Annotated in this window: 52 protein-coding genes; 25 read left to right on the plus strand and 27 right to left on the minus strand. The window is 72.6% G+C overall.

Annotated elements, in window-relative coordinates:
* A partial coding sequence (locus ABT170_RS33985) for a tetratricopeptide repeat protein (RefSeq protein ID WP_351873997.1) occupies positions 1-1,167 on the plus strand: 1,167 nt, incomplete at its 5' end.
* A gap of 205 nt (positions 1,168-1,372) precedes the next feature.
* On the plus strand, positions 1,373-1,537 hold the full coding sequence (locus ABT170_RS33990) for a hypothetical protein (protein WP_266931879.1): 165 nt from the start codon (positions 1,373-1,375) through the stop codon (positions 1,535-1,537).
* 141 nt (positions 1,538-1,678) lie between these two features.
* Here ABT170_RS33990 and ABT170_RS33995 read toward each other — a convergent pair whose 3' ends face one another.
* Entirely contained in the window at positions 1,679-3,232 is a 1,554-nt protein-coding gene (locus ABT170_RS33995) for a FadD3 family acyl-CoA ligase (RefSeq protein WP_351874001.1), read from the minus strand.
* 153 nt (positions 3,233-3,385) lie between these two features.
* On the opposite strand from ABT170_RS33995, the gene ABT170_RS34000 reads away from it, so the two are divergent.
* Genes ABT170_RS34000 through ABT170_RS34010 form a run of 3 tightly spaced genes read left to right on the plus strand, consistent with a single transcriptional unit; the run spans position 3,386 to position 5,773 of the window.
* Positions 3,386-4,534 carry a lipid-transfer protein gene (locus ABT170_RS34000; protein ID WP_329942423.1) on the plus strand — a complete coding sequence of 383 codons (1,149 nt, stop codon included), beginning with the start codon at positions 3,386-3,388 and terminating at the stop codon, positions 4,532-4,534.
* Between the two features lie 9 nt (positions 4,535-4,543).
* The gene (locus ABT170_RS34005; protein WP_329942424.1) at positions 4,544-4,993 is read left to right on the plus strand and encodes a Zn-ribbon domain-containing OB-fold protein; all 450 of its coding nucleotides are present in this window, start codon (positions 4,544-4,546) and stop codon (positions 4,991-4,993) included.
* A 3-nt stretch (positions 4,994-4,996) separates the two neighbouring features.
* A complete protein-coding gene (locus ABT170_RS34010; protein ID WP_329942425.1) occupies positions 4,997-5,773 on the plus strand; it encodes an enoyl-CoA hydratase/isomerase family protein in 777 nt (258 codons plus the stop codon).
* Positions 5,774-5,815: 42 nt separating this feature from the next.
* Here the strand turns inward: ABT170_RS34010 and ABT170_RS34015 are convergent, their stop codons facing one another.
* Positions 5,816-6,355: a hypothetical protein gene (locus ABT170_RS34015; RefSeq protein ID WP_329942426.1), complete on the minus strand. Its 540-nt coding sequence runs from the start codon at positions 6,353-6,355 to the stop codon at positions 5,816-5,818.
* A gap of 228 nt (positions 6,356-6,583) precedes the next feature.
* On the opposite strand from ABT170_RS34015, the gene ABT170_RS34020 reads away from it, so the two are divergent.
* Complete coding sequence (locus tag ABT170_RS34020; RefSeq protein WP_351874112.1) at positions 6,584-7,249, plus strand: hypothetical protein; 666 nt, start codon at positions 6,584-6,586, stop codon at positions 7,247-7,249.
* Between the two features lie 27 nt (positions 7,250-7,276).
* Here ABT170_RS34020 and afsK read toward each other — a convergent pair whose 3' ends face one another.
* Both afsK and ABT170_RS34030 read right to left on the minus strand, forming a co-directional pair.
* Positions 7,277-9,676, minus strand: a complete 2,400-nt coding sequence (gene afsK, locus ABT170_RS34025) for a protein serine/threonine kinase AfsK (RefSeq protein ID WP_351874005.1) — start codon at positions 9,674-9,676, stop codon at positions 7,277-7,279.
* 274 nt (positions 9,677-9,950) lie between these two features.
* Positions 9,951-10,760: a VOC family protein gene (locus ABT170_RS34030; protein ID WP_351874008.1), complete on the minus strand. Its 810-nt coding sequence runs from the start codon at positions 10,758-10,760 to the stop codon at positions 9,951-9,953.
* Positions 10,761-11,135: 375 nt separating this feature from the next.
* Between ABT170_RS34030 and ABT170_RS34035 the strand changes: the two genes are divergently transcribed.
* A complete protein-coding gene (locus ABT170_RS34035) occupies positions 11,136-11,783 on the plus strand; it encodes a TetR family transcriptional regulator (protein WP_266931895.1) in 648 nt (215 codons plus the stop codon).
* 288 nt (positions 11,784-12,071) lie between these two features.
* Here the strand turns inward: ABT170_RS34035 and ABT170_RS34040 are convergent, their stop codons facing one another.
* Together ABT170_RS34040 and ABT170_RS34045 are read right to left on the minus strand one after the other, a co-directional pair.
* Positions 12,072-12,560, minus strand: coding sequence for a nitroreductase family deazaflavin-dependent oxidoreductase (locus ABT170_RS34040; protein WP_329942429.1), 489 nt, complete (start codon positions 12,558-12,560; stop codon positions 12,072-12,074).
* Positions 12,560-13,771: an acyl-CoA dehydrogenase family protein gene (locus ABT170_RS34045; RefSeq protein WP_351874013.1), complete on the minus strand. Its 1,212-nt coding sequence runs from the start codon at positions 13,769-13,771 to the stop codon at positions 12,560-12,562. The genes ABT170_RS34040 and ABT170_RS34045 overlap by 1 nt, the downstream gene beginning before the upstream one ends.
* 198 nt (positions 13,772-13,969) lie before the next feature.
* Between ABT170_RS34045 and ABT170_RS34050 the strand changes: the two genes are divergently transcribed.
* From ABT170_RS34050 to pspAB, 4 genes are all read left to right on the plus strand, one after another.
* A complete protein-coding gene (locus ABT170_RS34050) occupies positions 13,970-15,151 on the plus strand; it encodes a thiolase C-terminal domain-containing protein (RefSeq protein WP_329942431.1) in 1,182 nt (393 codons plus the stop codon).
* Between the two features lie 230 nt (positions 15,152-15,381).
* Entirely contained in the window at positions 15,382-16,059 is a 678-nt protein-coding gene (locus ABT170_RS34055; RefSeq protein WP_329942432.1) for a pyridoxine/pyridoxamine 5'-phosphate oxidase, read from the plus strand.
* Positions 16,060-16,132: 73 nt separating this feature from the next.
* Entirely contained in the window at positions 16,133-17,041 is a 909-nt protein-coding gene (gene htpX / locus ABT170_RS34060) for a zinc metalloprotease HtpX (RefSeq protein ID WP_329942433.1), read from the plus strand.
* A gap of 60 nt (positions 17,042-17,101) precedes the next feature.
* Positions 17,102-17,686 (plus strand): PspA-associated protein PspAB, encoded by a 585-nt coding sequence (gene pspAB, locus ABT170_RS34065; RefSeq protein ID WP_351874018.1) that lies wholly within the window; start codon positions 17,102-17,104, stop codon positions 17,684-17,686.
* 133 nt (positions 17,687-17,819) lie between these two features.
* Here pspAB and ABT170_RS34070 read toward each other — a convergent pair whose 3' ends face one another.
* Positions 17,820-18,233 (minus strand): Zn-ribbon domain-containing OB-fold protein, encoded by a 414-nt coding sequence (locus ABT170_RS34070; protein ID WP_351874021.1) that lies wholly within the window; start codon positions 18,231-18,233, stop codon positions 17,820-17,822.
* On the minus strand, positions 18,230-18,682 hold the full coding sequence (locus tag ABT170_RS34075; protein ID WP_329942436.1) for a DoxX family protein: 453 nt from the start codon (positions 18,680-18,682) through the stop codon (positions 18,230-18,232). Before ABT170_RS34075 ends, ABT170_RS34070 begins: the two co-directional genes overlap by 4 nt.
* 186 nt (positions 18,683-18,868) lie before the next feature.
* Between ABT170_RS34075 and ABT170_RS34080 the strand changes: the two genes are divergently transcribed.
* Together ABT170_RS34080 and ABT170_RS34085 are read left to right on the plus strand one after the other, a co-directional pair.
* Positions 18,869-20,050 (plus strand): flavin-containing monooxygenase, encoded by a 1,182-nt coding sequence (locus tag ABT170_RS34080; protein WP_329942437.1) that lies wholly within the window; start codon positions 18,869-18,871, stop codon positions 20,048-20,050.
* A gap of 104 nt (positions 20,051-20,154) precedes the next feature.
* Positions 20,155-21,159, plus strand: coding sequence for an AraC family transcriptional regulator (locus ABT170_RS34085; protein WP_351874026.1), 1,005 nt, complete (start codon positions 20,155-20,157; stop codon positions 21,157-21,159).
* A 69-nt stretch (positions 21,160-21,228) separates the two neighbouring features.
* Here ABT170_RS34085 and ABT170_RS34090 read toward each other — a convergent pair whose 3' ends face one another.
* Positions 21,229-22,077, minus strand: a complete 849-nt coding sequence (locus ABT170_RS34090; protein WP_329942439.1) for an NAD(P)H-binding protein — start codon at positions 22,075-22,077, stop codon at positions 21,229-21,231.
* Between the two features lie 278 nt (positions 22,078-22,355).
* Here ABT170_RS34090 and ABT170_RS34095 point away from each other — a divergent pair, with 278 nt between their 5' ends.
* The 3 genes from ABT170_RS34095 (at position 22,356) to ABT170_RS34105 (ending at position 26,225) form a co-directional block, all read left to right on the plus strand.
* Complete coding sequence (locus ABT170_RS34095) at positions 22,356-24,584, plus strand: acetate--CoA ligase family protein (RefSeq protein WP_329942440.1); 2,229 nt, start codon at positions 22,356-22,358, stop codon at positions 24,582-24,584.
* A gap of 106 nt (positions 24,585-24,690) precedes the next feature.
* Positions 24,691-25,551: an enoyl-CoA hydratase/isomerase family protein gene (locus ABT170_RS34100; RefSeq protein WP_329942441.1), complete on the plus strand. Its 861-nt coding sequence runs from the start codon at positions 24,691-24,693 to the stop codon at positions 25,549-25,551.
* Positions 25,552-25,616: 65 nt separating this feature from the next.
* A complete protein-coding gene (locus ABT170_RS34105) occupies positions 25,617-26,225 on the plus strand; it encodes a flavin reductase family protein (RefSeq protein ID WP_329942442.1) in 609 nt (202 codons plus the stop codon).
* 14 nt (positions 26,226-26,239) lie between these two features.
* Here the strand turns inward: ABT170_RS34105 and ABT170_RS34110 are convergent, their stop codons facing one another.
* From ABT170_RS34110 to ABT170_RS34120, 3 genes are all read right to left on the minus strand, one after another.
* Complete coding sequence (locus ABT170_RS34110) at positions 26,240-27,592, minus strand: MFS transporter (protein ID WP_351874030.1); 1,353 nt, start codon at positions 27,590-27,592, stop codon at positions 26,240-26,242.
* A gap of 164 nt (positions 27,593-27,756) precedes the next feature.
* Positions 27,757-28,197, minus strand: coding sequence for a ribosomal maturation YjgA family protein (locus ABT170_RS34115; protein ID WP_351874032.1), 441 nt, complete (start codon positions 28,195-28,197; stop codon positions 27,757-27,759).
* A complete protein-coding gene (locus ABT170_RS34120) occupies positions 28,194-29,507 on the minus strand; it encodes an MFS transporter (protein ID WP_443034271.1) in 1,314 nt (437 codons plus the stop codon). The genes ABT170_RS34115 and ABT170_RS34120 overlap by 4 nt, the downstream gene beginning before the upstream one ends.
* 61 nt (positions 29,508-29,568) lie before the next feature.
* Between ABT170_RS34120 and ABT170_RS34125 the strand changes: the two genes are divergently transcribed.
* The gene (locus tag ABT170_RS34125) at positions 29,569-30,561 is read left to right on the plus strand and encodes a GlxA family transcriptional regulator (protein ID WP_329942446.1); all 993 of its coding nucleotides are present in this window, start codon (positions 29,569-29,571) and stop codon (positions 30,559-30,561) included.
* A gap of 92 nt (positions 30,562-30,653) precedes the next feature.
* Here ABT170_RS34125 and ABT170_RS34130 read toward each other — a convergent pair whose 3' ends face one another.
* The 3 genes from ABT170_RS34130 to ABT170_RS34140 all read right to left on the minus strand — a co-directional run bounded on the left by ABT170_RS34130 (position 30,654) and on the right by ABT170_RS34140 (position 33,895).
* Positions 30,654-31,703, minus strand: coding sequence for a Zn-dependent alcohol dehydrogenase (locus ABT170_RS34130; RefSeq protein ID WP_329942447.1), 1,050 nt, complete (start codon positions 31,701-31,703; stop codon positions 30,654-30,656).
* Entirely contained in the window at positions 31,700-32,839 is a 1,140-nt protein-coding gene (locus ABT170_RS34135) for an acyl-CoA dehydrogenase family protein (RefSeq protein ID WP_351874037.1), read from the minus strand. Before ABT170_RS34135 ends, ABT170_RS34130 begins: the two co-directional genes overlap by 4 nt.
* A gap of 141 nt (positions 32,840-32,980) precedes the next feature.
* On the minus strand, positions 32,981-33,895 hold the full coding sequence (locus ABT170_RS34140; protein ID WP_329942449.1) for an SDR family oxidoreductase: 915 nt from the start codon (positions 33,893-33,895) through the stop codon (positions 32,981-32,983).
* 84 nt (positions 33,896-33,979) lie between these two features.
* Here ABT170_RS34140 and ABT170_RS34145 point away from each other — a divergent pair, with 84 nt between their 5' ends.
* Complete coding sequence (locus tag ABT170_RS34145) at positions 33,980-34,906, plus strand: cyclase family protein (protein ID WP_329942450.1); 927 nt, start codon at positions 33,980-33,982, stop codon at positions 34,904-34,906.
* 46 nt (positions 34,907-34,952) lie between these two features.
* Here ABT170_RS34145 and ABT170_RS34150 read toward each other — a convergent pair whose 3' ends face one another.
* The 4 genes from ABT170_RS34150 to ABT170_RS34165 form a co-directional block, all read right to left on the minus strand.
* Positions 34,953-35,534: an ATP-binding protein gene (locus tag ABT170_RS34150; RefSeq protein ID WP_329942451.1), complete on the minus strand. Its 582-nt coding sequence runs from the start codon at positions 35,532-35,534 to the stop codon at positions 34,953-34,955.
* Between the two features lie 447 nt (positions 35,535-35,981).
* A complete protein-coding gene (locus tag ABT170_RS34155) occupies positions 35,982-37,043 on the minus strand; it encodes an acyl-CoA dehydrogenase family protein (RefSeq protein ID WP_351874042.1) in 1,062 nt (353 codons plus the stop codon).
* Between the two features lie 7 nt (positions 37,044-37,050).
* Positions 37,051-38,205, minus strand: a complete 1,155-nt coding sequence (locus ABT170_RS34160) for an acyl-CoA dehydrogenase (RefSeq protein WP_329942453.1) — start codon at positions 38,203-38,205, stop codon at positions 37,051-37,053.
* 10 nt (positions 38,206-38,215) lie between these two features.
* Complete coding sequence (locus tag ABT170_RS34165; protein ID WP_266931932.1) at positions 38,216-39,421, minus strand: amidohydrolase family protein; 1,206 nt, start codon at positions 39,419-39,421, stop codon at positions 38,216-38,218.
* A 274-nt stretch (positions 39,422-39,695) separates the two neighbouring features.
* On the opposite strand from ABT170_RS34165, the gene ABT170_RS34170 reads away from it, so the two are divergent.
* Positions 39,696-41,225, plus strand: a complete 1,530-nt coding sequence (locus tag ABT170_RS34170; protein ID WP_329942503.1) for a class I adenylate-forming enzyme family protein — start codon at positions 39,696-39,698, stop codon at positions 41,223-41,225.
* Between the two features lie 9 nt (positions 41,226-41,234).
* On the opposite strand, the gene ABT170_RS34175 is transcribed toward ABT170_RS34170, so the two are convergent.
* From ABT170_RS34175 to ABT170_RS34185, 3 genes are all read right to left on the minus strand, one after another.
* Positions 41,235-41,615, minus strand: a complete 381-nt coding sequence (locus ABT170_RS34175) for a hypothetical protein (protein WP_329942454.1) — start codon at positions 41,613-41,615, stop codon at positions 41,235-41,237.
* Between the two features lie 191 nt (positions 41,616-41,806).
* Complete coding sequence (locus tag ABT170_RS34180) at positions 41,807-42,328, minus strand: EF-hand domain-containing protein (protein WP_329942455.1); 522 nt, start codon at positions 42,326-42,328, stop codon at positions 41,807-41,809.
* Positions 42,329-42,422: 94 nt separating this feature from the next.
* Entirely contained in the window at positions 42,423-42,797 is a 375-nt protein-coding gene (locus tag ABT170_RS34185; RefSeq protein WP_266931936.1) for an STAS domain-containing protein, read from the minus strand.
* A 345-nt stretch (positions 42,798-43,142) separates the two neighbouring features.
* On the opposite strand from ABT170_RS34185, the gene ABT170_RS34190 reads away from it, so the two are divergent.
* Entirely contained in the window at positions 43,143-43,736 is a 594-nt protein-coding gene (locus ABT170_RS34190) for an RNA polymerase sigma factor (protein ID WP_329942456.1), read from the plus strand.
* Positions 43,733-45,043 carry a zf-HC2 domain-containing protein gene (locus tag ABT170_RS34195; protein WP_329942457.1) on the plus strand — a complete coding sequence of 437 codons (1,311 nt, stop codon included), beginning with the start codon at positions 43,733-43,735 and terminating at the stop codon, positions 45,041-45,043. Before ABT170_RS34190 ends, ABT170_RS34195 begins: the two co-directional genes overlap by 4 nt.
* A 105-nt stretch (positions 45,044-45,148) precedes the next feature.
* Here the strand turns inward: ABT170_RS34195 and purU are convergent, their stop codons facing one another.
* Together purU and ABT170_RS34205 are read right to left on the minus strand one after the other, a co-directional pair.
* Positions 45,149-46,042 (minus strand): formyltetrahydrofolate deformylase, encoded by an 894-nt coding sequence (purU, locus tag ABT170_RS34200; protein WP_351874048.1) that lies wholly within the window; start codon positions 46,040-46,042, stop codon positions 45,149-45,151.
* 28 nt (positions 46,043-46,070) lie between these two features.
* The gene (locus ABT170_RS34205) at positions 46,071-46,517 is read right to left on the minus strand and encodes an SCO4402 family protein (protein ID WP_266932568.1); all 447 of its coding nucleotides are present in this window, start codon (positions 46,515-46,517) and stop codon (positions 46,071-46,073) included.
* Between the two features lie 174 nt (positions 46,518-46,691).
* Here ABT170_RS34205 and ABT170_RS34210 point away from each other — a divergent pair, with 174 nt between their 5' ends.
* A complete protein-coding gene (locus ABT170_RS34210) occupies positions 46,692-47,969 on the plus strand; it encodes an ABC transporter substrate-binding protein (protein ID WP_329942467.1) in 1,278 nt (425 codons plus the stop codon).
* 86 nt (positions 47,970-48,055) lie between these two features.
* On the opposite strand, the gene ABT170_RS34215 is transcribed toward ABT170_RS34210, so the two are convergent.
* Both ABT170_RS34215 and ABT170_RS34220 read right to left on the minus strand, forming a co-directional pair.
* Positions 48,056-49,750 carry a hypothetical protein gene (locus tag ABT170_RS34215; protein ID WP_351874051.1) on the minus strand — a complete coding sequence of 565 codons (1,695 nt, stop codon included), beginning with the start codon at positions 49,748-49,750 and terminating at the stop codon, positions 48,056-48,058.
* A gap of 183 nt (positions 49,751-49,933) precedes the next feature.
* Positions 49,934-51,316, minus strand: a complete 1,383-nt coding sequence (locus tag ABT170_RS34220) for an NsdA family TPR-like regulatory protein (protein WP_329942469.1) — start codon at positions 51,314-51,316, stop codon at positions 49,934-49,936.
* 328 nt (positions 51,317-51,644) lie between these two features.
* Between ABT170_RS34220 and ABT170_RS34225 the strand changes: the two genes are divergently transcribed.
* Genes ABT170_RS34225 through ABT170_RS34235 form a run of 3 tightly spaced genes read left to right on the plus strand, consistent with a single transcriptional unit; the run spans position 51,645 to position 54,864 of the window.
* Positions 51,645-52,322, plus strand: coding sequence for a bifunctional DNA primase/polymerase (locus tag ABT170_RS34225; protein WP_329942470.1), 678 nt, complete (start codon positions 51,645-51,647; stop codon positions 52,320-52,322).
* 38 nt (positions 52,323-52,360) lie between these two features.
* Positions 52,361-53,224, plus strand: a complete 864-nt coding sequence (locus ABT170_RS34230) for an ABC transporter ATP-binding protein (RefSeq protein ID WP_329942471.1) — start codon at positions 52,361-52,363, stop codon at positions 53,222-53,224.
* Positions 53,221-54,864 (plus strand): transporter, encoded by a 1,644-nt coding sequence (locus ABT170_RS34235; protein ID WP_351874056.1) that lies wholly within the window; start codon positions 53,221-53,223, stop codon positions 54,862-54,864. Before ABT170_RS34230 ends, ABT170_RS34235 begins: the two co-directional genes overlap by 4 nt.
* Before the next feature lie 84 nt (positions 54,865-54,948).
* Here ABT170_RS34235 and ABT170_RS34240 read toward each other — a convergent pair whose 3' ends face one another.
* Complete coding sequence (locus tag ABT170_RS34240) at positions 54,949-55,842, minus strand: alpha/beta fold hydrolase (RefSeq protein ID WP_329942473.1); 894 nt, start codon at positions 55,840-55,842, stop codon at positions 54,949-54,951.
* Between the last annotated feature and the right edge of the window lie 587 nt (positions 55,843-56,429).

Consider the following 56,429-nt stretch of genomic DNA (forward strand, 5'->3'; position numbering starts at 1 on the left):
GACCTCGTACGCCTCTACGCGCGTGCCTGCGCCGAGCGCGACGAGCAGCCGCCGGTGGAGCGGGAGCTGGCGCTGTCGCGGCTGCTGGACTTCTATCTGGCGACGACCGCCCGGGTCTACGCGCTGGAGCGGCCGGGCGACCGGCTGGTGGACCACCTGGAGCCGACCGGGCACGCGGGAATGGCCTTCCCCGACCGCCACTCGGCCCTGGACTGGCTCTACACGGAGGCGACGAACCTCCTCGCCTGTGTCACCCAGGCGTGCGCCCCGCCGACACTCCGGCGCGCCGTGGACCTGCTCTACGCCGCCCTGGACCTGGGCGAGTCGGGCGCGAACGCGAAGCAGTACGAGGCCGCGGCCATGACCGTGCGGGAAGCGGCCAGGAAGTGCGACGACCCGCGGGCGGAGGGCCGCGCCGTGATGTCGCTGGCCAACGCGCACCAGCTGGCGGGCCGGTTCGACCACGCCGACCGCGAGGCGCAGGAGGCGATGCGGCTGGCGGACACCGTCCAGGACCTGCTGCCGGCCAGCTGGGCGGCGAACGCCCGCGGCATCATCGCCCTCTACCAGAACCGCCACACCGACGGCGAGGCGTTCCTGAACCAGGCCATAGACGCCTTCCGCAGCGACGGCAACCGGCCGGGCGAGGCGAGCGCCCTGTGCAACCTCTCCCGCATACACCTGGCCACGGGACGGACCGGCAGCGCCATCACGCTGGCCCGGTCGGGCATAGAGATCTACGACTCCCTCGGCCACGCGCTGCGGGGCGCCAACGGCCGCTACGCGCTGGGCATGGCGCTCACCCAGAGCGGACGGTTCAAGGAGGCGACCGACCAGCTGACCGAGGCCCTGGAGATCTTCCGCGACAGCCGTCAGCGGCTGTGGGAGGGCATGGCCATGTTCCGGCTGGCCGAGGTCGACATCGCCTCCGGCCGCCCCGCACAGGCCGCCCAGTACTCGGAGCTGGCGCTGACCGTCCTGCGCGGCATCGGCGGGGAATGGCGGCGGGGAAACGTCCTGACCGTGCTGGGGCGCGCACTGTCCGGAATCGGACAGACCGGGCGCGCCCAGGTCTGCTGGCGCGAGGCGCTCTCCATCTACGAGGAGCTCGGCTCCCCGGAGGCGGACGCGGTGCGGGCGCTGCTCTCACCGGCCTCCGCGCCCTGACGAACGAGGGCGTTCATCGTTCGTTTATCGCCACCGGACATTCTCGTACCTGTCGATCCGTCGCGTCGGGGGGCAGACGGGGCGACAGCGGCCACACCGATTAAGGTGAGCGGCCCGAAGAGGCCCGTCCGGCAGTGTTCGGGGGAACAGCCGGGCGGGCCTCGCCACCCATTGCGCAGTGCACGCAGAGAAGGAGTTGACCATCATGGCCGACGCCAAGAAGCAGGACCCGATCTTCAAGCCGGCGGACCAGCACGCCACGGGCGAACCCACGACGCCGGTGACGACTCAGGACCAGCACGCGACGGGTGAAGAAGTGACCACGCTGGACCAGCACGCCACGTCGGAGCCGTTCAAGCCGGCCAAGTAGACCTTCACCACACGGGGAACGGCCGCGGCGGCGCGGAGGGGGAGCCGTCGCGGCCGCCGTACATCCGCACACGGGGGACGCGGGTACGGAAAGCGGGGCCCGGACCGAAACGGTCCGGGCCCCGCTCGCGTGCGCGCGGCGCTACCTGCCCCGCAGCTCGCCCTTCAGCACTTTCCCCCCGGCGTTGCGCGGCAGTTCGGTGACGAACTCCACCGACCGGGGCACCTTGAAGTTCGCCATCTCGCGGCGTGACCAGGCGATCAGGTCGTCCGCGGTGACCGTCGCCCCCGGGCGCCGTACCGCGTACGCCTTGCCGACCTCGCCCAGCCGGGGGTCCGGGACGCCGATCACCGCCACGTCCGCCACGTCCGGGTGGAGGCCGAGGAGCTGCTCTATCTCGGCGGGGTAGGCGTTGAAGCCGCCGACGATGAACATGTCCTTGATCCGGTCCGTGATGCGGAGGTTGCCCGCCTCGTCGAGCACCCCCACGTCGCCGGTGCGGAGCCAGCCGTCGGGGGTGAGCGTGGCGGACGTGGTGTCCGGGTCCTCGAAGTAGCCCCGCATGACGTGGAAGCCGCGCACCAGGACCTCGCCGGGGCTGCCGGGTTCGGCCAGGACCCGGACCTCCGTACCGGGGATCGCCCGGCCGGAGGTGGTGGCGATGACCTCCGCCGGGTCGCCCCGGCGGCACATGGTGACGATGCCGCTCGCCTCTGAGAGGCCGTACGCCGTCAGGACGGTGGAGATGTGCAGTTCGGCGCGCAGCCGCTCCACCAGCCGGAGGGGGACGACCGCCGCGCCGGTGACCACCAGGCGCAGGGCGGAGAGGTCGTGCGCCGCGCGGGAGGGATGGTCCAGCAGGGACTGGTGCAGGGTGGGCGGGCCCGGCAGGACCGAGATGCGTTCGGCGGCGATGTTGGCCAGGACCGTGTCCACGTTGAAGACCGGCTGCGGCACCATCGTCGCGCCCCGCATCAGACAGGCGATGATGCCCGCCTTGTAGCCGAAGGTGTGGAAGAACGGGTTCACGATCAGATAGCGGTCTCCCTCGCGCAGACCTGCCAGCTCGCTCCAGATCGCGTAGCAGCGCAGCGTCTGGGCGTGTGTGATCACCGCGCCCTTGGGGCGGCCCGTGGTGCCCGAGGTGTAGATGATGTCGGACGGGTCACCGGGGACGATCGCGTCGGCGCGGGCTCGGACCTCCGCGCGGGGGATCCGCTCGCCCCGCACCAGGAAGTCCTTCCAGGTGACGTACTCCCGCGGGGCGCTGTCGGCGAGGACCACCACGGTTTCCAGGTGCGGGAGTTCCACGTCCGAGCGGCGCAGCGAGGCGACGTACGACGTACCGAGGAACGTGCCCGTGACGAAGAGCAGTTTCGCGCGGCTCCGCTGGAGGATGTACGCCGCTTCCGTGCCCTTGAACCGGGTGTTCAGCGGAACCAGCACCGCCCCCGCCGTCACCGCCCCCAGCGCGGAGACGATCCAGTCCAGGGTGTTCGGGGCCCAGATCGCCACCCGGTCCCCCGGCTCCACGCCCGAGGCCAGGCACGCGGCGGCGGCCCGTTCCACCTGCTCGCCCAGTTCGGCGTACGAGAGACGGGTGCGGCCCTCGGCCACCGCCTCCCGGTCGCCGTACCGCCCGGCCGCGTCCCGCACCAGCCCCGGGATGCTGCCCCATTGCTCGTCGCCACGCATCGCACGTCCTCCCGCCGAACCGAACCCGCGCCGGGGCGGGTGCCGAAGGTCCCGCCCGGCTCCACTTCCGGCACCCGCACTAGCTGACTATCCGTCAGATTAGCTGTAGCCTCTGGCGCTGTCAGCAGTCAGGACGTTCCGGAAGGTGGACGGATGGCGACGCTCAAGGACATGACCGCGATAGCCGGAATCGGACAGACGGCCTTCGCGAAACGGCTCCCCGAGTCCGAGAAGACCCTCGCCTGCCGCGCCATCGTGGCGGCTCTCGACGACGCGGGGATCGCCGCCTCGGAGGTCGACGCCTTCGCCTCGTACACGATGGAGGAGACCGACGAGGTCGAGGTCGCCAAGGCCATCGGCGCCGGGGATGTCACCTTCTTCTCCAAGGCCGGCTACGGGGGCGGGGGCTCCTGCGCGACCGTCGCGCATCTGGCCGCCGCCGTCGCCACCGGACAGGCGAGCGTCGGAGTGGCCTGGCGGTCCCGGAAGCGGGGCTCGGGGCCGAGGCCCTGGAAGAACACCGCCGTGCAGCTGCCCACCCCCGCCCAGTGGACCCGCCCCTACGGGCTGCTGCGCCCGGCCGACGAGATCGGCATGCTGGCCCGGCGGTACATGCACGAGTACGGGGCCACCCGCGACCACCTCTTCAACGTCGCGCTCGCCTGCCGCAACCGGGCCAACCAGAACCCCGGCGCGATGATGTACGAACGGCCGCTGACCCGGGAGATGTACATGACCTCCCGCTGGATCAGCGATCCGCTCTGCCTCTTCGACAACTGCCTGGAGACCGACGGGGCGCTGGCCTGCGTCATCGTCTCCGCCGAACGCGCCCGCGACTGCCGGCAGAGGCCCGTGTTCATCCACTCCGTCGCCCAGGGCCTGCCCGCCCAGCACCACGGCATGGTCAACTACTGGAACGACGACCCGCTCACCGGTCCCGCCTGGACGGCGGCCCGACAGCTGTGGAAGCAGGCCGACTTCGGGCCGGACGACGTCGATGTCGCGCAGATCTACGACGCGTTCACCCCGCTGATCCCGCTCTCCCTGGAGGGCTACGGCTTCTGCGGGCGCGGCGAGGGCGCCGCGTTCACCGAGGGCGGAGCGCTGGAGAGCGGCGGCCGGCTGCCCATCAACACCGGGGGCGGCGGCCTCAGCGAGGCGTATGTGCACGGCTTCAACCTGATCACCGAGGGGGTCAAGCAGCTGCGCGGGACCTCCACCGCCCAGGTGCCCGATGCCGCCACCTGCCTGGTCACCGCCGGTGAGGGCGTGCCCACCTCCGCCGTACTGCTGAGGAGCTGAGGAGCCGAGATGCAGACCCCCGATTCCCTGCTGCTGCCCGTCGTCGACGAGGACGGGGCACCCTTCTGGGAGTACGCCGCCGCCGGTGAGCTCCGTGTCCAGGCCTGTGCCTCCCCCGCCTGCGGCGAACTGCGCTTCCCGCCCCGGCCCTGCTGCCCGCACTGCCAGTCCTTCGACAGCGAGTGGCGGGCGATGAGCGGACGCGGCCGCATCTGGTCGTATGTGCTGCCGCACCCGCCGCTGCTCCCGGCCTACGCCGAACAGGCCCCGTACAACGCGGTCGTGGTGGAGCTGGCCGACGCCCCGCACATCCGGCTGGTCGGCAATGTCGTGTCCGGACCGGCGGCGCCGCTGAACTCCGTGGATCCGGGGCGGCTGCGGATCGGCGCTGCGGTACGGGCCGTCTTCTGCCCCCTCACGCCGGAGATGACCGTGGTCCGCTGGCTGCTGGAGCGCTGAGCGATGACGCTGCGCACGGAGCGGGACCGGGAGACCGGGGTCGCCGTGGTCACCCTGGACCGGCCGGAGAAGCTGAACGCCATCGACCTGGCCATGGCGAATGAACTGGCCGCCCGCTGGCGGGACTTCCGCTTCGACGAGAGCGTGCGGGCCGTCGTCCTCACCGGGGCGGGCGGCCGGGCCTTCTGCACCGGGATCGACCGGGGCGCCGAGGTGCCGCAGCCGCCGTCCCCGTACTCCATCGACGATCCGCTGCTGAGGATCGGGCCGAAGGCGAACGACCTGTGGAAGCCGGTGATCGCGGCCGTGGAGGGGATGGCCTGCGGTGGGGCGTTCTACCTGCTGGGCGAGGCCGAGTTCGTCGTGGCGTCGCAGGAGGCGACCTTCTTCGACCCGCACACGACGTACGGAATGGTCAGCGCCTACGAGGCGATCGCCATGGCCCAGCGGATGCCGTTCGGGGAGGTGGCCCGGATGTCCCTGATGGGCACGGCCGAACGGGTGACGGCCCGTCGTGCCTACGAGACCGGGCTGGTCAGCGAGATCACCCCGGCCGGTGGCGCGGTGGCGGCGGCGGTCCGGGCGGCGGCCACGATCGCCTCGTACCCCACGGACGCGGTCCAGGGCACCGTACGGGCGGTGTGGTCCGCGAAGGAGGCGGCCCGCACCCAGGCCATGGCACAGGCCCCGCACCTCATCGCGCTCGGCAACCTGGCGCCGGAGCGGCAGGCGGAGCTGTTCGCAGGACGGGGCGGGGGCGGGGCTCCCCGGCTGCGGTGAGCGCGCCCGCTCCCCGCCCCGTCGTTCGGGGGCGCCCCCTCGTCAGGGGCGCGGCTCCGCCGTGACCCGGCAGCGCTTCACCTTGGACACCTTGCGGGGGCTGTCCATGCGCACGGCGAGGTCCTTGACGTCGCCGTAGTCCAGCGTCGCGGTGGTCCCGGCGGAGTCGACGGTGTTGCCGAGGGCGTCGAGGAACGTCACCTCCACGTCGTACGTCCGCGAGCCGGCCGCCGTGGACCTCAGCTCCACGACGGACGAGGTGACGGCCTTGCGCTTGCCCTTGCGGGGCTGGGCGCAGCGGACGACCCGGACCTCGGGGGCGTCGGAGGCCGTGGCGGTGGGTGTGGGCGTCCCGTAGTCGGTGCCGCCGGAGGAGCTGCTCGACGAGCTGTCGTAGTCGTCGTCGTAGTCGTGGTACCCACCGTTGCTCTTCTTGGAATTGGAGCAGCCGCCGCCCGATCCGCCGCTCTTCCCGCTCCGGCTCTTGCCGCCCTTGCCCCCGCTGCTGGAGGTCGAGAATCCGGTGAGTGCCAGCACCACCACGACCAGGACCGCCGCGAACCTCATACGCCGCCGCATCATCGATGCAGCCCCCCTTGTGTTGTCGTCTTCCGCTTCTCCGCCGTCTTCTCCCGCCCACAGCATGGCGGCCGAAGACCCATGACCAAGTCATGACCCTGTCACGGTCGCGTCATGGTCCGTGTGGCGGGGGTGACCTGTCGGGCGTAGCGTCGGCCGGGGGCCGGGCGTGGACGCCGACGGGCGCCGCGCGCCGCGGGTACATACGGCGAGCGCCGCAGGAGGCTGATGATGATCCGCAACGTCCTCGGCTCCGTCGTCGCCCTCATCGGCGCGGCGGGCGCGGTCCAGAGCCCCTTCCTGCGCTGGTACGACGGCCGGTTCGGCCACGACTACCGCGTCCAGGACCTCTTCGGCGGCATCACCGCCACCTCGTCCGCGGTCATGTCCTCGATCCTGCTGCCGTTCCTGTTCGCCGCGCTGGTGGTGGTGGTCGGGGTGGCCCTCCGGTCGCGGCTGCTGGTGGCGTTCGCGGGCGTGGTGGTGCTCGGCTTCACCGTGCTGTGGATGGTCCGCCAGGGGCAGGCGGCGGGCAGTCTGGCGGTGGCCTCGGACGGGTCCGGGCTTCAGTGGGGGGTGGCGGGCGCGCTGGCCGGCGGGGTGCTGATCCTGCTGGGGGCGCTGCTGATGTCGGGGCGGCCGAAGCGGGTGGCGCGGCACGCGGAGCCCTATCCCGCGCCCGGCCGGGAGCACCCGGACACCTGGCCGCCCACGCAGGAGCCGGGGATGTCCGCGCAGACATCACCCTGGCCGGAACCGGAGCCGGAGCCGTACACCGGGCCGGACCCCAGGGACCCCAGCCACTCCCGCGACCCCGGTGCCGCCCGGGATCCCGGCGACGCGGACCGGCCGCCACAGCAACCGCCGGAGCCTCCGCCCCGGCAACCGGGAAGCTGACCGCACGGCCCCCGCCCGGCTGCCCGACTACGCGCGGGCCTTGTTCCCCGTGCCGGTGCCCTTCAGCGCGTCCAGCGCGTACACGCACCGGTCCTTGCTGCAGGCGTACACGACACCTGCCCGCGCGACCGGTGAGCCCGTGATCTCGCCGCCCGTGGCGAGCTTCCAGCGGAGCTGGCCGCCCGCCGCGTCCAGGGTGTACAGCACATGGTCGGCGGAGCCGAAGTGCACACGGCCGTCGGCGACGACCGGGGCGCCGACGACATCGCCGCCCGCGGCGAACCGCCACTTCGGGGTACCGGTCACCGCGTCCAGGGTGTACAGCGCGCTGCCGCTGCCCACATGCACGTTCCCGGCCGTGACCAGCACGGGTTCGATGGACTGCCGGGCCTCCGTGGCGATCCGCCAGCGGTCCTTGCCGGTCGACGCGTCGAGCGCGTACACCGTGCCGAGGTAGTCGGCGAGGTAGACCCCGCCCCCGGTGACCGCGGGGCCGGGCGCGAACGCGGGCGGCGACAGGAAGACCGCGGGCGACTCGAAGTGCCAGCTCACCCGGCCCGAGTCCGTGTCGACGGCCAGCACCCGCGTCCCCGCCGCGATGTAGACGTAGCCGTCGGGGGCCGGGGTCACCCGGACCGGGACACCGCCGCAGGAGGCCGCGTCGCCGATGGGGTACGACCAGCGCTCCAGGCCGCTGCGGGCGTCCAGGGCCCGCAGCCGGGCGTCCTGCCACAGGTACACCGTGCCGTCGTGTATCACGGGCCCGGCCTCCGGCGTCTCGAAGTCCGCCTGGACACCCGTGACCTCCCACAGCTTCTCGCCGCTGGACGCCTCCCACGCCTGGACGCCGCCGCCCCGGGTGGCCGTCAGGACGGTGCCCCGGTCGGCCTTCAGGCAGTACACCCAGGCGTCGGTCCGCAGCCGCCACTGTTCGGCGCCGCTCGCCGCGTCCAGCGCGTACAGCGAGGGGCCGTCCGAGGCATGGATCCTGCCCCCGTCGACGGCCATCGCCCAGGCCACGTCCCGGGTCTTGAACTGGCGCCGGCCATTGCCCACGTCCAGCGCGTGCACCTCGAAGGACGTCACGTACAGCAGGTCGCCGGAGACGATGGGTGTCCCCCACACATCGTTCGACATGCGAAAACGCCAGGGCCGCCAGCGGTCCGGCACCGCGTCCGGGGCGGCGGCCGGGGGCGGCACCGGGGCGGTCGGGGCCGTCTGCCCGGTGGCCGCGCCGATCAGCCCGGCGGGCGCCCTGACCCAGCCGGTGGCCGCCGCCGGATGCGCGGCGGCGGCACCGCGCCCCTCCCCGGCACGCGGACCGGGACCGATCGGCACCTGCGCCCCGGCCAGCCGCACCGGGCCGCCGTCGGGTGCCGGGGACGACATGGGGGCGGGCGAGGAGAGCGGGGAGGGGGAGCGCAGATCGCCGCCGCCGCGCCAGCCGGTGTCCGGGGCGCGCGGCGGACGCGGGGGCGGCGGGGGCACGGCCACCGGGGCGGGGGCGACCGGCGCGGCGGTACGGCCGCCGCCCCGGCGCTGCTCGATCATCGCGGTGGCCCGCGCGGGCAGCCAGGCCGACGCCGTACCGCTGTCGTCGCTCCCGGAGGCGAACAGGTGCGGGGCGAGCCTGGCCTGGAGGTCGGCGGGGCTGGGCCGCAGCGAGGCGTCCATCTGCATGCAGGACTCGATCAGCGGCCGCAGGTCGTCCGGCAGCCCCTCGGTGTCCGGGCCCTCCCGGAGCAGCATGAACACCGTCTCGACCGGGTTCGCCCCGTGGAACGGGGCATGGCCGGTGGCGGCGAAGACGAGCGTCGAGCCGAGCGAGAAGATGTCGCTGGCACCGGTCACGCTGCGCGAGTCGCGCGCCTGCTCGGGAGACATGTAGGCGGGGGTGCCCACGGCGACGTTCGTCATGGTCAGCCGGGTGTTGGAGACGCCGGACGCGATACCGAAGTCGATCACCCGGGGGCCGTCCTCGACGACCAGGACGTTGGACGGCTTCAGGTCGCGGTGGACGAGCCCCGCGCCGTGGATGGACTGGAGGGCCTCGGCGATCCCGGCGGCCAGCCAGTGCACGGCCTGGGTCGGCATGGGCCCGCACTCGTTCACTATCTCCTCAAGGGAGGGCGCGGGCACATAGGCGGTGGCCAGCCACGGGACGGCGGCACGGGGGTCGGCGTCGACCACGGCGGCCGTGTAGAAACCGCTGACGGCGCGGGCGGCCTCCACCTCACGCGTGAAACGGACCCGGAACAGCTGGTCCTCGGCGAGCTCCGTACGGACCGTCTTGATCGCCACCCGCCGGCCGGACGCCGAGCGCGCGAGATAGACCAGCCCCATGCCGCCGGCGCCGAGCCGTCCCAGCACCTCGAACGGGCCGATCCGCCTCGGGTCGTGCTGCGTCAGCTGCTCCACCACTTGCATGCCACCTCCCCGTACGGGCCTCAGGAACAGAAGCCCGCCTATTCCCGCCCTGTGCAGCGTCTCACCACTGGGCACCACCTGGCGGTGCGCACCCCGATTCTTCCTGGCTCGGGCGCCGGTTGCGAACCCGGGGGCGGATCAGGGTGTCTCATGTCACTTCGCCCGCTATCCGCACACAACGGCCGCCGGAAGTGATTTCGGAAGCCGTCCGGATCACGGAAGCCGTGCGGGACCGGTTCAAGCGGCCGTTCGGGGGCGCCGGAACCCGCCGGGGTCACGGAAGCAGTTCGGAGGGCTGGAGTACGGCGAAGGCGGCGCCCTGGTCGTCGTGGAGGACGGCCATCCGCCCGTACGGGATGTCGAACGGCGGCGCGGTGACCCGGCCGCCGAGGTGTACGGCGGTCTCGACGGTCCGGTCGCAGTCGGCGACGGCGAAGTGGATGAGGAAGTGGCTGGGCATCTCGGCGGGGAGGGCGTCCGTGATGACGCTGCGCCCCCCGACCGCGGTGTCGGGGCCGGGTTCGGTGCCCGCCGGGGACCACAGCCGGAAGTCGACGAGTGATTCGGCGGTGCCGGAGGCGTCGCCGCCCGCCTCGTCCAGGTCGGTGCCCCGGAAGCCGAAGACCTTCTCGTAGAAGGGGTCGACCCGTTCCGGCCGCCGGGTGTAGACCTCGGTCCAGCAGTAGGTGCCCGGCTCGTTCTGCCTCTCGAAGCCGGCACGGTCACCCGCCTGCCACAGCCCGAAGACCGCGCCGCCGGGGTCGGCGGCCTGCGCCACGATCCCGGCACGCCCCGCGTGCACCGGTTCGGTGATCACCTGGCCGCCCTCCGCCCGGATCGCGGCGACGGTCGCCCGGATGTCGTCGGTGGAGAAGTAGACGCCCCAGGCGGTGGGCATCCGGCCGTCGCTCTTCGCGGCGAGGGCGGCCACGAGACGGCCGTCGCTGTAGGCGTCGGCGAAGGGCATGCCGTCGCCCGCCCGGAAGGTCCAGCCGAAGAGCCCGCCGTAGAAGCGCTTGCCCGCTTCGAGGTCGGGGAGCTGCACATCCACCCAGCACGGCGCGGAGTGCGCGAATGCGGCCATGGGCCCGGATCCTTCCGTCGCGGTGACGCCCGTCACAGTCAACGTAACGTCGCACCCCGCACTCCGCGCCCCGGCGCACTCCTGACGCACCCCGGCCGGCCGCGACGGGACCGCGGCCCACCCGGGGAGGACATCCGGCCCGGCCATAGAGAACATTCGCCCGAATCGTGAAGATCCAGCACCCCCGTGGACGAAAGTTGTCCACCGAAGTTGTCCACAGGCTGTTGATAACACTAATACCCATCGGGCGGCACACACCGGAAGATTCCGTTCCGGAAAGTCCCGGATACCTCCGCGCACCCCTCCGGTCCTGCGGCGTTCCCCATTTGCAGTCGGCCGAATCGCGCTCCGATCACCCCTCGGTAAGCTGACGGCATGACAGGACAAGTACGCACCGTCGACGGCCGCGTGGCCGGACGACGCGGTCAGGCGACGCGGCAGAAGCTGCTCGACTGCCTCAGCGAGATGCTCAGCTCCTCGCCGTACCGGGACGTCAAAGTCATCGACGTCGCCCGGAAGGCCGGGACTTCACCCGCGACTTTCTACCAGTACTTCCCCGACGTCGAGGGCGCCGTCCTCGAAATCGCCGAGGAAATGGCCAAGGAGGGCGCCGGACTGACCGAACTGGTCGCGGGCCGCTCCTGGGTCGGCAAGGCCGGCTGGCAGACCTCCGAAGAACTGGTCGAAGGATTCCTCGACTTCTGGCGCCGCCACGACGCGATCCTGCGCGTGGTCGACCTCGGGGCGGCCGAGGGCGACAAGCGGTTCTACAAGATCCGTATGAAGATCCTGAACTCGGTCACCAACTCCCTCACCGATTCGGTCAAGGAGCTCCAGGCCAAGGGCAAGGTCGACAAGGACATCAGCCCCGCCGCGATGGCGGGCTCCCTGGTCGCGATGCTGGCCTCGGTGGCTTCGCACCAGAAGGGCTTCACCACCTGGGGTGTGAAGCAGGCCGAACTGAAGCCCAACCTTGCCCTGTTGGTCCATCTGGGCATCACCGGCAAGAAACCGACGAGGTAGGCACCGGCACCGGACACCCTCGCTCGCACCGGGCACGCACGGCAGTCCCGGGTGCCCCAGGTCCTGTCTCACCGACGGCGGATCACGCATGTGGTCCGCCGTCGGCGTTCCCGAACCGCGCGCCGGCCCGCCGGACTTCCGCGGCCGACGGCCCTCCCCCGCCGCGGACGGGAACCTCGGCGTCACTCCCCGTCCGTCACCCGCCCGCCGAGGCATCGGCGGCCCGCGTCACACCCGGCCCGTCACCCTCCCACCGCTCCGCCGCCACCCCACCGGCGGTCCGCTCCGTCACGCGTCCTCCCGCCGCTCCACCCGGAAGAGCCGGATCTCCCGCTCCACCCGCGCCTGGTACGCCGCGTAGGGCGGCCAGAACCGCAGCGCCACCTGCCACACCTCGGCCCGCTCCCCGCCCTGGAGCAGCCGGGCGCGCACCGGAACGTCCCGGCCCTTCCAGTTGATGACGGCCGCGTCCGGGTGGGCCAGCAGATTCGCGGTCCAGGCCGGATGCCCCGTACGGCCGAAGTTGCTGCCGACCAGGATCCAGCTGCGGTCCGCCCCGCCCTCCGGCACGCAGGCCAGCGGTGTGGTCCGCGGCAGCCCGCTCCGCGCACCCGGCACCGTCAGGATCAGCCCCGGCAGCATCCGGGAGCTGAGCAGCACCCTGCCCCGGGTGAGCCGGTGCACGGCGCGGTCCATCGCGGGGACCACATGCGGGGCGATCCGCGCGAAGGCACGGGTGGAGGAGACCTTCTGGATCAGCCGGACGCCGCGGGCCATCAGACCGCCACCCCTCGCCCGGCGGTGTCCGGCGCGAACAGGCCCGCCTGCCGCGCCGCGTGGTCGCGCAGCCGGTGGACGGGGCCGAAGAGCAGTTCGTCGGAGGCGGCCCGCTTGAAGTAGAGGTGCGCCTCGTGCTCCCACGTGAAGCCGATGCCGCCGTGCAGCTGGATGGCCTGCGACGTGGTGACCCGCAGCGCCTCCAGCGCCTGGGCGAGCGCCAGCCCGCCCGCGGCCGGGTCCCAGGCCGCGTAGTAGGCCGCCGAGCGGGCCGCCTGCACCTGGACGTACAGGTCGGCCAGCCGGTGTTTCACCGCCTGGAACGAGCCGATGGGCCGGCCGAACTGTTCGCGTTCCCCGGCATACGCGACGGTCCGGTCCAGCGCGCTCTCCGCGGCCCCGACCGCCTCGGCGGCCAGCACGGCGGCGACCGTACGCCCGGCCTCGGCCAGCGCGCCCGCGACATCCGTGGTGTCGTCGGCACCGAGGAGTTCGGCGGAGGTGTCGCGCAGTTCGACCCGGGCCGGCGCCCTGGTGCAGTCCATCGAGGTCTGCCGGGTGCGGACGAGGCCGGCCGCCGACGCGGCGGACACGAGGAACAGGAGCGTACGGCTGCGGGGGAAGCCTCCGGTGTGGGCGGCGACCAGCAGCAGCCCGGCGCTGTGGCCGTCGAGGACCTGGGCGGCCTCCCCGTACAGCCGCCAGCTCCCTTCGCCCCCGCCCCCGCCGCCGTCCGGCCGGGCCTGGATACCGCCGGCCCGGCCGCCGCCCGCCCACTGCCCGCCGGTGTTGTCGCCGGTCAGGCCGAGGGCGGTGGCCAGGGAGCCGCCGGGGACCGCGAGGGCGGCGGTCAGGGTGCCCTCGGCGATGCGGGGCAGCAGAGCGGCGCGCTGGGCCTCGGTGCCGAGCCGGGCGATCAGGGGTGCGGCGAGTACGGAGGTGGCCAGCAGGGGGGAGGGCAGCAGGGCGCGGCCCGCCTCCTCGCAGGCGAGGGCCAGTTCGGCGGTACCGCAGCCGACGCCGCCGTACGCCTCGGGCAGCGCGATCCCGGGCAGCCCCAGCTCCCCGGCGAGCCGGTGCCACAGGGCCTCGTCGTAGCCGGGTGCGGTGCCCGCGGCGGCGCGGACCTCGCCGGGTCCGCAGTGGGTGACCAGGAGTTCGCGCAGGGTGCGGCGGATCTCGTGCTGCTCCGCGGTGAAGGCGGCGTCCATCTCGGGCTCCCTCCCCTCGGGAGCCGGCGGCCCCCGATCTGACGGTCCGTCATGTTAGGCGGGAAGCGGCGAGAATCCCAGACTCCCGCACCACGCGCACACACCCGCCTCCAACCCCGCGCACTCGCGCCCTCGCGCCGCGAGAACGCGTCCTCCGCAAAGGCTGCGCCCGACCGTATCTGATGTACCGTCAGATTCATGCCTTCCTCACCCTCCTCCCCCCCGCGCAAGGTCGCTGTCGTCGGCATATCCCTCGCGGACTGCGGACGCGTCGACGGGCCCACCCCGTACGCCCTGCACGCCCAGGCCGCCCGCCGGGCACTGGCCGACTCGGGCCTGGACCGCTCGGTCGTCGACGGCTTCGCCTCGGCCGGCCTGGGCACGCTCGCCCCGGTCGAGGTCGCCGAGTACCTGGGCCTCAAGCCCACCTGGGTGGACTCCACGGCGGTCGGCGGCGCGACCTGGGAGGTGATGGCGGCGCACGCGGCGGACGCCATCGCCGCCGGTCGCGCCAACGCCGTGCTCCTGGTCTACGGGTCCACCGCCAGGGCCGACATCAAGGCGGGCCGCCGCACGTCGAACCTGTCGTTCGGGGCGCGCGGCCCGCTCCAGTTCGAGGTGCCGTACGGGCACTCGCTGATCGCCAAGTACGCGATGGCCGCCCGCCGCCACATGCACGAGTACGGCACGACGCTGGAACAGCTCGCCGAGGTGGCGGTGCGGGCGCGGGCCAACGCGGCGGCCAACCCGGACGCGATGTTCCGGGACCCCATCACGGTGGACGACGTGCTGTCCGGCCCGATGATCGCGGACCCGTTCACCAAACTGCACTGCTGCGTCCGCAGCGACGGTGGCTGCGCGGTGCTGCTGGCGGCGGCGGAGTACGTACCGGACACGGCGAAGGCCCCGGTGTGGGTCCTCGGCACCGGGGAGCACGTCTCGCACTCCACCATGTCCGAGTGGGAGGACTTCACCGTCTCCCCCGCCGCCGTATCGGGCCGGCTGGCCTTCGAACGGGCCGGGGTGCGGCCCTGCGACATCGACCTCGCCGAGATCTACGACGCGTTCACCTATATGACGCTGGTGACACTGGAGGACCTGGGGTTCTGCGCCAAGGGCGAGGGCGGCGCGTTCGTGGAGAAGGGCCGGACGGGCCTGACGGGCGAGCTGCCGGTGAACACGGACGGCGGCGGCCTCTCCGCCTGTCACCCCGGGATGCGCGGGCTGTTCCTGCTGGTGGAGGCGGTACGGCAACTGCGCGGCGAGGCGGGTGAGCGCCAGGTGAGACGTGCGGGCGGGCGGCTGCCGGAGCTGGCGGTGGCGTCGGGGACGGGCGGATGGTTCTGCTCGTCGGGGACGGTGGTGCTGGGGCGGGGCTGAGGGGGAGGGGCAGGGGGACTGACGAGAAGCGGGGCCGAGAGGGATCGGGACTGAAGGGGAGCGGGGCTTGAGGGGAGCGGGACTGAAGGGGAGCGGGACTGAGGGGCAGGCCGGGGAGCGAACCGGCGGCGGGCGAGGCGCGCTCGCACAGCCACGACCCGCGGTGTCCCGCGTGACTCCCGGGGCCGCGTGAACCGTGACGCACCCGGCCACGTGAATGATGGGGCCGCATGAACGACACGACGTCCGACACCCAGCGCGCATTCCGCGACCTTCTGCACGCCCAGCGCGTCTGGGACACCGACCTTCCCGGCTTCGACCCGGCCACCGCACCGCACTCCCCCGTACCCCTCTTCCACGCCTGGTTCGCCGAAGCCGTGGCCGCCGGGCAGCCCGAGCCGCACACGATGACGCTGGCCACCGTCGACGCCGGGGGCCACCCGGACGTACGGACACTGATGCTGCACGACGTGGACGACCGGGGCTGGCACTTCGCCACGCACGCCACCAGCGCGAAGGGCCGCCAGCTCGCCGCCCGCCCGTACGCCGCGCTCGGCTTCTACTGGCCGTCCCAGGGACGGCAGGTACGCGTCCGCGGCCCGGTCACCGTGTGCGCCCCGGCCGAGAGCAGCGCCGATCTGCACGCCCGGTCCACCGGGGCACTGGCCGCGGCCCTGACCGGGTCGCAGAGCGACGTCCTCGGCTCGGGCGAGGAGCTGGCCCGCGCCGCCGACGCGGCCTGGGAGCGGGCACGGGCGGAGCCGGACGCCGAGGTGCCGACCTGGACGCGCTACACGGTCGAGCCGCACGAGGCCGAGTTCTTCCAGGGGGACGCCCGGCGACGGCACATCCGGCTGCGCTACCGCCTGGAGGACGGGGCATGGGCGCGCGAACTGCTCTGGCCCTGAGAAAGCGCCCATTTATTCGATTTCAACAAGAAAGGGGCACTATGGGAGACAGATGAGCTGTTGGGAGGCACCGATGCCACGAGCCCGTTCGCGGTACGCCCCGGACCGCGGTCTGACCACCCGCATGGTGAGCACCATGTTCTTCATCGGTCTGCTGTACGTCGTCTTCGTCGGCGTGCTCCTGGTGGTGCTGCGCGGGTCCTGGCCGATCATCCTGATCATCACGGGCGGCCTCTTCGTCGCCCAGTTCTGGTTCAGCGACCGCATCGCCGCGTACGGCATGGGCGCCCGCGAGGTCACCCCCGAGCAGGCCCCCGAGCTGCACGGCGCGATCGACCGGATCTGCGCCCTGGCGGACATGCCCAAGCCGCGGGTGGCGATCGCGCGGAGCGACGTACCGAACGCCTTCGCCACCGGGCGCAGCGAGAGGACCGCCCTCGTCTGCGCCACCACCGGACTGCTGCGCAGACTGGAACCCGAGGAGCTGGAGGGCGTCCTCGCGCACGAGATGTCGCACGTCGCGCACCGCGATGTCGCCGTCATGACGATCGCGTCGTTCCTCGGAGTGCTGGCGGGTGTCATCACCCGGGTGGCCCTGTGGGGCGGCTTCGCCCGCAGCCGGGGCAATGACCCGGCGGGCATCATCGTGATGCTGATCCCGCTGATCAGCGCCGTCGTCTACGCGCTCAGCTTCCTGCTGACCCGGCTGCTCTCCCGCTACCGCGAGCTGTCCGCCGACCGCACGGCCGCCCTGCTCACCGGCCGCCCCTCGGCCCTCGCCTCGGCCCTGACGAAGGTCAGCGGCCAGATGGCCCGTATCCCCACCGAGGATCTGCGCAAGGCGGAGCCGTACAACGCCTTCTACTTCATCCCGGCCTTCTCCTCCAAGGAGAGCCTGGGCAGGCTGCTCTCCTCGCACCCCACCCTCGAACAGCGCCTCGACCAGCTGGCCCGCATCTCGGCGGACCTCTCCCGCCCGTAGAACACCGCTTCCGGAGACCCGCCCCCCAGGGCCCCGCCCGATTCCCGAAGGAGAAGCCCCGTGGGCCTGCTCGACTCGATCCTCGGCCGGAGCAAACCGGTCCGCCCCGACCTCGACCAGCTCTTCGCCGTCCCCTCGGCCGCGCTCACCCTCCAGGCCGGCGCGGGCTTCACGCCGACGGGCCTGGGGTCGGTGTGCTTCGCGGGGGTGGAGGGCGGCGGCTTCGCCCGGGTCCAGGAGGACGTACGGGAACTGCTGGACGCGGACACGGGCCGCGGCGGCGTCCCGGTGGAGTTCAGCCGTGACACGTACGGCTACACCTGGCTGCTCACCCGTCGGCCGCCCGAGGACACGGCCTCCCTGGTCAACGACCTCCACGCGGTGAACACCCTGCTCCAGGACGGCGGTTTCGGCCCGCACCTGCTCTGCTCCCTGATCGGTTTCCGGGACCGGGAGGGGCGCCCACTGGCGCTGGTGTACCTCTACAAGCGCGGCACGTTCTACCCCTTCGCCCCGGTGCCGGGCAGCGCCGAGAGGCGTGACAACCAGCTGGAGTTGCAGGTCAGGTCCACACTCGGCGACGACCTGCGGGTGGAGAAGGACCTCGCCCGCTGGTTCCCGGTCTGGGGCGCGCCGGGGCTGTGAGACGGGAGCCCGGGAGAGATCCACAGCCGCGGGTTCGGCGCTCATGGCCCTGGAACGACATCGGAACGACGGCTACGGGACTCGGCCGGGCCGGTCACCGGCCTCCGGTCGAGTCGCGCACGGGCCGCCGAGGTCAGCCTCGCGGCCGGAAGACCGCGACGGCCTCCCGCCCCTCCTCCTGCCGGAACGTGACCCGGAGCGGCATCCCGATGGCCAGGTCCGCCTCCTCGCAGTCCACGATCTCCGTCATCATCCGGGGCCCCTCGGCCAGGTCGACGACGGCGGCGGCGTACGGGGTACGGGTGCCGAAGGGCGGCAGGTCGTTGCGGTGGACGACGGACCAGGTGTAGAGCGTGGCGAGGCCGGACGCCCGTTCCCAGGTCACGTCCTCGCTCCAGCAGTGCGGGCAGAACTCCCGGGGGTAGTGGTGGGCGCGCCCGCAGGCCGCGCAGCGGCGCAGGAGCAGGTGGCCCTCGGCGGCAGCGTCCCAGTAGGGGCGGGTGAAGGCGTCGGGCTCCGGCAGGTCGTAGCGGGGGGCGGCCGTCACAGGAAGAGTCCGATCGCTCCGTCGAGGGACCAGGTCTGCCAGGACATGGCGAACAGGGCGACGAGGGAGATCAGCGCCATCATCGCGTTCTGCCCCTGCTCGGCCCAGTCGTGGATCATCAGGACCAGGTAGAGCAGATTGAGCAGCAGCCCGGCGGCCAGGGCGACCGGGGTGAGGAATCCGGTGACCAGGCCGAGACCCAGGGCGAGTTCGGCGTACACTACGAGGTGGGCCATGACCTTGGGGCGTGGCGCGACGACGCGTTCGAAGCCGGTGCGCACCACCGCCCATCGGTGCTTGCCCGCCACGTCGGCCGCCCAGGCGATGCCCGTACCGCGCTCGAACCAGCCCTTTTTGTCCTTGTGCCGCCAGCTCTCCAGCCACCACAGGCCGAGTCCTATACGGAGGACGGCCAGCCATTCCGCTCCGCCCAGCCAGATGGTCTGCATCAGGGCCCCTCCCGGTCGCTGAATCTGACGGTACGTCAGTTCACCTGATGGTGACCGGAGTCCGCAAGGGGTGCGCTCGGCCGGAGTGGGCGACAAGGCCCGAGCGCACGCACCCGTGATCAATTCGCAATCGATTTCCGCCTTGACCGAGACCCATCAACACCGCACGCCATTACGCTCCCAAGCATGTCCGAGCGCGCGTCCCTCACCGGCCCGTCCACCAGACCCGTCTACGTCATCGGCGGCGGTCCGGGCGGACTCGCCGTCGCTGCCGAACTGCACGCGCGGGGACTGCGGGCGGTGGTCCTGGAGAAGTCGGACGGCGTCGGCGCGTCCTGGCGCCGGCACTACGACCGGCTGCGCCTGCACACGACCCGCCGCTGGTCGGCCCTGCCGGGGCTGGCGATGCCGCGCCGGTTCGGCCGGTGGGTGTCCCGGGACGATGTCGTGCGGTACCTGGAGAAGTACGCCGATCACCACGAACTGGAAGTGGTGACGGGTGTCGAGGTGTCCCGCGTCGACCGGACGGCCGACGGCACCGGCTGGCAGCTCGCCGCCAGCGGCGGCCGGGTGCTGACCGGGCAGGCGGTCGTGGTGGCCACGGGCCACAACCACACTCCGCGCACACCCGCGTGGCCCGGCCTCGACACGTTCACCGGGGAGCTGGTGCACGCCTCGGACTACCGCGCCCCCGCCCCGTACGCGGGCAAGGACGTCCTGGTCGTCGGCATCGGCAACACCGGGGCGGAGATCGCCGTGGACCTGGTGGAGGGCGGCGCTTCCCGGGTACGGATCGCGGTACGCACCGTTCCGCACATCGTGCGCCGGTCCACCGCGGGCTGGCCCGCGCAGGCGACCGGCATCCTCGTGCGCCGGCTGCCCGTACGGCTCGTCGACCGGGCCGGGCGGCTGCTGGCCCGGATCGCCGTGCCCGACCTCGCCGAACAGGGCCTCCCCCGCCCGGACACGGGCCTGTACTCACGGGTCAAGGACGGGGCGATCCCGGTCCAGGACGTGGGGCTGATCGACGCGGTGAAGAGCGGCCGGGTGGTCCCGGTGGCCACCGTCGAATCCTTCGACGGGGACACGGTGGTGCTGGCCGACGGCACCCGGATCACCCCGGACGCGGTGATCGCGGCGACCGGCTACCGGCGGGCCCTGGAGGACCTGGTCGGCCACCTGGACGTACTGGACGCGCGGGGCAGGCCGGTGACGCACGGCGGCCGTGCGCCCAAGCAGGCACCCGGCCTGTACTTCACCGGATTCACCAACCCGATCAGCGGCATGTTCCGCGAAATGGCCCGGGACGCCGGGAAGATCGCCCACAGCGTCGCGAAGCGCGCGGCCCGCGCGGCCCGCGCGGCCTGAACCGTACCGGCGCGCGAACCGCCCCGGGGCCGGACCCATGGCCGCCCGTCCGCCGCACATGGGTGATCGTCCAAAGCGGCACCGGAACTGCGTACGGTTGGACCATGGACGTGTTCGACGAGCTGTTGCGGGGTGTGCGGGGCAAGGGGGCGGTGTTCGGCCGCTCGGTGCTGTATCCGCCGTGGTCCCTGCGGTTCGCGGACGGGGCGTACCTGACCCTGTGCGTGCCGCTGAGGGGGGCCGGGTGGATCGTCCCGGAGGGCGGCGGCGCGCCGTACCGGGTGGGGCTCGGCGAGGCCGCGATCGTACGGGGTCCGGCACCGTTCCTCTTCACCGACGAACCGGCCACGGGGGCAGGGACGGGAACGGGGACGGGGCCGGGGCCGGGGGCCTCGGTACGGGAGGTGCGCCTGCCCGACGGCCGGCCGGACGAGGGCCCGTCCGACGACGACGAGCTCACCGGCCCCACCGTCCTGCTGGCCGCCACCTACGACGTACGGGCGGAGGTGCCGCAGCGGCTGCTCCGGGTACTGCCCCCGGTACTCGTCGTTCCGGACGACCACGACTGCACGGCGATGCGCGACTACCTGGAGGCCCAGATCGCCGGGGTACGGCCCGGCCGGCAGATCGTGCTCGACCGACTGCTGGACTGGCTGCTGGTGTGCACGCTGCGGGACTGGTTCGACCGCCCCGAGGCGGACCCGCCCAAGTGGTACCGCGCCCTGGGCGACGAGGTGGCGGGCCCCGCCCTGCGCGCGATGCACGAGGACCCGGCCCACCCGTGGACGACGGCCGCACTGGCGACCCGGGCCGGGGTGTCGCGGACGACGCTGGCGAAGCGCTTCACGGAGATCGTCGGGGAGGCGCCGGTGGCGTATCTGACCGAGTGGCGCATGACCCTGGCGGCCGACCTGCTCACCCGCCCCGAACTGACGGTGGGGGCCGTGGCCCGCCGGGTGGGGTACGCGGACGCCTTCGGCTTCAGCGCGGCGTTCAAGCGGCTCCGGGGCGAGAGCCCGAGCGCGTACCGCCGGGCGGCCGGGTCCCTCCCGCACCCGGAGCGGCAAGGACGGGAAGAGCGGGGAGAACGGGAAGCCCCGGCGGGCTGAATCACGGGGCTGGGGATCGGGGGGGCGGGATCACCGTGCTCACGGCCAGCCCCGCCCCGCCCCACCCGCTCACGCCTGCCAGGCGCCCCCCGCCGCCGCGTCCCGTACGAACTCCGCGAAGTCGCGCGGTTCCCGGCCGAGCGCGCGCCGTACCCCGTCGACGACCGGGGCCTCCTGGCTGGTCCGGACCGGCTTCAGCGCGTCGGTCCAGAGCGCGGCCTCGGCGTCCGGGATCCCCTGGGCGACGAGCCCGGCCCGGAACTCCGCCTCGGCGACGGGGACATAGCGGGCCCGCCGCCCGGTGGCCACGGCGATCTCGGCGAGTACGTCGTCGATCCCGAGCGCCCGGGTACCGGACAGCTCGTACACCTGCCCGGTGTGACCGTCCTCGGTGAGCGCGGCGACGGCCACCGCCGCGATGTCCTCGGCGTCGACGAACGCGGCCCTGCCGTCCCCGGTGGGCAGCGCGAGTTCACCGCCGGTCACGCCGTCGGCGAAGACGCCCTCGCTGAAGTTCTGGGCGAACCAGCCCGGCCGCAGGATCGTCCACTCGGCTCCGGAGGCCCGCACCGCGGCCTCCCCCTGGGCGTGCGGCCCCTCACCGTCGTACGAGGCCCCGAAGTACCCCGGCACGTTCGCGCCCCGGGCCGACAGCAGCACCAGCCGCCGCACTCCGCCCGCCACCGCCCGCTCCACCAGGGCCGGGGTCGGCGAGGGCGAGGTGTCGTACGGGACGATGTAGGCGGCCGTGACCCCGTCGAGGGCCGCGGCCCAGGTGCCGGGGTCCGCCCAGTCGAACGGGATCTCCGCGGACCGGGAGGCGACGCGGGGCTCCACGCCCCGCTCACGGAGCTGTGCGGCCACCCGGCGGCCGGTCTTGCCGGTGCCGCCGATCACGAGAACGGTTTCGTTGGTCATGACCGAAGCCTGTCCCGGCGGACGGCACACGGCCATGTCCCGGAATCCGGGATGGATGTCCGCGCGTCCCGGCATCCCTCCCGGCCTTCCCGCTCGCCCCCTGCCGCACGAGCCCGCCTGCCGACCGGGTTCCGGGGCGACAGTGCGTACGGGTTACGTCCCAACCATTCCTGACGGGCCGTCAGTTCAGTAACCTGACAAGGTGTCAGCTATGGAACGGGGCCCGGCCGACTCCGCGGGGCCCGGACGGACTCCATCGAGCAGAAGTGGGCGGAACGATGCTTGGATCGACTCACGGCACCCTCACCACCGACTTCCGCGCCCGGGTGGTGGCCTGCGGCGAGGAGCCGCACGCCGCCGTCGTCAGCATGACCACCGCCTCGGCGGAAGGCGGCCTCGACGTCAGCGGACGGCCACTGCACGCGGCCGTGCCCGACCTCGACCGGTTCTTCCGGCCACGCTCCGTGGCCGTCGTCGGGGCATCCGACACCGAGGGGCGGCCCAATACCGGGATCACCCGGCAGCTCATCGCCTGGGCCGAGCGGGTGGGGGCACGGCTGTACCCGGTGCACCCCACGCGGGAGGCCGTGTTCGGGCGGGCCTGCTCCCCCTCCGTGGCCGGCCTGCCGGAACAGGTCGACCTGGCGGTACTGCTGGTCGGCGACCCCCTTCCGGTCATCGAGGAACTCGCCGAGGCCAAGGTGAAGTTCGCCGTGGCCTTCGCCTCCGGATTCGCCGAGACCGGCGAGGCGGGCGCCGCCGCGCAGGCCCGGCTGACGGCCGCCGTGGAGCGGTCCGGGCTGCGGCTGCTCGGCCCGAACACCAACCTCAACGCCTTCGAGGAATTCCGGGAGGACCTGGACGGACCGGCGATCGCCCTCATCACCCAGTCCGGTCACCAGGGCCGCCCCGTCTACACGCTCCAGGAGCTGGGCATCCGGCTCTCCCACTGGGCACCCACGGGCAACGAGGCCGATCTGGAGACCGCCGACTTCATCTCGTACTTCGCCGGGCGCCCCGAGGTCGGGGCCATCGCCTGCTACGTCGAGGGCCTCAAGGACGGCCGCGCCTTCCTCCTCGCCGCGGACCGGGCGGCCCGTGCCGGGGTCCCCGTCGTGGCGGTCAAGGTGGGGCGCACGGAGGCGGGCGCCCGGATGGCCGCGTCACACACCGGCAAACTGACCGGCGCCGACCAGGTCGTGGACGCCGCGATGCGGCAGTTCGGGGTGATCCGGGTGAACGGACTCGACGAACTCCAGGACACCGCCGCGCTGCTGGCCCGAGCCAGGCCGCCGAAGGCCGACGGGGTCGCGGTGTACTCGATCTCGGGCGGCACGGGCGCGCACTTCTCCGACCTGGCCACCGGGGCGGGGCTCAGCCTGCCCACCCTGTCCGAGGAGAAGCAGAACGAGCTGCACGCCTGGATACCCGGCTATCTGAACGTCGCCAACCCGATCGACAACGGCGGTCACCCGGTCGGTGACTGGCGCGGCCGGAAGATCATCGACGCGATCCTCGCGGACCCGGCCGTCGGGGTGCTGATCTGTCCGATCACCGGCCCCTTCCCCCCGATGAGCGACCGGCTCGCGCAGGACCTGGTGGACGCGGCGGAGACCACGGACAAGCTGGTCTGCGTGGTCTGGGGCTCGCCCGTCGGTACGGAGGACGCCTACCGCAGGACGCTGCTCGGCTCGTCCCGGGTCGCCACCTTCCGCACCTTCGGCAACTGCATCACCGCTGTGAAGGCCTATCTGGACCACCACCGCTTCGCCTCCGGCTACCGCTCGCCCTTCGACGAGGCGCCGCGCACCCCGTCGCCCTCGTTCCGCAAGGCGCAGGCACTGATGCGCCCGGGACGCCAGCTGAGCGAGCACGCGGCGAAGCAGCTGCTGCGCGCGTACGGCATTCGTGTACCGCGCGAGCAGCTGGTGACCAGCGCGGCGGCGGCCGTACGCGCGGCCGGGCTGGTCGGCTACCCCGTCGTCATGAAGGCGTCCGGCGCCCAGCTCGCCCACAAGACCGAACTGGGCCTGGTGAAGGTCCGGCTCACCTCCGCCAGCCAGGTCCGCGACGCGTACCGGGAGCTCACGGACATCGCCCGCTTCGAGTCCATCGACCTGGACGGGGTCCTGGTCTGCCAGATGATCGAGCGGGGCGTCGAGATGATGGTCGGCGTCACCCAGGACGCCCTGTTCGGGCCGACCGTCACCGTGGGTCTCGGCGGCGTCCTGGTCGAGGTGCTGCACGACGCGGCGGTCCGTGTGCCGCCGTTCGGCGAGGACCAGGCCCGGGACATGCTCGGCGAGCTGCGGGGCCGGGCGCTCCTGGAGGGCGTACGCGGCGGAGCGCCGGCCGATGTCGACGCGCTCGTGGAGGTCGTGCTCCGGGTGCAGCGCATGGCTCTGGAGCTGGGCGGGGACCTCGACGAGCTGGACATCAACCCCCTGGTGGTACTGGGGCGGGGGCAGGGTGCGGTGGCCCTGGACGCGCTGGCCGTCTGCCGCTGATCCCGTACGCCTCCCGCGCCTCCCGCCTCTCCCCCGAAAGCCCGAGCCCCTGCCCGAGCCCCTGCCCCTGTCCCCGCCCGCGACGCCCCTGCCATGGAGCTGCCCCATGCCGTCCTCCCCCGAAGACACCACCGATTCCACCGAGTCCGCCAAGTCCGCCAACTCCGCCGAACCCGTTGAGTCATTGGTACTCCACGCCACTGACAACGGCGTCTCCTGGATCACCCTCAACCGGCCCGACGCCATGAACGCCGTCACCTGGGACCAGCGCGAACGCGTCATCGCCCTGCTCGCCGAAGCCTCCGCCGACCCCACCGTGCGGGCCGTCGTCCTCACCGCCACCGGCCGCGGCTTCTGCGCGGGAGCGGACCTGCGCGGCGCCCCGGCCACCGGCGGCGAACGCGTACCCGGAGATGTCGCCCGCACGATCCGGCTCGGCGCGCAGCGGCTGATCGCCGCCGTCCTGGACTGCGAGAAACCGGTGATCGCCGCCGTCAACGGGACCGCGGCCGGCCTCGGCGCGCACCTCGCGTTCGCCTGCGATCTGGTACTGGCCGCCGAGTCGGCGAAGTTCATCGAGGTCTTCGTACGCCGGGGTCTCGTGCCGGACGGCGGGGGCGCCTATCTGCTGCCCCGGCTGATCGGGCCGCAGCGCGCGAAGGAGCTGATGTTCTTCGGGGACGCGCTCCCGGCGGCCGAGGGGGAGCGCATGGGGCTGGTCAACAGGACCGTGCCGGACGCGGAGCTGGCGAAGACCGCCGGGGAGTGGGCGCGGCGGCTGGCCGAGGGGCCCACCCGTGCCATCGCGCTGACGAAGGAGCTGGTGAACGCCTCGCTGGACAGCGACCGGGCGACGGCGCTGGCCGCCGAGGCGATGGCCCAGGAGATCAATATGACGACGCGGGACGCGAACGAGGGGGTCGCGAGCTTCGTGGCGCGGCGTGCGCCGAAGTACCGGGGACTGTAGGGGTCACGACCCTTCCTGTCTGACGGCTCGTCAGTTCTAATGGAGGTGTGATGGGACACGCAGGCATGGCCGCAACCGCCGTCCGGTACCTCAGGTCCGCCGGTGCCGGAATCACCGCCCCGGCCCCTCTGGACCCGCTGCCGAGGCCCGAGCTCAGAGCCGTCCGGGAGGACGAGCGTCCGCCGGTGGACCCGGGCGAATTCCGGCGCGTGCTGGGGCACTTCGCGACGGGCGTCACCATCGTCACCGCACGGGACGCGGACGGCCCGGCCGGTTTCGCCTGCCAGTCGTTCGCCTCGCTCTCCCTCGATCCGCCGCTGGTCGTCTTCCTGGTCGCCCGGACGTCGACGACCTGGCCGCGCATCGCCCGCGCCGGGGTCTTCTGCGTCAACATCCTGGGCGCGGACCAGGGTGCCCTGTGCCGGGGGTTCGCGGTGAGCGGCGCCGACAAGTTCGCCGGGGTGGCGTACGAGGACGCCCCCGTGACCGGGTCACCGCTCCTGCGCTCCGTACCGGCCTGGGTCGACTGCCGCATCCGGACCGTCCACACGGGCGGCGACCACCTGATCGTGGTCGGCCGGGTGGAGGCGCTGGGGACGGCGGAGGAGGGGGACGGGGCGGGGCCGGACCCACTGCTGTTCCACCGGGGAGCGTTCGGGCGGTTCAGCGGCTGAACCGCCCGCGGGTCTCAGGCAGGTGACGGCGCCTTCCGCCGGATCACCAGGGCCATCAGGGCCGCCGTCGCGCACAGCGCGCCCGCCGCGTACCAGACCATGTCGTACGAACCGAACGTGTCCCGTGCCACGCCTCCGAGGAACGCCACCGCCGCCGCGCCGACCTGGTGCGAGGCCAGGACCCAGCCGAAGACGATCGCGCTGTCCTCGCCGTACTGCTCGCGGCACAGCGCCATGGTCGGCGGGACCGTCGCGACCCAGTCCAGGCCGTAGAAGACGATGAAGAAGATCATCGGCGGATGGACGGAGGGCGCCATCAGCATCGGCAGGAAGAGCAGTGAGACGCCGCGCAGCGCGTAGTAGACCGCGAGCAGGCGGCGGGCGTCGAAGCGGTCGGTGAGCCAGCCGGAGAAGACCGTGCCGATGACGTCGAAGACCCCGATGACCGCGAGCAGCGAGGCCGCGGCCGTGATCGGCATGCCGTGGTCGTGGGCCGACGGGACGAAGTGGGTGCGGATCAGGCCGTTGGTCGAGGCCCCGCAGATCGCGAAGGTGCCCGCGAGCAGCCAGAACGGGCCCGTCCGGGCCGCGTCGCACAGGACGCGCACCGCTCGCCCCGCCGCGCCCCTGCCCGGCGCGGGCTTCGCCACGTACGCGCCGCCGTACGGGGCGAGGCCCACATCGGCCGGGTGGTCGCGCATCAGGAGCCAGACGAACGGGACGACCACGAGGGCCGCCAGCGCCACGGTCACCGAGGCCGGGCGCCAGCCGTGTGCGTCGACGATCCAGGCGCAGAGCGGCAGGAACACCAGCTGGCCGGAGGCGCCGGCCGCCGTGAGGACACCGGTGACCAGCCCGCGCCGGGCGACGAACCAGCGGTTGGTGACCGTCGCGGAGAACGCCAGCGCCATCGAGCCGGTACCGAGCCCGACGAGCAGCCCCCAATAGACCATCAGCTGCCACGCCGCCGTCATCCAGACACTGGCCAGCGCCCCGGCGGCCACCATGCTCAGCGCGATGACGACCACCCGGCGGATGCCGAACCGGTCCATCAGCGCCGCGGCGAAGGGCGCCGTCAGCCCGTACAGCGCCATGTCGATCGAGACGGCCAGCCCGATCTCCCCGCGCGACCAGCCGAACTCCGTGTGCAACGGGTCGATGAGCAGGCCGGGAAGCGAGTTGAACGCCGCACCGCCGATGATCGTCACGAAGGTGACGGCGGCGACGATCCAGGCCCGGTGGACACGCGGGCGGGAACGGCGTCCGGGCTTCGCATCCCCGATGCCGGGCGTCGCGCCGCCGGTGCCGGTCCACCGGCCCTCGTCCCTGGCGGCGCTTTCGGTTGTCTGAGTCACGTCGTTCAGCATCCGGCCGAGGGGCGGACGCGTACGAGTGGCCGGAGGGACACGGTTCGCAGGGATCGGGCCATACGACGGCCACGTCCCACACCCCGGACGGATCAGGCCATACGACGGCCCCGCCCCACACCCCGGACGGATCGGGCCGTACGACGGCCCCGCCCCACACCCGCCTATCCGGCCCCCACACCACCCCGTCCCCGGACCCACGCGGCCCCCGCCGCCCACAGCGTGTGCGCGCCGTACGCCGCCCCCGCCCCGACCGCGTACCAGAACAGGTCCGGGGCGTTGAACGTCGAGCCGAGCACCAGCCGGGCCGCCGCGCTGCGCGCGGACAGTTCCGCCGGTACGCCCGTCAGCTGGGCGAACTCCACCGCCCAGCTGAACGCGAGCGCCGCCCCCGCCGCGACCCCCGGCCGCACCCTCGGCGCGACCAGCACCACCAGGGCGTGGATCAGCACCGTGTACAGCGCGTCCCCCGCGTACTTGGCGACGTCCCCGCCCGCCACCGAGCGGATGCCGAGACCGGCGGCCACGGTCAGCACCGCCGCGCCCGCCGCCCACACCCGCGTGCGCACGGCCGCCCGCGCGACCCCGGCCACGCCCGCCGTCATCCCTTCCGCTCCAACTGACGGATCGGCCGGGCCATCAGCAGCACGGCCACCGCCAGCAGACTGATCACCGCCCCGGCCAGCAGCACTTCCGGCGCGCCCACCGCCTCCGCCACCGGTCCGGCCAGCGCGCGCCCCGCCGCCACCATCAGGAGCGAACCCGCCACGTCATAGGCGTGCAACCGGTTCAGGGCCTGGGGCGGAACGTGGGTCTGGACCGTGGTCGACCACATCACCAGCCAGAACGCGAACGCCGCGCCGGCCACGAACTGTCCCACCCCCAGGGCGAACACCGGCATCGCGAGCCCCAGCACCACCAGGTTCACCACCGTGGCCGACAGCGCCACGGCCCCCGCCGCGAGCGGCCTGCGCGGTCTCAGTCTCAGGGCGAGCAGGCCACCGGCCACGCTGCCGGCGCCGTTCACCGCCATCATCACGCCGTACGTCCCCGAGCCGTGCGCCTCGGTGACCTGGACCGCGGTGAGCGGGAGCATCGGGCCGAGCACCGCGAAGCCGTACACCGTCCAGACGGCGATCACTCCCCACAGCCAGGAGCGGGCCCGGAACTCCCGCCAACCGTCGACGAGTTCCGCGACGAACGTACCGCGCGTCGTGCCGTCGGCCGGGGCGGGCGCGAGCCGCATCAGGAAGAGGCAGACCCCGGAGACGGCGAAGGTCGCCGCGTTCGCCAGGTAGACGGTCCCGGCACCGGCCAGCCCGACGAGTACGCCCGCGAAGGCCGGGCCCGCCATGGTCATCAGCGCCTCGGAGACCCGCAGGACCGCGTTGGCGCGCTGCACGTCACGGGAGACCCTCGGCACGGTCGAGGCGACGCCCGGCTGGAACAGCGCGGCGCCGACCCCGGCGACGGAGCTGAGCGCGTAGACGGACCAGAGCGGCGGGTTTCCCGTCGCGAAGGTCACGGCGAGCACCGAAGCGCCGATCAGCCGCAGCGCGTCGGCGATGATCATCATGCGGCGCGGGGTGAACCGGTCCGCCAGCACCCCGCCGAACAGGACGAAGAACGCCAGCGGTCCCATCCAGGCCGCCAGCGCGAATCCCACGGACGAGGTGGGACGGCCCGCGCCGAGCAGGCCCGCGGTGAGCGCCACGGGGATCATCCCGTCCCCGAAGAGGGCGACGGTGCGGGCGACGAAGAAGTACCGGAAGTTACGGTTCCAGAGCTCACCGGGGCCCGTGCCACCCACCGCCCCCGGCACTGCCCCGGGCAGCGACGGCGGGGTGGGCGGCGGGGGTGGAATCAGGTCGCGTCCCGCGGCGGGAATGGACGCGTCGTCTCTCGGCTTCTCGATCACAGCAGTGACATGTACCAGCTTTTGGTCTATACCAGCTAGTGGGATAAGGAGGTCCGCCTTGCCGCACCGTGTCGTCGTCCTGGCCCTTGATGGGCTGCTCCCCTTCGAACTGGGTATCCCCCAAAGGATCTTCGGCCGCTCCCTGGGCGTGGAGCCCCACAACAGGGGCCGGAAGCTGTACGAGGTCGTGACCTGCTCCGTACGCCCGCCGGGCCCCGTCCGCACCGACGCGGACTTCACGATCACCGTCGAACACGGACCGGAGGCACTGGCCACCGCCGACACCGTCGTGGTCCCCACCTCCTACGAGCTGGGCCCGGTCCACACGGAGGGCAGACTCACCGAGGAGCTGGCCGCCGCCTTCGCGTTCGTCCGGCCGGGCACCCGGATGGTGTCCATCTGCACCGGCAGTTATGTCATCGCCGCCGCCGGGTATCTGGACGGACGGCCCGCCACCACGCACTGGTCCTCCGCCGACCACTTCCAGCGGACCTTCCCGAACGTCCGCGTCGACCCGGACGTCCTGTTCATCGACGACGGCGACGTCCTCACCTCCGCCGGGGTCGCCGCCGGGATCGACCTCTGCCTGCACATCGTCCGCCGCGACCACGGCACCGCCGTCGCCAACGAGATCGCCCGCCTCACCGTCGTACCCCCGCACCGGGACGGCGGACAGGCGCAGTACATCCACCGTCCCGTCCCCGAACCGCAGTTCGCGACGACCACCTCCGCCCGCGCCTGGGCGCTGGGGCGGCTGGACCGGCCGATCCTGCTGCGGGACATGGCGCAGCAGGAGGCGATGAGCGTACGGACGTTCACCCGCCGCTTCCGCGAGGAGGTCGGGGTCAGCCCCGGCCAGTGGCTTTCCCAGCAACGGGTGGAGCGGGCCCGGCACCTGCTGGAGTCCACGGACCTGTCGATCGACCAGGTCGCGCGGGACGCGGGCTTCGGCACGGCGACCTCGCTGCGCCAGCACATCCAGGCGGCGCTGGGCGTGCCGCCGACCGTGTACCGGCGCACCTTCCGGACGACGGCCGGGCTGGAGCGCTGACCCCGCGACGGCGGGGCGACGGGAGCCCCCCGCCCGCACCACCCCGCCGTACGCGGCCCGCACCACCCCGGCGCGGACGCGGCCCCCGGGCCTCAGAACACCAGCACTCCCCGCGCCACCCGCCCGTGGTGCGCGTCGTCGGCCGCCTCGGCGAAGTCCTCGACCGGGTACGTCCTGGTCACCAGCTCGTCCAGGAGCAGCCGGCCCTCCTGGTACAGCTCGGCGTAGAGCGCGATATCGCGCTGCGGGCGCGACGATCCGTACCGGCAGCCCAGGATCGACTTGTCCAGGTACATCGACGACACCAGGAACGACGCCTCGGCCGTCGCCGCCGGAACACCCAGCAGGATCGCCTGGCCGTGCCGGTCCAGCAGGTCGATCGCCTGCCGGATCAGTTCGGTGCGGCCCACGCACTCGAAGGCGTGGTCCGCGCCGTTCGGCAGGATGTCCCGCACGCCCTCGGCCGAGGTCAGGAAGTGCGTGGCGCCGAACTGCCGGGCCACCGCCTCCTTCGCCGGGTTCGCGTCGACGGCGACGATGGTCAGGGCACCCGCGATCCGGGCCCCCTGGATCACATTGAGGCCGATGCCGCCCGTGCCGATGACTACGACGGTCTCACCGCGGTCGACCTTCGCCCGGTTGAGTACGGCACCGACGCCCGTGAGGACCCCGCAGCCGATCAGGGCCGCGGAGGTCAGCGGCAGAGCGGCCGGGATCTTCACCGCCTGTACGGCCCTGACCAGGGTCCGTTCGGCGAAGGCCGAGTTGGAGGCGAACTGGAACAGCGGCTTCCCGCCCCGCGAGAACGGCCGCCCCGGCCTGCCGATCGCCTTGCGGCACATCGTGGGGCGGCCCCGGTCGCACTGCGCGCAGGCCCCGCAGTTCGCCAGCGTGGACAGCGCCACGTGATCCCCGGGCGCCACGTGTGTCACCCCGGCACCCACGGCCTCCACCACCCCGGCGCCCTCGTGGCCGAGGACCACCGGCGCGGGGAAGGGGATCGTGCCGTCGATCACGGACAGATCGCTGTGGCACAGACCCGCCGCGACCACCGCGACCAGCACCTCACCGGGAGCCGGGTCGCGTATCTCCAGGTCATCGACGACCTCGGTCCGCGTGCCGTCGAAGACGACGCCTCTCATCTCGGCTCCCTCGGTAGGCCGAGCACCCGCTCGGCGATGATGTTCCGCTGGATCTCGTCCGAACCGCCGTAGATGGTGTCGGACCTGGTGAAGAGGAACAGGCACTGCGCTTCGTCGAGTTCGTACGGGTGGCGCTCGGACCACGCGGCCGGGCCCACGGCCCCCGCCGGTCCCTTGATCAGCACGGCCAGCTCGCCGAGCCGCTGATGCCAGCCGCCCCACAGCAGCTTGGCCACACTGGGGGCACCGGGGTCGTCCGTGGCGCCGAGGGTGCGCAGGGCGTTCCAGCGCATCGTCCGCAGCTCGGCCCACTGGCGCACCAGCCGCTCCCGCAGTACGGGATCGGCGACGGCACCGCTCTCCACGGCGGTGCGCACCACCCGGTCCAGCTCGGCGGCGAACCCGATCTGCTGGACCAGCGTGGACACCCCGCGCTCCAGGGCCAGCAGCCCCATGGCGACGGCCCAGCCGTTGCCCTCGCCGCCCACCACCTCCGCGGCGCGCGCCCCGTCGAAGAAGACCTCGTTGAACTCGCTGGTCCCCGACATCTGGCGGATCGGCCGCACCTCGATACGGCCCGGCTGGTCCATCTCGACCAGCAGGAACGACAGCCCCCGGTGGCGGGACGACCCGGGCTCGGTGCGGGCCAGGACGAAGCACCAGTCGGCGTCCCGTGCCAGCGAGGTCCAGATCTTCTGCCCGGTGACGGCATGGCCGCCCGCCCCGTCCCGTACGGCGGCGGTCCGCACCCCCGCGAGGTCGGAGCCGGCGTCGGGTTCGCTGTACCCCTGGCACCACAGCGTCTCGCCCCGGGCGATGCCGGGCAGGAAGCGCCGCCGCTGCTCCTCGGTGCCGTACGCGATCAGGGTCGGGGCGAGGAGGTTCTCGCCGATGTGGCCGACACGGGCCGGGGCTCCGGCCGCGGCGTACTCCTCGGCCCAGACGACCTGCTGGACCAGGCTCGCGCGGCGGTTGCCGTAGCCGGGCTCCGGGGTGTCCCAGCCGAGGCCGATCCAGCCGTCCCGGCCGAGCGCGCGTTCCCAGGCTCGGGGGCTGTCGGCCGGGAGACCCGCCTCCAGCCAGGCGCGGGCCCGGGTGCGGAACGCCTCGTCCTCGGGTCCGAAACCGAAGTCCATGCGTGCCTCCTGTTTCTGTACGGGGATGCCCGGGTGCCACCGGGCGGACGGCCGCCGGGCCGGACCGGGTCGGCCGGACCGGGCCGGACCGGTCAAGGGCGGGGGGACCGGCCGGTGGCCGGTGCGCGGGCAGCGGCGTGGTCAGCCGTTCGGGCGGGCGCCCGCCTTGGCCGCCGCCGCCATCTCCTCCAGCCGGGCCAGCATCGGCATCGGGTCCACCCCCACCGTCCCGGGCAGGAAGTCGGCGATCCTCTCGGGGGTCCAGGCGCCCTCCGCGTACCCCGCCCGCAGCTCCCTCGGCTGGGCCCAGACCGCGATCTTCGGACCCGCGATCGTGTACACCTGGCCGGTGATCCGCTCCGCCCGCGCGCGTTCGCTCAGCAGGTACACGACGAGGGCCGCCACATCCTCCGGCTCACCGATCTCCGCCAGTTCCATCGGCACATTGGCGGACATCCGGGTGCGGGCCACCGGGGCGACCGCGTTCGCCGTGACGCCGTACTTGTGCAGACCGAGCGCGGCGCTGCGGACCAGCGAGATGATCCCGCCCTTGGCGGCGCTGTAGTTGGCCTGGGCCACGCTGCCCTGGTGGTTGCCGCTGGTGAAGCCGATCAGCGTGCCGCCGCCCTCCTGCTTGCGCATCACCGCCGAAGCGGCGCGGAACACCGTGAAGGTGCCCTTGAGATGGGTGGCGAGGACCGGGTCCCACTCCTCCTCGGACATGTTGAAGAGCATCCGCTCGCGCAGGATCCCGGCGACGCACACCACCCCGTCGATCCTCCCGAACCGTGCGAGGGCCGTGTCCACGATCCGCAGGCCGCCCGCCATCGTGGAGATGTCGTCGGCGACCGCCACCGCCTCCCCGCCCGCCGCCTCGATCTCCTTGACGACGCCCTGCGCGACCTCGCTGCTGGGCTCGCCGCCCTCGATGGAGACGCCGTAGTCGTTGACGACGACCTTCGCGCCCTCGGCGGCGGCGGCGAGTGCGACCGCCCGCCCGATGCCCCGGCCGGCCCCCGTGACGGCCACCACCTTGCCTGCCAAGAAGTTCCCCATGCCCGGCCCCTTCCCGCGGTTTCTGACGGACCGTTAGATTTTACGGGTAGTCAGATACTCCGGCACAAGCCCCAGGAGGTCCCCATGTCCCTGCCGGCCGAGTTCCACGAGATCGCCGAGCGCGTCAACAACTGGGGCCGGTGGGGCGCGGGCGACGAGATCGGCACCCTGAACCTGATCACCGACGAGGTCGTACGGGAGGCCGCGGCCACCGTCCGTACCGGCCGCCGCGTCGCTCTCGCGCTGCCGCTCCAGCAGGACGGCGTCCAGAGCGGGCTGATCCCGGGACGGGTGAATCCGCTGCACACGATGGTCCAGATCAATCAGGAGCTCTTCGGCCCCGGCACCGTCGCCACCAGCGACGACGCCGTCACCATGGGGCTCCAGGCGGCCACCCACTGGGACGCGCTCACCCATGTCTCGCACAGCGGGAAGATCTACAACGGCCGCCCCGCAGCCTCCATCACCGCCCACGGCGGCGCGGAGTTCAGCTCGATCGCCGCCGTACCGCACCTCGTCTCACGCGGGGTCCTGCTGGACGTGGCCCGCGCCCGGGGGGTCGACCGGCTGCCCGGCGGCCATGCCGTCACCCCCGAGGACCTGGACGCGGCGGAGGAGTTCGCGGGCCTGCGGGTCCGTGCCGGGGACATCGTGCTCGTACGGACCGGGCAGGTGCAGGTCTTCCTGGCGGGCGACAGACACGCCTACGGCTACCCGTCGCCCGGCCTGTCGGTGCGGACGCCCGAGTGGTTCCACGCCCGCGATGTGGCCGCGGTCGCCAACGACACCCTGACGTTCGAGATCTTCCCGCCCGAGATCGAGGACCTGTGGCTGCCGGTGCACGCGCTCGACCTCGTCGAGATGGGCATGCTCCAGGGCCAGAACTGGAACCTCGAAAACCTGTCCACAGCCTGTGCGGAGGAGCGGCGCCACGCCTTCCTGCTCTCGGCGATGCCGGAACCGTTCACCGGGGCCACCGGAACCCCGGTCGCCCCGGTGGCGATCCTGTAGCGGCCGACGCCGGTCGCGGGCGGCGCGTGAGGACGCGCTCCCCGCGTTACGAGTGGTTGATGAAGACGCAGGAGGGCGCGCACGGCACGGCACCGTGCGCGCCGTGCGGCACCCCGCCGGACACGCCCCGGGGCCCGAAGTCCGCCTCGGACACTCCCCGGGGCCCGAAGTCCCCGGGCGCGGCACGGGGCCCCGACTGCTCCTGGATCACCGGGGGCCGCGCCGGTACGCACCGGTCGACCTCGCACCAGATCCGCTTTCCGGCCCCCTCGGGCTGCCAGCCCCAGCGGTCCGCGAGACCGTCCACCAGCTCCAGGCCGCGGCCATTGGTGTCGTCACCCTCCGCGTGCCGCTGGAGCGGCGGGCGGTCACTGGCGTCGGCCACCTCGACCCGGACGGTCCCGGCCCCGTCCCCGGCCGAGCCGAACAGCATCCTCAGCACGGCCGGACAGCCGGTGTGGACGACCGCGTTGGTGACCAGCTCCGAGATGAGCAGGATGAGCGTCTCGGCGAGCGGTTCGTCGTCTCCTATCCCGGACCCGACGAGGCGCGAACGCGCCCATCTGCGGGCCCGCCCCACCTCCGCGGGATCCGGCCCGACCTCCAGCTGAACCTGAAGCACCTGCACCGCTCACACCATCCGAACCGGCGGACACATCGCCTCGCGCCTCCTCAGGGTCACGGAACGTGATTCCCTTGGGAGACAGCATGGTTGACGTACAGTCACCGCAACAAGCGCTTCGGGCATATTCCAGCGCGAAGGAGTACGCATGGTGCATACTGTGCGACGCACGTTGCGGGGAGTCGAACGAGAGCGCGCCGACACCGCGGAATTCGCTTCCCGGGCAGGCCCGGCGCATCTCCCTGGACCGTGCGCGGGGCACCTCTTCCGGACGGGGGACGCCGCACAGGCCGCCCCCGGATCGCCCGGTTCCAGAACCACTCGCACTCGACGGAGCGTACCCGAGCCCGGCGCCGACTCCGGCCGGTGACGAACCGGGCGCAGGACACAACCGGGGATCGGAACGTCCCGGCTGCGCTGTGTCACGCCCGTGTCCGCCCGCCCGGTGACCCGCTACCCGCGGGCGCCCGGGGCCCGGCCGGGCGGCTCCGTACGGCCCAGATCGTCCGCCAGGATCTCCTCCGACTCCGCCGCGGTGGGCGGGCGGGCCGCCCGCACCCAGGCCCGTTTCAGGTGGAGGTGAACATCTGCTTCCCAGGTGAAGCCCATGCCGCCGTGTACCTGGAGGCAGTCCCGCGCGTTGCCGACGGCCGCCTCGTCGGCGAGCAGCTTGGCGCCGGCGATCTCCACCGCGTCCGCGGTCACGGCCGCCGCGTACACGGCGACGCGGGCCGTCTCGACGCGGGTCAGCATCCGGGCGCAAAGATGTTTGACTGCTTGGAAGGAGCCGATCGGGGCACCGAACTGTTCACGTTCACGGGCGTGTTGGACGGCCGTTTCCAGGGTCCGGGCAGCGCTGCCGAGCTGTTCGGCGGCGGTCAGCACGGCCGCCTCTCCACGCAGCCGTACGGCGTCGGCGGGCAGCGGCTCCCCCTGCCCGGCGGGAGAGGCGACCCGGTGGAGCGGGGTGAGGGGGTCGAGCGACCGTACGGGGCGGGCCGCGCGCACCAGCGCGCGCAGCGGCTCCCCGGTCAGCACCCGGACGTCCTCCCCCGGCCCCAGGACGAGCAGCGCGTCGGCGTCCGCGAGATCCGCCACAGTCCCGCCGTCCCGGTCGCCCCGTCCATCTCCGTACCTCCCACCGCCCCGTCCGTCTCTCCCGTCTCCCCCGTCTCCCCCGTCGTACGCCACGGCCACCGCGGCCCGCCCCTCCGCGGCGCCCTTCACCGCGCCGGCGGCGAGATGGGTGCCCACCAGGGGGCCGGGCAGCAGTACCCGCCCCGCCTCCTCGAAGAGCAGAACGGCCTCGGGGAGACCGAGCCCCACCCCGCCCTCGTCCTCCGGCAGCCGCAGCGCGAAGAACCCGGCCGCGCCGAGCTGACCCCACAGCTCCCGGCCGACGCCCTCACCCCGGTCCAGGACCGCCCGCATCCGGTCCCTGTCGAAGCGGCCGGCGAGCAGTTCGCGCACGCCCGACCGCAAAGCCCGCTGATCCTCCGAGAGCTGGAAGTCCACAGTCCGCTCAGCGCCCCTTCGGCAGGCCGAGTATCCGCTCGGCGACGATGTTCCGCTGGATCTCCGAGGTGCCCGCGGCGATCGTGTACGAGAGGGAGGAGAGCCGGTCCAGGACCCACTCCCGGTCCAGATCGAGGCCGTCCGCGCCCAGCACCTCGGCAGCCGCCCCGTACAGCTCCTGACGGGCCCGCGAGTAGCGCAGCTTGAAGACGGAGCCGCCGGTCCCGGGGACCCCTCCGCTGCGCTGCGCCTCGCTGACGTTCCACTGGGTGAGCCGCCACAGCGCCCGGAACTCCGCGTTGAGCCCGCCCAGCCTGCGGCGCAGCACCGGATCGTCCCAGCGGCCGTTCGCGCGTGCGGCGACCGCCAGTTCGTCCAGGGTGCGGCGGCAGGCGACGACCTCGCCGACGAAGGCCGTACCGCGTTCGAAGGAGAGGGTGACCATGGTGACCCGCCAGCCGTCGTTCTCCGCGCCGACGCGGTGGGAGAGGGGCACCCGGACCTCGTCGAGGAACATCTCGGCGAACTCGGTGGATCCGGCGAGGGTGCGCAGCGGGCGGACGGTGACGCCGGGCGCGTCCATCGGCATGGCGAGCCAGCTGATGCCGCGGTGTTTCGGCGCCGCCGGGTCCGTGCGCACGAGCAGTTCGCACCAGTCGGCGACCTCGGCGTGCGAGGTCCAGATCTTGCTGCCGCTCACCACGTAGTCGTCGCCGTCGCGGACCGCGCGGGTGCGCAGGGCGGCCAGGTCGGAGCCGGCGTCCGGCTCGCTGAAGCCCTGGCACCAGATCTCGTCCCCGCGCAGGACCGGCGGCAGCCAGCGGGCCCGCTGGGCGGCGGTGCCCTCGGCGGCGATGGTCGGCCCGGCGTGCAGCAGCCCGACGAAGTTCGCGCCGACGTACGGGGCTCCGGCCCGCTCCGTCTCCTCCAGGAAGATGAGGTGCTGGGTGGGGGTGGCGCCCCGGCCGCCCGCGTCGGGCGGCCAGTGCAGTCCGGCGTACCCGGCGTCGTACAGCGTCCGCTGCCAGTGCGTGTCGTACGCGCGGCGGGCGGGCCAGTCGTCGGGGGACGGTTTCGCGGGCAGCCCGGGGAGCACCGAGGCGAGCCATTCCCGCAGCCTCGCCCGGAACTCCTCCTCTTCCTCCGTGTACGCGAGATCCACGCCCGGCGCCCTACTTGGCCCGGTCCCGGTCGAGATCCAGACCGAGCATCCGGATCGCGTTTCCGCGCATCAGTTTGTAGACGGTCTCCTCGTCCAGTCCCTTGACGTGGTCGAGGGCGACCTCCTTGGTGTGCGGGAAGGTCGAGTCGACGTGCGGGTAGTCCGTCTCGAAGGTGGCGTTGTCGCGGCCGACGACGTCGAGGGACGCGATTCCGTGCTTGTCGCGGAAGAAGCAGCAGAACATCTGCCGGTAGTAGTACGTGGACGGCGGCTCGGGGATCAGACCGCGCACCCCGCCCCAGGCCCGGTGCTCCTCCCAGACGTCGTCGGCGCGTTCCAGGGCGTACGGGATCCAGCCCATCTGGCCCTCGCTGTACGCCAGTTTCAGCGTCGGGAACTTCACCAGGACCCCGCTGAAGAGGAAGTCCATCATCGAGGCCATCGCGTTGTTGAAGGAGAGCGACGCCTGCACGGCCGGGGGCGCGTCCGGGGAGGCGGCGGGCATCTGGGAGCTGGAGCCGATGTGCATGTTGACGACCGTGCCGGTCTCCTGGCAGACGGCGAAGAACGGGTCCCAGTAGCCGGTGTGGATGGACGGCAGTCCCAGGTAGGTGGGGATCTCGGAGAAGGTCACCGCCCGCACCCCGCGCGCCGCGTTGCGCCTGATCTCCGCGACGGCGAGGTCGATGTCCCAGAGCGGGATGATGCAGAGCGGGATCAGCCGGCCGCCGCTGTCGCCGCACCACTCCTCGACCATCCAGTCGTTGTAGGCGCGCACACAGGCGAGGGCGACCTCCTTGTCGTGCGCCTCGGCGAAGGTCTGCCCGCAGAAGCGCGGGAAGGTGGGGAAGCAGAGGGAGGCCTCGACGTGGTTGAGGTCCATGTCCTTGAGGCGTTCGGCGGGATCCCAGCAGCCGGGTCGCATCTCCGCGCGGGTGATGCCCTCCAGGGTCATGTCGTCGCGGTCGAATCCGACGGCGGCGATATTGCGCTTGTACGGGAACTTCAGGTCCTCGTAGATCCACCAGTCGGTCGGCGGCCCGTCCGGGTCCATCGTGATGACGTACTTGCCTCCCGTGTACGCCAGCTCGCCGATACCCGCGGTGAGCGGCTGCGGGCCGCGCTCGCGGTACTTGGCGGGCAGCCAGGTGGAGAAGAGGTGCGGTGGCTCGATCACGTGATCGTCGACGCTGACGATCCGAGGAAGTTCGGTCATGGTGTCCCCTTCGGCGCGCTCGGCCTTTGGCTGATGACCCGGCCCATATCTGATGACCCGTCAGATTCAGTTGCGCACCCAGGCTAGCCCCGCACCCCTGGACCGACAAGGCGCAGCGCTCTACGCTCTCCGGGCTATCTGACTATCCGTCAGTTCAGAGGGGAACGCCGTGGGAGCCGTGAACGACGCGAACACCGGAAACACACCGACGGACGGCGCGGGGGCGGCCACGCGCACGGACGCGGCACAGAGCGCGGCGGACCTCGCGCACGCGCTGGGCGCCTCCCGCACCTTCTGGGAGCTGATCGAACGCCGCGCCACCCTGACCCCGGACCGCCCCGTGCTCCTCCAGGGCGACCGCGCGCTGACCTTCGGCGAGCTGCGGGAGCGCGCCGAGCGGGTCGCCGCAGGGCTGTACGAGCGTGGCGTGCGGCCCGGCAGCGTGGTCGCCTGGCAGCTGCCGACCCGGCTGGAGACGGCCCTGCTGTCCTTCGCGCTGACCCGGCTCGGAGCGGTCCAGACCCCGGTCATCCCGTTCTACCGGGACCGCGAGGTCGGGTTCGCGCTGCGCGAGTCACGGGCGGAGTTCTTCGCCGTACCGGGACTCTGGCGCGGCTTCGACCACACGGAGATGGCGCACCGGCTCGCGGCGGAACTGGAACACCCGCCGCTGGTCCTCGACGCCTACGACTCGCTCCCGGACGGCGATCCCTCGCTCCTGCCGCCCCCTCCCGCGCCCGCCGACGGGGAGGCGGTGCGCTGGATCTACTGGACCTCGGGCACCACGTCCGACCCCAAGGGCGTGCTGCACACCGACCGCAGCCTGATCGCGGCCGGATCCTGTCTGGCGCACGCGCTGCGGCTGTCGCCCCGGGACGTGGGCTCGATGGCGTTCCCGTTCGCCCATGTCGCCGGCCCGGACTACACCGTGATGCTGCTGCTGTACGGCTTCCCCGCGGTGATGTTCGAGCAGTTCGCGCTGCCGGACGCGCTGGCGGAGTACCGGCGCCACGGGGTGACCGTGGCGGGCGGATCGACCGCGTTCTACTCGATGTTCCTGGCCGAACAGCGCAAGGACCCGGACCGGAGGCTGATCCCCACCCTGCGGCTGCTCGCGGGCGGCGGGGCACCGAAGCCGCCGGAGATCCACCACGCGGTCGTCCGCGAGATGGGCGTCCTGCTCACCCACGGCTACGGCATGACCGAGGTCCCGATGATCACCATGGGCGCCCCGGACGACACGGCGGAGAACCTCGCCCTGACGGAGGGCCGCCCGCCCGCCGGCATGGAGATCAGGATCACCGACGAGACCGGCAAACCGCTCCCGCACGGCACGGAGGGCGAGGTACGGCTGCGCGGCGAGGCCGTGTGCCGGGGCTATCTGAACCCGGACGCGTCGGCCCCGGCCTTCGACGCCGAGGGCTTCCTGATCACCGGCGATGTCGGCCGGCTCCAGGAGAGCGGCCATCTCACGCTGACCGGCCGCCTCAAGGACATCATCATCCGCAAGGGCGAGAACATCTCCGCCAAGGAGATCGAGGACCTGCTCCACCGGCACCCCGGCGTGGCCGACGCTGCGGTGATAGGGCTGCCGGACCCGGAGCGCGGGGAACGGGTCTGCGCGGTGGTCGAACAGCCCCCGGGGGCAGCCCCCCTGACACTGGCGGAGATCGCCGGACACCTGCGCACCGAGGGCCTGTCGGTGCACAAGCTGCCCGAACAGCTGGAACTGGTGGACGCGCTGCCGCGCAACGAGACGCTGCACAAGGTGCTCAAGTACAGACTCCGCGAGCGGTACGCCTGATCCGGCTTCCTACAGCGCTTCCAGTTCGGCCTGGAGGTCCGGGTCGTCCAGGCCCGGCAGGGTGTATCCCACCGGCTCCTCCCACTCGATCTCGCTGTCGTCGATCGCCACGCGCCACTCGGCGTCGGGCACGGCCCGGCGCAGCTCGGTCATCGAGCCCAGCAGGTGGCGGATCTGCGGAAGATAGCGGGCGGGGTCGTTGGTGAACTTGGTGCATCCCGCGAGAACCTCGTCGGGATCGTCCTCGCCGGGCTCGTACAGGTAGAGCCCTTCCTCGTCGTCGTACGGATACGTGGCTCCGCGGGCGGTCACGATCCGCTGGACGGCATCGCTCTCGGCGGGGCTCAGCGGTGTGTCGCGGCGGGCCGAGTAGTAGAGGGAGACGCTCATGGGGGGAGCGTAGAACGCGACACTGACAACGCCCCGCGGTCCGGGCGCGCGGGGCGGGGCACGGACGGCGCGACAGCGCGTCCGCACCCCGCCCCGACCTGGGAACAGGAGAACCGGGAGCCGGGAGCCGGGAACCGGGAGCCGGGAGCCGGGAGCCTCACGGCGGCGGGGCCGTGAGGCCGCGGAAGCGGTTACGCGTCCGGGGCGATCACCGTGAAGTAGACGGCGAACGCGGTCACCGCGTCGCTCTCGGCGATCCGGCCGTCCCCGTCGGTGTCCAGGCTCCGGGCGGCGACGCTCGCGATCTCCTCGCTGGCGCCGAGCACCCGCAGCACCCGCTCCACGGCCGCCACCGAGGCGGCCCCGTCGTTCTCGCGGTCCGCGACGGCGATGGCCGCGCGCAGGAAGGGGCGGGCGATCTCCGCGAAGCGCTCGGGGTTGTCGCGCAGCCGTTTCACGGCCCCGCCCACGAACTCCTCACGGGTGACGCGCTGGTCCCCGTCCACATCGGCGATCCCCGCCATGCCCTGCCAGAACGCCTCGGCCCCGGTGTAGAGCGCCTGGCCCTTGTCGCAACGGGCCGTCGTACCGAACTCGGCGAGCAGACGGGCCGCGGCTGCGTTGAAATCGGCGCGATCGATGTATCCGTTGCCGTCCTGGTCGAAGGCGGCGAACCGGTGCGCGATCTTGCGTTCGTACTCTGCGCTGTCCATGCGGGGAGCGTACGACGCCCGGGGCCATCACGTGTCACGGACGCCCACCGCCCATATGACAACCTGGCGTTAAGTCAGACCTTGTCCCACCCTGTCAGGCGGACAGCGGCTGGGCTTCCTCGTCCACCGCCGACGCCGCGTCGGGGTAGACCGAGAAGAGGCGGCGCACCCCGAGGGCGGCGAGCACCCGGTTGACGTGGGAGCCGTCCTCCGCGCCCCGGGCCGGGAGGATCAGCCGCAGACGGCCGCCGCAGGACTTCATCAGACGGCGCGAGGCGATCAGTACGCCGACCCCGCTGGAGTCGCAGAAGAAGACGTCCGACAGGTCGAGCACCACGTCGTGCCGGCCCTCGGCGACCGCCTCGTGGACGGACTGACGCACGACGGGTGACGACACGAGATCGAGTTCACCCCGGATCTCCAGCACGGTCCATGAGCCCTGCTCGGTCTCGTCCACCTTCAGTGTCACGCGACTGGACCTCTCGTTCCGGGGGCTCCCGACGATCCGGAAGATTCCGTTCCCTCTCGCGGCTGCCCCACCGCACATCCATGAAACACCGACCCGCTCGCCCCTGCACAGAGAGTTTCCTGCGGAAATGATCACTTCGGCACGTTTCTCCTGCTCAAGAACGCCCAAGGGTGAGGCATTCCCTACCATCTCCGGCCCTTCTGCGGGCAGAGTTGACGCAAAGAGGCGTGATCAACGACCGTGCCGACTAGATTCGGAGTGACGAGCGGCACAGGGCGGGGCAGAGCGGGACGGAACAGGCCGGACACGGCAGGGCACAGGGGCAGGGCTGGGGCTGGGGATTTCATGGCGAAGGACACACCTCCCCGCTGGGACCGCAGGATGCAGCAACGGCTGGCCCGCGGTGAGGCGGCGGCACTCGGCGAGCTCTACGACCGGTTCGCCTCCCTGGTGCACAGCCAGGCCCACCGGATGCTCGACGACGAGGACGCCGCCGACCTGGTCACCCGCGAGGTCTTCGGCCAGGTCTGGGAGAACCCTGAGGCGTACGACCCGAAACTGGGTTCGATGCGGTCCTGGGTGACCCGGCTCGCCCACCGCCAGTCCGTGCAGCGGCTGCGCGGGACGGAGGCCTCCTCGCACGAGGAGGGGCACGGGCACAGCGCCGTCCCCGACCCGGCGGAGCTGGAACAGCGGGTGCTCAGGGCCACCGCGGCGGCCCGCGCCGACTACATCGTCGCCTCCATGCCGGCCCCGCTGCGGGCCGCACTGGAGCTGGCGTACATCCAGCGCCGGGACTACCGGCAGACCGCCGCCGACCTCGGGGTCACCGAGGACGAGGCCCGTCGGCGGCTCCGGCTGGGACTCCAGCTGCTGTCCACCGCGAACACCCGGCCCCTGGAGGGGTCCTCGCCGCCCGGGTACGGACGGGCCCAGTGACGGCCGACGGCAACGGCCGCGAACGCCGCGGGCGCGACGACGAGGTCCAGGGCGCACCGCGCATACCGGGACCCCGCGGCGCCGCGGACGACCTCGACCTCGGCTCCGTACCGCGCCCCGCTCCCCCGCCCGTACGGGACGAGCCCCCGGCCCGGGTACCCGCTCCCTCGACGGAACCGGAGACTCCGATGGCGGCGGCCACGCCGGTCCTCTCCCACCAGGTCCTCAAGGCCCTCCTCGGCGCCTGGGCCCTCTCGGCCTGCTCTCCCGAGGAGACGACGGCCGTCGAGGACCACCTCACCGAGTGCGCCCCCTGCGCGGACGAGGCCCTGCGGCTGCGCGACGCGGTGGGCCTGCTGCACACCGACCGCTCCCTGGACCTCGACCCGGCGCTGCGGTCCCGGGTGATCGACGGCTGCCTGGGGCGCCGTCCCGCCGGAATCCCGGTGCCGGACTGGGTCGCTCCGTACGACGCCGAGACCGCGCGGCTCGATGCCCTGCTCCGGGACATCGGCGACGCGGAATGGCACGCCCCGGTGCGGCTGAAGTGGTTCGAGGACGAACGGGCGGTCCACCGCAGGACGACGGTCGCCGGGGTCATCGGCCATCTGATGACCGTGGACGGGCTGGTGTCCGCCGCCCTCGGACTGAGCGACCCGCTCGGCCCCGGCGTGGTGCCGCTCCCGCCCACCGAGCGCACCGAGGCGTACTGGTCGGCCGCGCGCCTGCCACCGACCCGGGCCGTCCGTGAACCCTGGCGCGACCAGAGCCACGAGCTGATCCGCACGGCGTCCTTCGCGGGCCGCGACATCGCGGAGCTCTCGGTCCCGTACGGGGACTTCGCCCTTCCGCTCCAGGATTCGCTGCTGGACCGGGCCTTCGAGTGCTGGGTGCACGGCGGGGACATCGCCGAAGCGGTCCACTACCCGTACGGGGATCCCTCCGCCGCCCATCTCCACCGGATGATCGACCTGGCGGCACGGCTGCTCCCGGCCACGCTCGCCGAGCGCCGCCGTGCCGGTCTCGCCGGACCGGCCAGGGACCTGGTCGCCGCCGGAGCGCCGGGCCGCACGCTCCATCTGGAGGTCGAGGGACACGGCGGCGGCAACTGGTACATCGCGCTGGACTCCCCGGCCGCCGTCGGCTCGCCCGACCACGCGGTGGCACAGGTCGCGCTCGACGGGGTGGAGCTCTGCCGGCTCGTCGCGGGCCGTATCTCGCCGGTGGACGCGGCGGCGGGCCAGGAGGGCGACCGCGAGGCGATCAACGACGTGCTGTTCGCGGCGGCCTCGCTCAGCCGCCTATGAGCGTGTGGCTACTGGGCCTGTGAGCCTGTGAGCCTGTGAGGAACGCGTCGCGGGCCGGACGGGACTTCCCGGACCCGGCACCGGACCCGGCCCCCGGGACCGCTCTCAGGCGAAGATCACCGTACGGCGGCCGTTGAGCAGGATCCGCCGCTCCGCGTGCCACTTCACCGCACGCGCCAGCGCCTGGCACTCCACATCGCGGCCGATCGCGACGAGCTGGTCCGGCGTCACGTCATGGCCGACGCGCTCGACCTCCTGCTCGATGATCGGGCCCTCGTCGAGGTCGGCGGTCACATAGTGCGCGGTCGCGCCGATCAGCTTCACCCCGCGCGCATGGGCCTGGTGGTACGGCTTCGCGCCCTTGAAGCTCGGCAGGAACGAGTGGTGGATGTTGATGATCCGTCCGCTCAGCTGCTTGCAGAGGTCGTCCGAGAGGACCTGCATGTACCGGGCCAGGACGACCAGTTCCACGTCCTCCTCCCGCACCAGCTCCAACAGCCGCGCCTCGGCGTCCGCCTTGGTGTCCTTGGTCACCGGAAGGTGCCGGAAGGCAATGCCGTACGAGGCGACGAGTTCGGCGAAGTCCGTGTGGTTGGAGACGACGGCCGCGATCTCGACGGGCAGCGCCCCGATCCGGGACCGGAACAGCAGGTCGTTCAGGCAGTGCCCGAACTTGCTGACCATCAGCACGATCCGCATCCGGTCCGCGGACCGGTGGATCTGCCAGTCCATCCGGAAGGAGTCGCCGATGGCGGCGAAACTGGCCCGCAGCTTGTCCACCGTCACCGGGGCGTCCGCCGAGAAGTGGACGCGCATGAAGAAGAGACCCGTGTCGTGGTCGCCGAACTGCTGACTGTCCTCGATGTTGCAGCCGGTCATGAAGAGATAGCTCGACACGGCGTGCACGATGCCCTGTTTGTCGGGGCACGAAAGAGTGAGGACGTACTGCCCGGATACGGCGTCCGAGGCGGCGGGAGAGGCGGGCTGCGGCGCGGTCATCCCCGTAGGGTGCCACACCCGCCCGGTCTCAGGCGGCCCTGGTCATGATGCGGATGACGTCCAGGGAACGCGGCGGTATGTCCGGATCCTCGGCATCGTTCACGGCGAGCATCACATGGGCCTCGCGGGCCGCTCGCACGGCCTCCGGCCAGCCGTGATGTTCGAGATACGCGGATACGGGGGCGTCCGCGCCGACCTGGTGCATGATGCGCAGCACCCGCAGCGCGGCGACGTCGACGGCGGCGGCCTCGGCGGAGTCGCGGAAGATCGTTCCGACGTACTTCTCGGCGGACCAGTTGTCGAGCCAGGTGTCCTCGACCAGGCGGTACACGGCGTCGGTGACGTCCCCGTACCCTTCCCGGCCGGCCAGCCAGCACTCGTGGTGGAAGACGGGATCGGAGAGCATGTGCAGCGCCGAGCGCACGTTGGTGCGCCAGCGCCACCACGGCATGTCATTGAGCGGCATGCCGCCCATGGTGGAGGAGCGACGGCCGCGACGGGAAGTGTTCTCCGAACCTTGCTGCACGGTTGTCGATCGTACGTTCCCTTTTCACGTGTACGCACGGGCCCCTGCAATTCACCTCGATGTCACCGAGCGTTGAACGAAGCACACTGTGGCGTTACCCGGAGGGCGGAAACGTTCAGACCCATGACCGGACGGCGCCGCCCCACCTCCCCCCGCCCCTACACGTTCTTCACATGTACGGCGGCGGCCGGGGCGTTGCTGATATCCGGCTGCGGTGTGCTCCCTGGGGCCTCGGGGGGCTCCAGGGGGCCTGTCACCGTGATGACGTGGGCGCCCGACCGTTCGGACGACGTGGCCGCGGTGAACATGTCGGGGATGACGGCGATGGCGAGGACGTACGCCCGCTGGGTCAACGACCGGGGCGGCATCGGCGGACGCAGGCTGAAGGTGATCATCTGCAACGAGGGCGACACCTCCGTCGGCGCGGAGAAGTGCGCCCGGGAGGCCGTCCGGGAGAAGGTCACCGCGGTCGTCGGCTCGTACAGCCGGCACGGCCGGTCCTTCATGGCTCCGCTGGAGGCCGCCGGGGTTCCGTACATCGGCGGCTACGGGGCCTCCGACGAGGAGTTCACCAGCTATGTCTCCTACCCGGTCAACGGCGGCCAGTCGGCGCTCCTCGCGGGCAACGGCAAGCAGCTGGCGGCCGGCTGCGACCGGGTGTCGCTCGTCCGGCCCGACTCGATCGCCGGCGACGGCATGCCGCCGCTCCTCGACGCCGGCCTCCTGGACGCCGAACGGCCCGGGTCCGTCGACATCCTGGCTCCCGAGGACGCCACCTCGTACGACGACCAGGCGACGAAGGCGCTGGAGCGGGCCGGTGACGGCTGTGTGACGGCGGTGCTCGGCGACCGTACGGAGACCTTCTTCGACTCCTTCCGGCGGCTCGAACCCGACACCGGCGGGGCGCGGATCTCCTCCGTGCTCGGCAGCGTCGGCCAGCCGCTCATCGACCGCACGGGCGGCCGGAACAGCCCGTTCGAGGGGGCGTACGTCACCGGCTGGTACCCGGACTCGGGCGACGCGCGCTGGGACACGATGCGCGAGGTGATCCGGGAGCACGCGTTCGGCGACAACCGGGTCGACCCGCAGGACACGGGGGTGCAGACCACCTGGATCGCGTACACGGCGCTGCGCGCGGTCATCGAGTCGCTCGGCGGCTCCGAGGTCACCTCCGGCACGGTGACCACCGCCCTCAACCGCGGCGCGGAGGTCGACACGGGCGGCCTGACCCCGGTCCTGCGCTGGCGCTACAAGGACATGCTCGGCTCGTCCGCGTACCCCCGGATCGTCAACGCCAAGGTGACGTTCCAGGTGGTCCGGGAGGGCCGTCTCGTCGCCCAGAAGAAGGGCTTCGTGGATGTCACGGAGACCCTGACGGAGGCCCCGAACGTCAAGGGCTGAGCCGGCGGGCCGCCGGTACCGCCGCGGCCCGCCGCCCGTGCGGCCACCGGCCACCGGTCGTCCGGCCGCCGGTGAACCACCACGGCTCAGAGCTGGGTGGGGGCGTGCTTCGTCAGGCCGTACTTCTCGGCGATGCTGTTCCACTGGCCCGACGCCTGGACCTTGGCCTTGCTCGCCACGCTGCTGCGCTCGGTGGCCTTCACCGTCTCGTTGGTCGACCTGGCCTTGCCGCCCTTGCAGACCTTCTTGTTGTTCTTGGCCTGCCCGGCCCACGCGGCGTAGTGGTCGTCGGCCGACGCGGACGCCTCCCACGCCCTGGTCAGTGAGGCGGTGAGCGCGGCGTGGTTCGGCAGCTTGTCCACCGTGAGGCCCTGGAGCCTGGTCACCAGATCACGGCGCTGCTGGGCCGCGCCCTTCAGATCGGTGGCCGCCTGGTCCAGCGCCTGGCACGACTTGATCTTCTCCACGGCGCCGATCACCGTCGAACGGCTGTTGTTGCTGTCGGCCAGCAGCTTGTCCAGCGCCTCCGCCTGCTGCTTGGCGGGGTCGGCGGCCTGGGTGCTCGGCTCGGCCGCCGGTGAACTCCCGGCGGCGACCGGCTGCTTGTCATCCTTCTTGTCGTCGTCGCCACCGCTCATCAGCGCGCCCGCGCCGAGCCCGATGACGGCACAGCCGACGACGACCGCGGCGATCAGGGGGATAGCCGCGGACCGCTTGCGCGGCGCGGGGCCGTCCGCGTGCCCCTGCGACGGCTCGTGCGGCCCCGGGCGGTACGGCTGCTGCCCTGCCTGCGGGGGCAACCCTCCGCCCTGCGGCTGCTGCTGACCCTGGTACTGCTGCTGCTGGTGCTGCGGCGGCGGCTGCTGTCGCGTGGCGTCGAAGTGCGGCATCTGCTGCGTGGCGCCCGCGGGCGCCTCGCTGCGGAACAGGTTGTCGAACTCCGCGGGCGGCTGCCGGTCCCCCGGCGCCCCGGGCCGGATCCCGTACGGCGCGCCACCGGGCACCGGCGGGATGTACTGCGTCGCGTCCGCGTCCCCCGGCTGGGCCGCCGGGCCGGACTGCGGCACCTGCCCCAGATACGCGGTGGACTCCGCGGAACGCTCGGGCGGCAGCCCTCCGCCGGACTGCCCGTCGTGGACGGGTCCGGCCCCGCCGGGAACGGGCGCGATGTACTGCGTGGCGTCCGCGTCCCCGCCCGGTATGCCCGCGCCCGGTATCCCCCCGCCCGGCACGGCCTCCGGCGGCAACGGCTGCGCGTAGGGCTGGGGCCGGCCCTGCGACGGCTGGGGCTGGTACGGACCCGGCTGCTGCGGGGGCTGCTGCTGGGGGACCTGCTGGTACGGCACCGGCTGCTGGGCCTGCTGGTACTGCGCGGGCTGCAACTGGTGGGGCTGAGGGCCCGCCTGCGGCTGCTGGTGCGGTGGTTGCTGCTGGTGCGGTGACTGCTGCTGGTGCGGTGACTGCTGCTGGTGCGACGGCTGCTGATACGGCCCCGGCTGCGCGGGCGGCAACGGCTGCGCCTGCGGGTGCTGCGCCTGCGGGTATCCCTGCTGCGCCTGCTGCCCCGGTGCCTGGGCGTCCTGGTGTGGAGGCCCGGCGGACTGCGGCCCCCAGGGCTGCCCCCATGGCTGCCCGCCCGCGGGCGCGGCCTGCTCGGCCGGGCCGCCCGCGTCGCCCCCCGGCGTCCAGGGGGCACCACCCTCCGCGGGCAGCACGACACCTTCGTGCGCGGGCCGTACAGCAGGGAGCTGCCGCTCGTCACCCTGTCCGCTCTGCGTCACCGGGACTCCTACGTGTAAACCTACGGAATCGTCGGCTCACGCTATCGGGTGGTCGCCCGCCTCCGCCAAGCGCGTGCTGCCGCTCACCGCCCCGCCCCCGCCGGGTAACACTCGACGCTCCTGAGACGCTGTTCATGGGCGACTTCCCGAATCCCCGGTTCAGGCCGTCGCCCGGGACACCGCTCAGGCCGCCTGGAGCTCCAGCCGCGCACCGAATTCCCGTACCGCGGCCTCCTCCCCGTACGGCATCAGCCGCTGCTGGAGGTCATCGAGATACTCCGCGCCCCGGCTGGAGCGCACCGTCCCCAGCAGCTCCATCGCGCGCATCCCCGTGTGGCAGGCCCGCTCCACATCGCGCTGCTGGACCTGAGCCGTGGCCAGCAGCACCAGGCCGATGCCACGACGCCGGTTCCGCGACTCCGGCAGGGCGGCCAGCGCCTCCTTCGCCCGGCGCGCGGCGGCCTCCGCCTGCCCCAGGTCGCGGTGGCAGTGCGCCAGTTCGTCCGCGAGGTACCCGGCGTCGAAGTGGGCGATCCAGTCCGGGTCGTCGCCGGTGTCCGGATCGGCGTGCTCCAGGGCGGCCAGCGCCCGGCCCGCCACCACCTGGCAGGTGCGGGCGTCCCCCAGCAGCGCGTGCCCCCTCGCCTCCGCCGCGTGGAACATCGCCTCCGCCCTCGGCGTCACCCGCCCCCGCGCCCCCTCCTGCGCCGCCCGCGCCAGCTGGGCGATCTCCCGGGGGTTGCCGAGCTGCGCGGCGAGGTGGCTCATCGACGCGGCCAGCACATAGCCGCCGTACGCCCGGTCCCCCGCGGCCTGGGCCAGGCGGAGCGCCTGGATGTAGTACCGCTGGGCGAGCCCCGGCTGGCCGGTGTCGACCGCCATGTACCCGCCGAGTTCGGTGAGTCGCGCCACAGCGCCGAACAGCTCCCGGCCGACGGTCTCGCGGTAGGCCCCCGAAAGCAGGCCGGAGACCACGCTGTTGAGGTAGTGGACCAGCACCGGCCGAACGTGCCCGCTGCCGAAGCGGTGGTCGAGGTCGACGAGGGCGGCCGTCATCGCCCGCACCGCCTCCACGTCCGCCATGCCGACCCGGGCCCCTGCGGTCCGGGCGACCTGTGGGTCGGCGCCCGTGATCAGCCAGTCCCGGCTGGGTTCGACCAGCGCGGAGGCGGCCACCGCCGAGCCGGTCAGCAGGTCGCGGCGGCCCACGTCGCTGCGCCACAGCTCACACACCTGCTCGATGGCGCCGAGGACGGTCGGCGCGAACTGCAGGCCGACGCCGGAGGCGAGGTTCTTGCCGTTGGCCATGCCGATCTCGTCGATCGTGACCGTACGGCCGAGCTTGCGGCCGAGCGCCTCGGCGATGATTCCCGGGGCCCTGCCCCGTGGTTGCTGGCCACGCAGCCAACGGGCCACGGATGTCTTGTCGTAGCGGAGGTCGAGTCCGCGTTCGGCGCCGACCATGTTGACGCGGCGCGCGAGGCCCGCGTTGGAACACGCGGCCTCCTGGATGAGTGTCTGAAGGCGTTCGTTCGGCTGACGGGCTACGAGTGGCCTGGCTGCCATGTGTCCCCCTGGATGGGCATAGATGGGTAAGCGATAAACGAATTCACTTTGGACAGTTGCGCGTTGATCAAAATTGCGCTGATCGGATGCGCCGTTTTCGATGAGGGGATCATTGCCCTGCGGATACTCAAGAAATGCGCATATTCCATCGGCATTCGGTACGAGCACGGCGAGTTGCTCAGTCCTGCATGGGGCTACCCACACAGTGACGCACCGCCGCACGCGCGCCCCCGCCCATGCATCCATGCGCCCCATTCGCGGTACCGATGCGCCGTGGCCCGCCGCATCGCGCCCGTAACCCCAGGTGGCGGCGGGAGTTGAGCTGTTCGTGGAAGATCCCATCGGAGTCACCCAAGCCGCCCAGATCCCCCGACAGCGAAGTGAGCAACTGCTCGACGCCGCGGTGCGTTACGCGGAGGAGCGCCACTGGGACGTGTTCCCGGGCACCTGGCTGGAGGCGGTGGACGGGCGGAACCGATGCTCCTGCGGGGACGACGGCTGCGCCGCTCCCGGCGCCCACGCCCCGCGTCCGGACTGGGCGGGCCAGGCGACCGGCAGCGCCGCGGCGGCCCGCCGGATGTGGTCCAAGCACCCCAGGGCCTCGGTCCTCCTGCCGACCGGCCGTACGTTCGACGTGCTCGACGTCCCGGAGTCCGCGGGGTTCCTCGCCCTGGCCCGGATGGAGCGGATGGATCTGACGCTCGGTCCGGTCACCTGCACCCCGGACCGCCGGATGATGTTCTTCGTGCTGCCGGGCGCCGCGGCCAAGGTCGCCGACCTGGTGCGGACGCTGGGCTGGAACGCCGAGTCCATCGACCTGACGGGCATCGGAGAGGGCCATTACGTGGCGGGCCCGCCGACCCGGGTCGGCGGGCGCGGGGCCGTCCAGTGGGCCTGCCGGCCCACCCCCGCCAACCGGTGGCTGCCGGACGCGGAGGAGCTGATCAGCCCGCTCGCCTATGCCTGCGCACGTGAAGCCGCGGATGCCCGGACGCGCCTTTCGTAAGGTGGTCCCCACCTATGGGGATATCGAAAGGCTGTGCCATGCCCGACCAGGCAGATGCACGAGAAACAGATACACAAGAAGAAAAGACCGACGCGCGGGACATACGGACGAGCGGGGCGGGCGGAACGCGCACGGCGCCGCCCGCCGTTCGTGTGCGGGGACTGTGGAAGCGGTTCGGGGATCAGGTCGCGGTGGCGGGCATCGATCTGGAGCTGCCCGCGGGCAAGTTCATCGGGCTGGTGGGGCCCAACGGGGCGGGAAAGACCACCACCCTGTCGATGGTCACCGGTCTGCTCCGGCCCGACATGGGGCAGGTCGAGGTGGCGGGCCACGATGTGTGGACGGACCCGGTCGAGGTGAAGTCCCGGATCGGCGTGCTGCCGGAGGGGCTGCGGCTCTTCGAGCGGCTGTCGGGGCGTGAGCTTCTCGCGTACACCGGACGGCTGCGCGGGCTGCCGGGGGACGAGGTGGACAAGCGGGCGGCCCAGTTGCTGGACGTACTGGATCTCGCGGGGTCCCAGCACAAACTGGTCGTGGACTACTCCACCGGCATGCGGAAGAAGATCGGGCTCGCCTCCGCGCTGCTGCACAACCCCGAAGTGCTCTTCCTCGACGAGCCCTTCGAGGGCGTCGACCCGGTGTCGGCACAGACCATCCGCGGGGTTCTGGAGCGGTACACCCGCTCCGGGGCGACCGTCGTCTTCTCCAGCCATGTGATGGAACTGGTCGAGTCGCTGTGCGACTGGGTGGCCGTCATGGCCGCGGGCCGGATCAAGGCGCGGGGCACCCTCGCCGAGGTGCGCGGCGACGCTCCCTCGTTGCAGAGCGCCTTCCTGGAGCTGGTCGGCGCGGGCGGCCGGGACACCGCGGACTCCCTGGACTGGCTGGGCGGTGCCCGATGAGCGTGCTCGACGCCCCGGCGGGTGCCGCGGCCCCGGCCGGCAGGGGCGAGAGCCTCGTCTCCGTCTTCGTACGGCTCAAACTGACGCTCCTGCGCAACGGGCTGCGGCAGTCCTCCGGACGGCGGGCCGCGTTCATCGCCTCCCTCGTCGTCACCCTGCTGCTCGCCGCGAGCCAGGTGCTCGGGCTGATCCTGCTGCGCGGCAACGAGCAGGTGGGCACCCTCGTCGTGCTGCTCACCGGGGTGGTGGCGCTCGGCTGGGCCGTACTGCCGCTGTTCTTCCCCAGCGGCGACGAGACCCTCGACCCGAGCAGGCTGGTGATGCTGCCGCTGCGGCCCCGCCCGCTGGTCCGGGCGCTCCTGGTGGCCTCGCTGGTCGGCATCGGCCCGCTGTTCACGCTCTGCCTGTTCCTCGGGTCGGTGCTTGCTCTGGCGCACGGGGCGGCGGCCGTGGTGTTCGCGGTGATCGCGGTCCCGCTGGCGCTGCTGATCTGTGTGGCGCTCGCCCGGTCCGTGGCCACGGCCAACATCCGGCTGCTGACCTCGCGCAAGGGCCGCGACCTGGCGGTACTGAGCGGTCTGGTGATCGCGGTGGGCATCCAGTTCGTCAACTTCGGGGCGCAGCGGCTCGGGCAGGCGGGCGGGCTCGGCGCGCTGGAACCGGCTGCGGACGTGGTGCGCTGGCTGCCCGCGGCCTCGGCGATCGCCTCGGTGGACGCCGCCTCGGACGGTGCGTACGGACCGGCACTCGCACAGCTGCTGATCTCGGTGGTGGCCCTGGGGGCGCTGCTGTGGATGTGGCAGCGGAGCCTGGTGAAGCTGATGACGGCACCGGACGGTTCGACGCTGGTCGCGGCGGAGCCCTCGCGCAAGGGGTCCGGCTCCGGACGCACGGGGCTCGCCGGGCTGCTGCCGGAGGGCCGCACGGCCACGGTGATGCAGCGCAGTCTGCGGTATGTGGCACGGGACCCGAAGACCAAGGCGGCCTGGGTGACGGCGCTGGCGATCGGGATGATCGTGCCGGTGCTCAACGCGTTGCAGGGGGCCGGTTCGGTCTACTTCGCGTGCTTCGCCGCCGGGATGCTCGGCATGCAGATGTACAACCAGTTCGGCCAGGACACCTCCGCGTTCTGGATGGTGGCCCTGTCGATCTCCTCGACCCGGGACGCGTACGTCGAACTGCGGGCGCGGGCCCTGGCCCTGCTGCTGATCACCCTGCCGTACACGCTTGTGGTGTCCGTGGTGACAGCGGCGGTGCTGGGCGACTGGCGTTCGCTTCCGGGGGTGGTGGGGCTGTCGTTCGCCCTGCTCGGCGCGATGCTGGCGACCGGCGCGCTGGCCTCCGCGACCTACCCGTACTCGATTCCGCAGGACGGCGCGTTCAAGAACGTGGTGCCGGGGCAGGGCGGGCTCGCCTGGATCTCGATCCTGGGCGGAATGGTGGCCTCGGCCCTGCTGGCGGCGCCGGTGATCGCCCTGACGGTCTGGATGCACGCGTCGGACCACCAGGACGCGCTGTGGCTGCTGGTACCGGTGGGCGCGGTGTACGGGGCCCTCATCGGCTGGGCCGGGCTGCGGCTGGCCGCCCCGCGCACGGCGGACCGGCTGCCGGAGATCCTGACAGCGGTCAGCAAGGGCTGACCGGGCGGTGAGCCGCCGGCGTGCGGTGAGCCGCCGCCGCGCCGGGGCCCGGTCGCCGTGCCGGGCCCTGCCGCCGGCTCGGGGCTACGGCGCCACCGGCTCCCGCTCGCCCCGGGAGTCCTCGGCCAGCTGCTCCAGGAACGGCTCCACCGCGGCACGCCAGCCCTCCGGCTGGTCGTAGTGGACGAGGTGTCCGGCGTCCGCCACCTCCGCGTACTGTCCGCGGGGCAGGACACGGACCATCTCCTGGGCCTCGGCCCGGCCCAGCTCCCCGTCCAGGCCGCGCAGCACGAGAACCGGGCACCGGACCTGCGCCAGCTCCTCCCAGTGCGCGTCGAAGACCCAGGTCGCCCGGGACTTGAGCATCTGGCGGCGGGAGAACACCGGGCGCCAGCCGTCCGCCCGCTCGGCCATCACCTCGGCGTAGAACTCACCGCGGGACGGGTTCGGCCGCTCCACCCAGGGATCGTCCTCCCCGAACCACTTCCGTACGTCGGCGAGGGTCGCGAAGGGGACGGGCCAGGAGTCGAACCAGTCGCCCCACTCCCGCTGGGAGGCGGCACCGATGGCGGAGGCCCGCATGTCGCAGATGACCAGGGCCCGGACGAGATCGGGGCGCTTGGCGGCGAGCTGCCAGCCGGTGAGGGCGCCCATCGCGTGCCCGATGACGGTGACGGGGCCGAGGCCCAGCTGCTCGACGGCGGCCTCGGCGTCGGCGACATAGGCGTCACGGGTGTACGGCCCGTCCGCGGGCTTCTCGCTGCGGCCGTGGCCCCGCTGGTCGAGGCCGACCGCGCGGTGCCGCTCGGCGAGCCAGCGGGCCGTGGCGGCCCAGTGGGAGGCCCGGCCCATCAGTCCGTGCAGCAGTAAGACTCCCGGCGCGCGCTCCGCCTCCGCGCGTCCCTTGGGCGGATCGGCGAACTCCCACGCCGCAAGACGTACACCGTGGGATCCGGTCACATCGATGCGCTTCACCACAGGCCCTGGCACCCCCTTCTGGTCCTCGATCACCGTATGGACGCGTCCCGCCAGACTATCGAACTCTTATTCGAAAACTGGGGTCCGCCATGCAACACCCCACGTTCGAGTGACCACCCCCGAGGATTGATGCCCGCCGCCGAGGGGAGATCTCCACCGGGGGGCGGGCCGCTCGGGGAAAACGGTCCGTAGGGAATGACCTTGAGAGCTCGGGGCTCCGGGTCAGCACTGGGGAGGACCGGCCCCGGCGCCCTCCGGCGCCGGGGCCGCCCCCTGTTCCGGAGGAGCCCGGCGCGCGCCTCCGAGCGCCCGGCCCGTTCCGTACGACAACGATGGCAAGCGGCAGCCGGGGCCGGTGCGCGACAAGGGCGTACGGGAGCGCGGCAGCCACCTTCCGGCGCACATGCCAGTACGACGGGCGCATTCCCTGCTCCCTCCCCGACCGCTCGGCCGAACCCGGCCGGCACCCTCAGGTCATATGCCTGGCCTCAGCCTGGCACGCGAGGCGCGCGGGCGCTGCAATTCCGGACGGAAAACAGAAAGCGGGCGCTACGGCTCGGCTGCCGTAACGCCCGCTTTCCCTGTTC

The organism is Streptomyces sp. NPDC001787 (assembly GCF_040297465.1).
Classification (GTDB): Bacteria; Actinomycetota; Actinomycetes; order Streptomycetales; family Streptomycetaceae; genus Streptomyces.

Coding starts and splice junctions, on each gene's coding strand:
- ABT170_RS33990 (WP_266931879.1), top strand. CDS start 1,373: ATGGCCGACGCCAAGAAGCAGGACCCGATCTTCAAGCCGGCGGACCAG.
- ABT170_RS33995 (WP_351874001.1), bottom strand. CDS start 3,232: ATGCGTGGCGACGAGCAATGGGGCAGCATCCCGGGGCTGGTGCGGGAC.
- ABT170_RS34000 (WP_329942423.1), top strand. CDS start 3,386: ATGGCGACGCTCAAGGACATGACCGCGATAGCCGGAATCGGACAGACG.
- ABT170_RS34005 (WP_329942424.1), top strand. CDS start 4,544: ATGCAGACCCCCGATTCCCTGCTGCTGCCCGTCGTCGACGAGGACGGG.
- ABT170_RS34010 (WP_329942425.1), top strand. CDS start 4,997: ATGACGCTGCGCACGGAGCGGGACCGGGAGACCGGGGTCGCCGTGGTC.
- ABT170_RS34015 (WP_329942426.1), bottom strand. CDS start 6,355: ATGATGCGGCGGCGTATGAGGTTCGCGGCGGTCCTGGTCGTGGTGGTG.
- ABT170_RS34020 (WP_351874112.1), top strand. CDS start 6,584: ATGATCCGCAACGTCCTCGGCTCCGTCGTCGCCCTCATCGGCGCGGCG.
- afsK (WP_351874005.1), bottom strand. CDS start 9,676: ATGCAAGTGGTGGAGCAGCTGACGCAGCACGACCCGAGGCGGATCGGC.
- ABT170_RS34030 (WP_351874008.1), bottom strand. CDS start 10,760: ATGGCCGCATTCGCGCACTCCGCGCCGTGCTGGGTGGATGTGCAGCTC.
- ABT170_RS34035 (WP_266931895.1), top strand. CDS start 11,136: ATGACAGGACAAGTACGCACCGTCGACGGCCGCGTGGCCGGACGACGC.
- ABT170_RS34040 (WP_329942429.1), bottom strand. CDS start 12,560: ATGGCCCGCGGCGTCCGGCTGATCCAGAAGGTCTCCTCCACCCGTGCC.
- ABT170_RS34045 (WP_351874013.1), bottom strand. CDS start 13,771: ATGGACGCCGCCTTCACCGCGGAGCAGCACGAGATCCGCCGCACCCTG.
- ABT170_RS34050 (WP_329942431.1), top strand. CDS start 13,970: ATGCCTTCCTCACCCTCCTCCCCCCCGCGCAAGGTCGCTGTCGTCGGC.
- ABT170_RS34055 (WP_329942432.1), top strand. CDS start 15,382: ATGAACGACACGACGTCCGACACCCAGCGCGCATTCCGCGACCTTCTG.
- htpX (WP_329942433.1), top strand. CDS start 16,133: ATGCCACGAGCCCGTTCGCGGTACGCCCCGGACCGCGGTCTGACCACC.
- ABT170_RS34075 (WP_329942436.1), bottom strand. CDS start 18,682: ATGCAGACCATCTGGCTGGGCGGAGCGGAATGGCTGGCCGTCCTCCGT.
- ABT170_RS34080 (WP_329942437.1), top strand. CDS start 18,869: ATGTCCGAGCGCGCGTCCCTCACCGGCCCGTCCACCAGACCCGTCTAC.
- ABT170_RS34085 (WP_351874026.1), top strand. CDS start 20,155: ATGGACGTGTTCGACGAGCTGTTGCGGGGTGTGCGGGGCAAGGGGGCG.
- ABT170_RS34090 (WP_329942439.1), bottom strand. CDS start 22,077: ATGACCAACGAAACCGTTCTCGTGATCGGCGGCACCGGCAAGACCGGC.
- ABT170_RS34095 (WP_329942440.1), top strand. CDS start 22,356: ATGCTTGGATCGACTCACGGCACCCTCACCACCGACTTCCGCGCCCGG.
- ABT170_RS34100 (WP_329942441.1), top strand. CDS start 24,691: ATGCCGTCCTCCCCCGAAGACACCACCGATTCCACCGAGTCCGCCAAG.
- ABT170_RS34105 (WP_329942442.1), top strand. CDS start 25,617: ATGGCCGCAACCGCCGTCCGGTACCTCAGGTCCGCCGGTGCCGGAATC.
- ABT170_RS34110 (WP_351874030.1), bottom strand. CDS start 27,592: ATGCTGAACGACGTGACTCAGACAACCGAAAGCGCCGCCAGGGACGAG.
- ABT170_RS34115 (WP_351874032.1), bottom strand. CDS start 28,197: ATGACGGCGGGCGTGGCCGGGGTCGCGCGGGCGGCCGTGCGCACGCGG.
- ABT170_RS34130 (WP_329942447.1), bottom strand. CDS start 31,703: ATGAGAGGCGTCGTCTTCGACGGCACGCGGACCGAGGTCGTCGATGAC.
- ABT170_RS34135 (WP_351874037.1), bottom strand. CDS start 32,839: ATGGACTTCGGTTTCGGACCCGAGGACGAGGCGTTCCGCACCCGGGCC.
- ABT170_RS34140 (WP_329942449.1), bottom strand. CDS start 33,895: ATGGGGAACTTCTTGGCAGGCAAGGTGGTGGCCGTCACGGGGGCCGGC.
- ABT170_RS34145 (WP_329942450.1), top strand. CDS start 33,980: ATGTCCCTGCCGGCCGAGTTCCACGAGATCGCCGAGCGCGTCAACAAC.
- ABT170_RS34165 (WP_266931932.1), bottom strand. CDS start 39,421: ATGACCGAACTTCCTCGGATCGTCAGCGTCGACGATCACGTGATCGAG.
- ABT170_RS34175 (WP_329942454.1), bottom strand. CDS start 41,615: ATGAGCGTCTCCCTCTACTACTCGGCCCGCCGCGACACACCGCTGAGC.
- ABT170_RS34180 (WP_329942455.1), bottom strand. CDS start 42,328: ATGGACAGCGCAGAGTACGAACGCAAGATCGCGCACCGGTTCGCCGCC.
- ABT170_RS34190 (WP_329942456.1), top strand. CDS start 43,143: ATGGCGAAGGACACACCTCCCCGCTGGGACCGCAGGATGCAGCAACGG.
- purU (WP_351874048.1), bottom strand. CDS start 46,042: ATGACCGCGCCGCAGCCCGCCTCTCCCGCCGCCTCGGACGCCGTATCC.
- ABT170_RS34205 (WP_266932568.1), bottom strand. CDS start 46,517: ATGGGCGGCATGCCGCTCAATGACATGCCGTGGTGGCGCTGGCGCACC.
- ABT170_RS34210 (WP_329942467.1), top strand. CDS start 46,692: ATGACCGGACGGCGCCGCCCCACCTCCCCCCGCCCCTACACGTTCTTC.
- ABT170_RS34220 (WP_329942469.1), bottom strand. CDS start 51,316: ATGGCAGCCAGGCCACTCGTAGCCCGTCAGCCGAACGAACGCCTTCAG.
- ABT170_RS34230 (WP_329942471.1), top strand. CDS start 52,361: ATGCCCGACCAGGCAGATGCACGAGAAACAGATACACAAGAAGAAAAG.
- ABT170_RS34235 (WP_351874056.1), top strand. CDS start 53,221: ATGAGCGTGCTCGACGCCCCGGCGGGTGCCGCGGCCCCGGCCGGCAGG.